This is a genomic window from Neopoerus faecalis (assembly GCF_029218125.1).
Classification (GTDB): Bacteria; Bacillota; Clostridia; order Oscillospirales; family Oscillospiraceae; genus Oscillibacter; species Oscillibacter faecalis_A.
This window is the reverse complement of record NZ_JARFXX010000001.1, coordinates 114106-169405: the sequence shown is the minus strand read 5'-3', so window position 1 is coordinate 169405 and position 55300 is coordinate 114106. Positions and strand designations below refer to the sequence as shown.

Here is a 55300-nt window from a genome sequence, read left to right as displayed (position 1 = left end):
CCTTTCCAAGCGGCTGCGGACAGAGGGCCTGCCCGCTGAGCCGGCGGACGATTTCTCCGTGGCGGAGGAGGCGGAGTTCCGCATCGTGCGGACGAAGCGCTTTTCCGTAAAGCCCATGAGTCCGGAGGAGGCCATTTTGCAGATGAATCTGCTGGACCATGACTTCTATGTGTTCCGCAACAGCGATGATGACAGCATTTCCATTGTGTACCACCGCAAAAAGGGCGGCTACGGCCTGATCGTCACGGATGACGAAGAATAAGGAATGATGAGCGGGGCGCCGAAAGCGCCCCGCTCCATGTGTCAAGACAGCATTTGGAGCGAAAAAAGATATGAAAAAATCCGGGGCTGAGGTGTACACCTCAGCCCCGGATTTATCATAGGATGCTTTATTCCTGATGGTCTACATGGTACATGTGGGCCATGAGGTCCAGCAGCTTGCTGGTGTAGCCCCATTCGTTATCGTACCACGCGATGAGCTTGACAAAATCGTTGTCCAGCATGATACCGGCGGTCTCATCGAAGATGCAGGTCTCGGAAAAGCCGGTGAGGTCGGAGGAGACTACCTGATCCGTGGTGCAGGTGATGATGCCCTTCATGCTGTTTTTAGAGGCATTCCGCATGGCCACGCACACATCGTGGTAACTGGCGGGGTGGATGAGGCGGGCGGTGAGGTCCACCACGGAAACGTCATTGGTGGGGACCCGGAAGCTCATGCCGGTCATGCGGCCCTTCAGCTCCGGGATGACCTGACCGACAGCCTTGGCGGCACCGGTGGTGGAGGGGATGATGTTGCCCAGCACGCTGCGGCCTGTTCGCCAGTCCCGGCCCGCGCGGGCGTCCACAGCCTTCTGCTTGGCCGTTGCGGAGTGGATAGTGCTCATCAAAGCCTGCTTGATGCCGAAGGTATCGTTGATGACCTTGGTCATGGGGGCCAGACAGTTGGTGGTGCAGGAGGCGTTGGAGACCACATCCATATCCGGCGTATAGTTCTTGTGGTTGACGCCCATGACGAAGGTGGGCATGATGTCATCCTTGGAAGGGGCTGAGATGATGACCTTTTTCGCGCCGTTTTGCAGATGGGCGCTGGCCTTTTCCACGGTGTTGAACACGCCGGTGGATTCGATGATATACTCCGCGCCGCAGTCATCCCACGGAATCCGGGAGGCGTCATCCTCGCTGTAGACCCTGATTTTCTTGCCGTTGATGATGAGGTGGCGGTCATCATGCTCCACGCTGTCCCGGAACGTGCGGAACACGGAATCATATTTCACCTGATAGACCATGTAATCCAAGTCCGCGTGCCGCAGATTGATGCCGCAGATCTGATAGGTGCTGCTGCCCCGCTCCACCATGATACGCAGCGCCACACGGCCGATGCGGCCGAAGCCGTTGATGCCTACTTTGATCGCCATAATCGTTCCTCCTGCCCGTTGGGCCATATTATGTGAATCCATTATAGCCTGATTTTCCGCAAGGTGAAATGGGAAATTCGTAAAATTACGTTGAAATTTTCGCAGACTCCTTGGCCCCTTTGCATAGCATATCGTTTACGCCTGTGGACAGGGAAATGCAGAATCAGGAAACGCGGTGTTATATGCTTTGCACCGCAGAGCCTATAGATTTGTAATTTTTTTACAAAACCTTGCTTTTTTCGATGGGATTTGTTATGCTGACCGTAAGCTAAAGTTTACCATGGGTAATTTCGCTTAGAACGCTTATGCTACTGAAAATAAAAGCGAACTGCTTTGGAAAGGGGACGAGGCTATGGAGGAACAGCCCACCGATCTGGCGGCGCTGCTGCCGGGCATTGCCGGGCAGATGCGCGGCCTGCTGAGCAATCTGTATCTGGCGGCGGCACAGGCCATTCCGGCGGAGCGCCGGGAGCAGGACGCTGTGCTGGATTCCAAGGCCGCCGTACTGGAGCAGAGCTTTTACCGTTTGCTGCGGATGGTGAACGGTATATCTGCAACGGAATATCTTTCGGAAAAGAGCACCCTGTCCCTGCGGGACACGGACATCGTGCAGTTAGTGAGCGCGGTGTGCGAGGCGTCCGGCGATTTGGCGGAGATGCTGGGGATTCGGCTGCGCTTTGTCTGCGCCATGGAGCGGTGCATCTGCGCCGCAGATGCCGCCGCTTTGGAACAGGCGCTCTATCAGCTTTTATCCAACGCGCTGAAGTATACGCCGAAAAATGGAACGGTGACGGTGGAGCTGAAAAGGAGCGGGAAGCAGTTACTGCTCTCTGTGGCGGACACCGGCTGCGGTATCCCATCGGAGCAGATGGGGCATTTGTTTGACCGCTGCCTCCGTCCCGCCGCGCCTGCCGGACCGGGGCACGGTCTGGGACTGGGACTGCTGCTGTGCCGGAGCATCGCGCAAAAGCACGGCGGCGGGTTGCTGGCAGAGTCCGTCCCCGGAAAGGGGAGCCGGTTTACGCTGTCCCTGCCGGAGCGTATTTCCGGCAATCGGGTCTCCGATGTCCCCACGGCATACAACAGTGGATTTAACCGTACACTGCTGGGACTGGCGGACGCGCTGCCGGCGGCCGCCTATACGGTTCGCAATCTGGATTGAGCTTGATCGGGAAGCGGCGCGACCGCTTCCTTTTTCATCCATAACCATAAAGAGGAAAGCGTATGACAAAGGTTTTTTTGGGAATGAGCGGCGGCGTGGACAGCTCGACTGCCGCGGTTTTGCTGCGGGAGCAGGGCTATACGGTACACGGGCTGCACCTATCGCTACTGCGGGGGCTTCCGTTGTCCACAGAGCACCCGGTGGAGGACGGCGCGGCGGCTGCCGCAGCGGCGGCGCAGTTAGGGATTCCGTTTCATGACGCCGACCTTTCCGGGCAATTTCGGGAGGCGGTCATTTCGTATTTCATTCGCACGTATCAGGAGGGCCAGACGCCGAATCCCTGTGTGGTCTGCAATCGCCGCATCAAGTTCGGTGCCATGTGGGATACGGCTCGTGCCATGGGCGCGGACTGCCTTGCCACCGGGCATTATGCTAAGATCGGACGGGACCGTGCTACCGGCCGGTACGTGCTGCGGCGGGGGGCCGACCGGGCCAAGGACCAGAGCTACTTTCTCTGCCGGCTGACACAGGAGCAGCTTTCCCGGACACTTTTCCCCTTGGGAACGCTGACAAAGCCGGAGGTGCGCCGCTTGGCGGCGGCGCACGGCCTTGTCAGTGCCCATAAGCGGGACAGTCAGGATATCTGCTTTATCCCGGACGGAGATTATGCCGGATTCATTGACCGCTGCGTGGGGGAGGCGTCCCCCACCGGACCGTTTTTAGATGAGGCGGGCCGCGTGCTGGGGCAGCATAAGGGCTTTGTCCGCTATACAAAGGGGCAGCATAAGGGACTGGGCCTTGCCATTGAGCCGCCGCTGTATGTCACAAAAAAGGATTCGGCGACCCACGCCATTTACGTAGGCCCCAGCGGGGCGCTGTTTACAACGGAGCTGACCGCCGGGGAGTGGAACGGCATCGCCCTTGCGGAGTTGACCGCGCCGGTGACGGTCAGCGTAAAGACCCGGTACAGCCAGCGGGAGGCGGAGGCCACGGCGGAGCCGCTGCTTGGCGGGCGGTTCCGTCTGCGCTTCCGGGAGCCGCAGCGGGCGGTGACACCGGGGCAGTTCGCCGTTCTCTATGACGGGGAGGACGTTGTGGGCAGCGGCGTGATTTTGGAATGATTTTTCTTTCATGTTTGCGGACACTCCGGGCATACTATCCTCAGACCGAAAAAGGAGTGACGTATGATGAAAGGCTGTGCCGGATTTTGGGTCGGCATGAGCGCCGGTCTGCTGGCCGGCGCCGCGATGGGTATGATGTCGCCCTACGGACGGGACCCCATGAAAACACAGGTGGGGAAAAGCATCCACAAGCTGGGTGTCGCGGTGGATCATGCCGTGGACAACATCGTATCTGATCTGCGCTGAGCAAAGGCGGGAGCTGTAGATACAGCTCCCGCCTGAGACTGTCGATAAAGTGGTAAATCCTTCACAACGGTAAGGAAGGGTGTGCGCGGGAAACCCAAGAAGGGTGTCCTGAGCCATTGAAATCCTTAGTTTTCAGAACTTTTATGAAGTTCTGAAAACTTGTTCAGCGGGGAGAAAAGACTTTTTCGACACGCTGAGGCAGGAGCTGTAGATACAGCTCCCGCCTTTAATCAATGTTGTTGAAACGATGTCCGCCGCGCTCACAGCGCCGCCGTGATGGCGGTTAGCAGCTCCTCATAGGTTTCGTATGCGGGAATGTCCGGGCTATCTGCCTTGATCTGCTCCGTGCTGCGGAACAGAAAGCCCGCCTTACCGGCGCGAATCATGCCAAGGTCATTATAGCTGTCCCCGCTGGCAATGGTATCATAGCCGATGGACTGCAGGGCCTTGACGGTGGTGAGTTTGGATTGCTCACAGCGCATCCGGAAGCCGGTAATGGTGTCCTCCGGCGAGACCTCCAGTGAATTACAGAGAATGGTGGGCCAGCATAGCTTCCGCATGAGGGGCTTGGCAAATTCCTCAAAGGTGTCGCTGAGAATCAGGACCTGCGTCCGCTCCCGCAGCGCGTCTAAAAACGCTTTCGCCCCAGGCAGGGGATCAATTTGACCGATGACGGATTGAATTTCCTTCAGGCCGAGGCCGTGCTCCTTCAAAATCTCCAGCCGCCAGTGCATCAGCTTATCATAATCCGGCTCGTCCCGGGTGGTGCGGCGCAGAGCCGGGATGCCGCTGGCCTCGGCAAAGGCGATCCAGATCTCCGGCACCAGCACACCCTCTAAGTCCAGACAGACGATATTCATACATGGTTCCTCCTGTTGCTTGCTTGCCGGAATTATAGCACGCGGGGACCGCCGGGGCAAGTGCTGCGGGGGGGGGGGTGCTGTGCAAATTTCCAAGATTTTTCTGCAAAAAGGCAAAAATCGGGCGGTAAATTTTACGATTCTGCGTCTTTTTACACACGGAGGGCTGTGCTAAAATAAAAAACGGAAAATGAATGATACAGGAAAGTGCGAACGCTCAAAGCGGAGCGTTGGAAGGAGAGCGCGGAAATGAGAAAGACAAAGATCGTATGTACATTGGGACCGTCCACGGACCGTGAGGAGGTCCTGCGGGGGATGATTCTGGCGGGGATGAACGTAGCCCGCTTCAACTTTTCCCACGGGACGCACCCGGAGCATCTGGCCCGGCTGGAAAAGCTGAAGGCACTGCGGGAGGAGCTGGACCGCCCGGTGGCCGCCATGCTGGATACCAAGGGGCCGGAGGTCCGGCTGCGGGATTTCAAGGACGGAAAGGTTCGCTTAACTGCGGGACAGGAGTTTACGCTGACCACCGCCAATATTTTAGGCGATGAGACCCGCTGTGCCATCAGCTATTCCGAGCTGCCGGAGGATGTCAAGCACGGCGATACGATTTTGCTGGATGACGGCCTCGTCCGCCTGACGGTGCTGGAGACCACAGACATGGACATCCGCTGTCGGGTGGAAAATGACGGGGACATGAAAAACCACAAGGGTGTCAACGTCCCCAGTGTGCGGCTGAATATGCCCTACATGAGCCAGCAGGACCGGGAGGATATTCTCTTCGGCGCGGAACAGGGCTTTGATTTTGTGGCCGCCAGCTTTGTCCGCTCCGCGGCGGATATCCGGGAGCTGCGAGCCCTGTTGGATTCCGTAGGTTCCTCCATTCGCATTATCGCTAAAATCGAAAATCAGGAGGGTGTTTCCAACCTTGCCGAAATTCTGGACGCGGCGGACGGAATCATGGTAGCCCGGGGCGATATGGGCGTGGAGATCGACTTTACAGAGATTCCCGTGATTCAAAAGAACATGATCGCCCAGTGCGTCGCCTGCGGCAAGCCGGTCATCACCGCCACGCAGATGCTGGACTCCATGATGGAAAATCCCCGGCCTACCCGGGCGGAGATCACCGATGTGGCCAACGCCATTTATGACGGGACCTCCGCCATTATGCTCTCCGGCGAAACGGCGGCGGGCAAATATCCGGTGGAGACCGTGAAGACCATGAACGCCATCGCTCTGCGGACGGAGGCGGACATCAACCACGCAAAGCGCATGGCCATGCAGTCCAGCGGCCGGGGCCGCCTTTCCGTGGCGGCCGCTACGGCCCACGCCGCCTGCACCACCGCGCAGGAGATCGGTGCGGACGCCATCATCACCGTCAGCCAGAGCGGCACCACCGCACGGCTGGTGAGCCGCTTCCATCCCGGCACGCCCATTATTGCCTGCCTTCTGAGTCGGCAGGTTCAGCGGCAGATGGCCCTCTACTGGGGCGTGGAGCCCATTATGATGCCCTATGTCAACAGCACGGACGAACTGGTGAGCCACGCGGTGGAATCCGCCGAGGCGGCGGGCCTTGTCCGGCAGGGAGATCTGGTGGTAGTTACCGCCGGCGTACCGGTGGGCATTTCCGGCACTACGAATATGATCCGCGTGCAGCAGGTGGGCGGCGCGCTGGTGAACGCCGTGGGCGTGGGGGACAGCAAGGCCTCCGGCCCGCTGTGCGTCTGCCGCCGTATTGAGGAGGTAGCGGAAAAGTTGCGCCCCGGCGATGTGCTGGTGGTGCCCTATACCACCAATGAGCTGCTGCCCTATATCCGGCAGGCCGCCGCCGTTATCACCGAGGAGGCCAGTGCGGACTGCCACACCGCCACTGTGGGGCTGACGCTGAACAAGCCGGTCATCATCGGCGCCTCCGGCGCGACCCGGCGGCTTCAGGACGGGGTCACCGTCTGCGTGGACTGCGCCCGGGGGCTTGTCAGCACCATGCCCTGATGAAATCAAAACAGGAAAGAGCGCAACGTGTGGGCCGTGATGCGGCCCACACGTTCTTTTTGCCGAAAGGCTTTTTCAATCCATGAAAAGCGTTTGTTCAAAAGCTGTGCGGGGGACCCAATGTGGGTCCCCCGCACGTATTTTTTCTTACTGTCAGACTGCGACAGCCCTTTGACGGATGAAAACACGATTTAAAGATAGCATTCCGGACGGCGGGTGGCAAGATACGGAATCTTTTTCCGCAGTGAGCTGGCCTCGGCCAAATCAATATCGCAGGTGAGTAACTGCTCGGTATCGTCCACCTTTTTCAGCACGGCGCCGCTGGGATGAATTACCAGCGATTCGCCGGCAAAGTCCATATCGCCCTCGGTGCCCACCCGGTTGCACATGGCGATGAACACCTGATTCTGCATGGCCTGCACCCGCATTTCCCACTCAAACATCTCCAGCGGCTCCGCTTTGGTGTTGGCTGTGGGAACGATGACCAGCTCCGCACCCATCAGGACACAGGTACGAATGCTCTCCGGCAGGTGGCGGTCATAGCAGATCACGATGCCGATTTTGCCGAAGGGGGTGTCGAACACCTTGAAGCCATCTTCAGAGGGCGTGTAGTAATCCTGCTCGTAAAACTGCTTTGCCTGCGCGATGTGCACCATTTTGGCAATGTCCTGCACCTGACCGTCCGGCCCGATCCAGAGCGAAGCATCGTACCGATGGCCGTTCCGTTCCAGATAGACGTTGGGGGAAAGATAGTAATGATGCTCACCGGCCTTCTGCGCCAGCAGGCGGAGAGCCTCCGCGTCCTCGCCCATGGCGTAGGCGTCCACATTTTTCTTTTCATACTGCGGGAAAAACGGCGAGAGCTGGATTTCCGGGAAGAACAGCAGGTCGCAGCCTGCCGCCTCATCGCAGTACGCAAGGCTTTTTTTCAGGTTCTCCGCAATATCGGCGGTCATGCTCATTTGTGCCAATGCGATTTTCATAATGGCGTTCCTTTCACCTTTCAGCGTGGGCCCACAGGTCCGCAGCCAAATTTTATTCTCTTATACGTACCCGTACAGCCCTCGGACGGAGACCTCCCCGGAGGTCACGGCTTCCACCGTTCCGTCCGGCCAGCGGACGGTGAGGCCGAAGTCCTCCGTGATGTCCACCGCCGTGCCCTCTCTGGTGCCGCCAGGATACAGCACCCGTACAGGGCGGCATAGTGTCAGGCAGTCCCGGCGGAAGCGCTCCAAATACCCCTGCGCCCGCTCCGGGAAGTCCCGGTACAGCTTGTCCAGCGATAGCAGCACGGCGGCGGCCAGTTCCGTCCGGTCTGGGGCGCGACCCAACGCCTGCTGAAGGGAAATGGCGGTGGGGGCTACCCCCGGGCCGAAATCCGCCTCATTCTGCCGGAGATTGATTCCAATGCCGATGATGACATAGCCAAGGCTGCCGGTTTCCGCCTCCAGTTCCATCTCCGTCAGCACGCCGCAGAGCTTTTTATCCTGTAAAACCAAATCGTTTGGCCATTTGATGCCGGGGCGGACGCCGCACACCTGTTCAATGGCGTCGCACAGGGCCACGGCGGTCCAAGCGGTAAGGCTGCTGACCCGCTCCAAGGGGCAGTAGGGCTTTAGCGCCGCCGAAAGGTACAGCCCCTTGCCGGCGGGGGAAACGAAGCTCCGCCCCCGGCGGCCCCGGCCCCCGGTCTGCTGATCGGCAAGAATTACGAGACCGTCCACGGAGCCGCTGACGGCCCGGCGCTTGATCTCGTTATTGGTAGAGTCGATGGTGGGGAGACACACGATCTCCTGACCGATGTGGTGCCCTGTAAGCCGCTGCCGCAGCTCCTCCGGCCGCAGACTGTCAGCAAGAGATATCAGGCGATAGCCGCGGTTGGTCACGGATTCGATCTCGTGGCCCTCCTGCCGCAGCACAGCCACGGCTTTGCTCACCGCCGCACGGCTGACACCCGCTGCCTGCCGGATGACCTCACCGGAGACAAATTCCCCGGGGCTTTGGCGCAGCAAACTCAGAATCGTATCCTTTGTCATAATGATATACCTCCCCATACTCCACATCATAGCAAATATCGCCCCGATTGTCAACTTAATTTTAAAAAAAGGTTGACAATCGGGGCGCGCTCTGCTACACTGCAAGCAAATTCACTCTTTGGAGGCAGTTTATGAACCAACATCGTACCCTACGCAGCCTGATTTTAGCCGCTCTGTTAGGGGCGCTGACCGCCATCGGCGCGTGGCTTCAGATTCCGGTGGGCATTACATCCATCACGCTTCAGTTCCTCTTTACCGCGTTTGCCGGTGTGCTGCTGGGCTGGAAATGGGGAGCGGTGTCCCAGCTATTGTATGTAGCTATCGGCCTTTTGGGCCTGCCGGTCTTTACGCAGGGCGGCGGCATCGGCTATGTGCTTCAGCCCAGCTTCGGCTTTTTGCTGGGGCTGATTCCCGCTGCGGCGGTCATCGGCGCGCTGACAGCCCGTCATCACAGCCATCCCGCCGTTTTTCTGGCGGCGCTGGTGGGAGACCTTGTGCTGTACCTTGTCGGCGTGCCGTATATGTACCTTATTATGCGGCTGTACCTCGGCTCGGACGCCACGCTGGCGGCGCTGGTGATGAAAATGGCGGTGTTCATCCCCGGCGATCTCATCAAGCTGGCCATCGTCACGCTGGCTGCGCCGCCGCTGCTGCGCTGCTTGGAAAAGGCGGGCTATACGCGGTCATAAAAAAAGGAGGGCCGTTGGCCCTCCTTTTATTTCGATAGATTACGCCGTGCTTTGGCTGTCTGCTTCGCGCAGTGTGTTTTTACGTCAGTCGCAGGCACCGGTGTGTACCACCTTGCCGATGTTCCACAGGTGAGCGGCCTGCTGAGCGGCGATCAGCCGTTCCTCTGGCGTCTTGTAATCGACATGGGCCGTTTCTGTGCCGCAGTCCATACACATCACGTAAACGCACCAGTTCTGCTCATCCTCAATGGCGCCGACACCTCGGCACACGGGGCAGTCCTCCAGCTCAATCTCAAGAATAGGGTCGTCCATCATTGTTCTCCTTTACTTTAAAAAAATTATCCTCAAAACTTCCGGCTGCTGCCGGAAAAGCCTCGGCTGTTGACAGTGGTGCCGCCCCGGTAGCCGCCGCTGGGGCGGTGATTGCTGCTGGGCGGCGGGGCAATGGGGGTACGCAGCGTGGTGGAGTGGAGGTAGTGGTCCGTCCGCACCTTCAGCTGCACGGCGCTGGTCATATACGCTCCGGCGTTTACCGCCCGGCGGGCGGTCTTCATGTGTCCCTTCATAATGCCGCAGGCAATGAAGGCAATGATCGCCGCCGGAATCAGGGCCATGGCGAAGAAGGAAGCGAAGGCCGCGCCGAAGCTCACAGGCTCCTCCGGCTCCACATCCACCGGCGTGCCGTTTGCGGCCTCGGAGAGAAGATAGCCGCAGGTGTCCAGATAATGCTCCAGACCCGCGTACCAATCGTCATTTCCGAAGTCGGAGAGAAAGGCGTCGTAGAGCACCTCCTCCCGGCCGTAATCCGTAAAGGCCGTGTTGCCGCTATCGCCGTGTACGGCAATGCTGACGTCCCGGGTCTCCGTACTCACCGCCAGCAATACGCCGTTTTGGCTATCACCCAGTCCCAGCGCGTTTTCCTCAAAGACATCCTGCGCGAAATCAAAAATATCCTCGTAGCCGTAGACCGTGAAATCCGGAAGCAGCAAAGCGTAAACGCCGCAGCCGTATTCATCGGCAAGGCTCTGGGCGGTATCCTCCAGCGAGGCAAGCTCCTCCGCTGTCAGGACGCCGCCAAGGTCGGTAACGGCTGCGCCCTCTGTTATGGCGGGGCCTGCCGCCAGCGCCGGTACAGTGAGGCACAGGGATAGAAGCAGGAGCGTTGCATACGCGAAAAAGCGTTTCATGCGTCCCACCTCCTTACAATGCCGCCGCCACGGCGCCCACAAGGGCCACCGCTGCGGAAATGCCCGCCGTAATTCCGGCCCACCATGTCCAGTACCGCTTCCGGGAGACCGGCAGGTCGCTGACCATCTTCCCGGTCTGGCCGTTCATGGCAAAAAGGAAGTTTTTCCCCTCCCACTGCGTACTGAGGAGCCAGACCGGCATCAGCGCACAGCGGACCTTGCCCCGGCGCAGATGGGCCTCCTTTTTCACCGGCATGCAGGTCTCATAGCCTACGGCTTGACGCTCCATGGCATCGATGGCGGTGCTCTCCGCCCGCTGCTCCGCCCGGGGGCTGCATTCCTCAATGCTGACATCGGGAATATCCGCGAAAAAGCCCGGGAGGTACGCGGTGGAAAATTCCTTCAGCTCGCCGTAGTCAAAGGGTTCCAGCGCGTCCATGTAATCGTCCGGCATTTTCCGGGAGGCGTCCGCCGGAATTTTTTCAAAGCTCACGGTCCCCGCCCGGCGCAGAGCAAAGTGCCGGGTGGTGGTGATGCGCTCCCGGCCGGTGACAATGACGCTGCTGCGGGTGGCCATGAAATCCACATCCGCCTCCGCCTGTCCGTCAAAGAGCCAGAACGGCACATAGACGCCCTTGATCTCCTGAATATGGTTCTCATCGGAGAAGCGCTTAGGCAGCAGCCGCTTGCCCTTGTAGTGGGCCCGCAGGGTGCTGAGGGCCTCCTCCCGCCCCACCTTGAAGGGGATGATGAGATCGGGCTTCAGTGCGCCGGTGAACTGGCCGGGGATGATAGTGTTGTTGCCGCAGTAGGGACAGGAGGTGGCGGCGGTGGCCTCGTCGCAGATCAGCTCCGCGCCGCAGGAGGGGCAGTGGTAGGTTTTCAGGTGGGCGGCGTCAGCGCCCCAATCGCCCTGCGCCTCCGGCGCGTCCCACTGTCCGGCGTCCGCCTTGGCTGCCTCGGCCTCCTTTTGAAAGGCTTCCTCCGCCTGCTTCTGCTTTTCCTCGCTGAAGGCCTCGGCCTCCTCCACCGTATAGCTGCTGCCGCAGTAATCGCACTCCAACCGCCCAGTGTCCTGCGCGTAGCGCAGAGGCGCCGTGCAGGCGGGACATTTAAATTCTGTGACCTGTGTGGACATAAGTCCCTCCTTTCAGATCTGTGCCGTGCCGGCTCAGATCAGGTCGCCATCGTTGAAGGGATCGCCGCACTCCGGGCAGAACTTGGGCGGGTTGCCGGGGGCCTTCGGTTCCCAGCCGCACTTGCTGCAACGGTACCGGCGCTCCTCAGCGGGGCGGGGTGCCCCGCATTCGGCGCAGAACTTGCCCTCGTTCATCGCGCCGCACCGACTGCATTTCCAACCGGCAGCGGGCCGGGGCTTTCCGCATTCCACGCAGAATTTTCCGGTGTTCTCCGCGCCGCAGGCGCACCGCCAGCACTCCGCTGCGGGAGCGGCGGCCTGCGGGGCCTGTTGGGCCTGTGCCGCCTGCTGCTGTCCCATTTGATAAAGTGTCTGGGCGTTGGTGCCGCCGACCTGACCGGCCATATTCATCCCCATGAACGCCATGGCGGGACCGGCATTGGGATTGGAGGCCGCCATTTTCATGGCGTCGCCCTGACTGGCCACCAGATGCGCGGCGCCCCGAGCGGGGTCGATAAAGGCCGCATTGCGCTGGAGCTCCTTGATGGTCTTTTCGTCCTCCTCATTGGCGGTGACGCTGGAAACGCCGCAGGAGACGATCTCCACGCCCCGCAGCTCCCGCCATTTGGCGCTGAGAATCTGGTTCAGCGTGTCGGCCAGCTCCATGGCGTGACCGGGGAGGGCGGAGTAGCGGATGCCCAGTTCGCTGATTTTGGCAAAGGCGGGCTGGAGGGCGGTGAGCAGCTCCGTTTTCAACTGGCTGTCCAGCGTGGAGCGGGGATAGTCCTCCGTCACGTTGCCGCAGACATTGGTGTAAAACAGCAGGGGGTTGGAGATATGGTAACTGTACTCGCCGAAGCAGCGAACGCCCACATCCATGTCGATACCGGCTCGCTGGTCCACCACCCGGAAGGGAACGGGACTGGCGGTGCCGTATTTATTGCCGGTGATCTCTTTGGTGTTGATATAATAGACGCGCTGGTCCTTGGGGGCCTCGCCGCCGAAGGTAAAGCGCTTGCCGATGTTCTGGAACACCTTTCCGATGCTCTCGCCCAGATGGCCGGCGAAAATGCTGGGCTCCGTGGAGGCGTCATAGACAAATTCGCCGGGCTCGGCGCAGACCTCCGCCACCTTGCCCTGATCCACAATGAGCATACACTGTCCGTCCGCCACGGCAATGACAGAGCCGGAGGTGATGATGTTCTCATCGCCCTTATAGTTGCTGGAACGGCCCGTGATCTTTTTGCGGCCCTTCACCGCCAACGTATCGGCGCTCAGCGCCTCACAGTAAAAATATTCCTTCCACTGGTCCGCCAGCACGCCGCCGGCGGCACCGGATGCCGCTTTGATCAGTCCCATGGTACGTTCTCCTTTCGTGGCCGCGCTGCTGTGCGCGATCTAAGCCCATTATACAGCACAGCGGCGGCAGTTACAACAAAAAAGAGCGCCGAAGGGCGCTCTTTTCGACAAAGTGGAAACCGGTTCGTGCCGCCGCTTCAAATTTTCGGAGCTGCAAAGAAGCCGTGAGAAGCTGCGGGAGCAAAACTGCGTTAATGATGGAACAGCCCGAACAGGCCGCCCTTCTTCTCATAGGGCTCGGACTGGACCTCCAGCAGCGTGTAGCCGGTATCGTCAATGGTCTTGCGGAGCTTTGCCTCATCCAGCGGCGCGTCGGAAATAATCACGCAGATCCCCTTGCTGTGAGAAGCCGTGACCTTTTTGACCGGGAATTCCTTGCGGATGGCATCGTTGATGTGGCTCTCGCACATTCCGCACATCATACCGTCAATTTTCAAAGTGGTCTGTGTCATAAAAATTACCTCCTGATCGGCGGGCTCGCGCCCGCGAAATAGACTGTCAAACGCAAGTAAGATAACTCTAACCGCAAGGCAAAAGAAAAGAGCCTCCCATTTGCCTGCCGGTATTGTAGCACAGCACCGCGGCAACTGCAAGAAAATCTTTTGCAGGACAATGGGTAAACGTTTACGATTGTCAAAAGGGAAGCAAAACTTGATTTTTGCTTACAAAAGACTATAATAGATTCCACTCAGTACAGGAAGCTGACAGGAAAGGATGATTAGGAAATGAGCAGGCTGGAAGTAAAAACACCGGACCGGGCTCAGGCGGTCGTAGAGCAGATGTACCGCAATATGGAGCGGCGCATCGCCGCCAGCCCTCCGGGTCTGTGCCCTGTGGACATGGCGCTGAACTCACTGGACCTGTGCCGGGCGCAGACCTGCGGCAAATGCGTTCCCTGCCGCATCGGACTGACCCAGTTGTCCGATATGCTCTCGGAGATTCTGGACGGACACTCCGATCTGCGGATGCTGCGGCATCTGGAGGAGACCGCACAGGTCATTGTGGACACGGCGGACTGTGCCATCGGCATTGACGCCGCAAACCTGATTCTCACCAGTGTCCGGGGCTTTCGGGAGGATTTTGAGGAGCATATCCTCCACCACCGCTGCCTCGGTACGCTGCGAAACCCTGTGCCCTGCGTGGCCATGTGTCCCGCCGGGGTGGATATCCCGGGTTATATTGCCTTGGTCAAGGCGGGCCGCTTTGCGGACGCCGTGCGGCTCATCCGCAAGGACAATCCCTTCCCCACGGCCTGCGCCTATATCTGCGAGCACCCCTGCGAGTCCCGCTGCCGCCGGAACATGGTGGATGACGCCATCAACATCCGGGGCCTGAAGCGGGCCGCCGTGGACCGGGCGGGAGAGGTGCCCCAGCCTGCCCCCGCACCGTCCACCGGTAAGCGGGTGGCCGTGGTGGGCGGCGGCCCCAGCGGCCTTTCCGCCGCGTATTACCTGTCCCTCATGGGCCATAAGGTCACGGTGTATGAAAAGCGCCGCCAGCTTGGCGGCATGATGCGCTACGGCATTCCCAGCTACCGTTTCCCCCGGGAAAAGCTGGACGGAGAAATTCGTTCCATCCTTTCCCTTGGCATCGAGGTACATACCGAGGTGGACATCGGCGGCGATCTGACGCTGGAGCAGCTCCGGGGCCAGTATGACGCGCTGTATCTTTCCATCGGCGCCCACACGGATAAAAAGGTGGGTATCGAGGGCGAGGATGCCATCGGCGTCATGTCCGCCGTGGATATGCTGCGGCATATCGGCGATAACGAGATGCCGGACTTCACCGGCATGAACGTGGCGGTCATCGGCGGCGGCAACGTTGCCATGGACGTGACCCGCAGCGCCGTCCGCCTCGGCGCCCAGCGGGTAACGTGTGTATACCGCCGCCGGCAGGAGGATATGACCGCGCAGGTGGAGGAGGTAGAGGGCGCCATTGCCGAGGGTGCCGAGATTCTGACTCTCCACGCGCCTCTCCGGGTGGAGGTGGAGGATGGCCGCGCTACGGCCCTTTGGGCGCAGCCCCAGCTCATCGGCGAGGTGGATAAGGCGGGACGTCCCCGGCCCAACACGGCCTCTGTGGAGCCAGTGCGGATTCCGGCGGACATCATCATCGTTGCCATCGGACAGGGCATTGAGTCCAAGGGCTTTGAGCAGGCGGGCATCAAGATTCAGCGGGGCGGCACGCTGCTGGCCTATTCCAGCACACAGCTTCCGGAGCTGGACGGTGTGTTTGCCGGCGGCGACTGTGTCAGCGGCCCCGCCACGGTAGTGCGGGCCATTGCGGCCGGTAAGGCCGCTGCCGACAATATTGACGATTATCTGGGCTTCCACCATGAGATCGAGGCCGATGTGGAGATTCCCACGCCCCGGTGCGAGGATATCCGGCCCCGAGGCCGGGTGGACTGCCGGGAGCGGGAGGCCAGCGAGCGCAAGTGCGACTTTGACTGCATGGAATGCTCCATGACGGACGAGGAGGTGGCGCAGGAGGCCGGACGGTGCCTGCGCTGCGACCACTTCGGCTACGGAATCTTCAAGGGGGGGCGTGTGGAAAAATGGTAAATATCAAGATCAACGGTACAGATATTGCCGTACAGAACGGCAGCACCATTTTGCAGGCCGCCGCCCGGGCGGGAATCCCCATTCCCCATCTGTGCTATCTCCGGGGTATTAACGAGATCGGCGCGTGCCGCATCTGCGTGGTAGAGGTAGAGGGGACGGAGCGCCTTGTCCCCGCCTGCAACACGCGGGTGGTGGAGGGGATGTCCATTCACACCAATACGCCCCGGGTCCGGGAGGCACGGAAGACAAATCTACGGCTCATTCTATCCCAGCACAATTCCACCTGCACCACCTGCATCCGCAGCGGGAACTGCGAGCTGCAAAATCTGGCCCATTACCTGAACATCCACTACCAGCCCTATCCGGTGAAGCCGGAGCGGAGCCGGCTGGACATGGACGTTCCCGTGATTCGGGAGGCCAGCAAGTGCATCAAGTGTATGCGCTGCATTCAGGTGTGCGATAAAATTCAGGGAATGCACATCTGGGATGTGGTGGGTACCGGCTCCCGCACCACGGTGGATGTTGCCGGAGGCCGTTCCCTGAAGGACACAGACTGCACATTCTGCGGGCAGTGCGTGACCCACTGCCCCACCGGCGCCCTGACAGCCCGGGACGATACCAACACCGTTCTGGACGCGCTGGCGGACCCGAACATCACCACGATCGTCCAAGTGGCGCCGGCGGTGCGGGTGGCGTGGGCGGAGGCCTTCGGCCTCTCTCCCAAGCAGGGCAGCACCGGCCGCATGGTGGCGGCGCTGAAGCAGATCGGCTTTGACTATGTGTTTGACACGAATTTTGCCGCTGACCTCACCATTATGGAGGAGGGCAGCGAGTTTGTGGAGCGCTTTACCCATAAGAGCCGCTACCGTTGGCCGATGTTCACCTCCTGCTGCCCCGGCTGGGTGCGGTTCCTGCGCTCCCAGTACCCGGACTACGTTTCCAGCCTCTCCACGGCAAAGTCCCCCCAGCAGATGTTCGGCGCTGTGGCGAAAAGCTACTTTGCCGAGAAAATGGGGTTGGACCCCCATAAGATCATGGTGGTATCCATGATGCCGTGCACAGCGAAAAAGGCGGAGTGCACACTGCCGGAAATGACCTCCGCCTGCGGCGACCCGGATGTGGACGTTGTGCTGACCACCCGGGAGATGTGCCGCCTGTTCCGAAGCGACTGTATCGTACCCACGGAGCTACCGGAGATGGAGTTTGACAGCCCGCTGGGCACCGGCACCGGCGCGGCGGTGATCTTCGGCACCACCGGCGGCGTGATGGATGCGGCGCTCCGCGGCGCCTACCACATGGTCACGGGAAAAAATCCCGATGCGGACGCCTTCCGGGAAATTCGCGGCAGCAAGCCGTGGAAGGAGGCTGTGTTCACCATTCCCGGCGCCGGCGAGGTGCGGGTGGCGGCAGTCAGCGGCCTTTCTAACGTCCGGGCGCTGATGGAGGCCATTGACCATGGCCGTGCGGACTACGATTTCGTGGAGGTCATGGCCTGTCCCGGCGGCTGTGCCGGCGGCGGCGGTCAGCCCATTCACGAGGGACAGGAGATGGCTGCGGTTCGGGGCGACCGGCTGTGGAAGCTGGACGCCGATGCCGAGCTCCGCTTCTCTCACGAAAACCCGGAGGTTCAGGCGCTATACAAGGAATACCTGAAAAAGCCGTTGGGAGAACGGTCCCTCCAGCTGCTCCACACGGAGCGGGAGCGGTAAGCCCTGCTTTGCACAATATCGAAACCAAAACTATCCCGGAAACCGTTCGGTTTCCGGGATAGTTTTTTGATGTGTTGAACTGCTTTGACCCACGTTGCCGTATTTTATACCCACGGTTGGCTGCCCTATAGGCTTACAGAGCACACAGGGCGGCCCTTTGCAGCCGGAGGCCTCGACCAAATTCCTGAAAGGCGCGGGTGATGAGAGCCTGCCCCTCGGAATTGGGATGAGTGCCATCGGCGCAGAGGGTCTGCTCCAGATGGCCATGGTCCAGAAACGCGCCCCGGACGTCCACCAGAGGGACCTGCTCCTCAGCGGCCAGATGCTCTACGGCGCGGGAGTAGCGCTCCTGCCATGCGTAGATATTGCCGACGTCCCCCAGCCAGCGCATGACCGCGCTTTTGTTCAGCCCATCGCACCACCAGTCGAAAAAGCGCTGACTGTCCAGCGGGGGCAGGTTGGTGAGGATGGGTCGGATACCCCGGGCTCTTACCTTGCGAATCATCTCCCGGTACAGCGTCACAAATTCCGGCAGCGGCACATTGGGAAGGTGCTCCCCAGCGGGGTCCTCCGCAATTTCCTTCCAGCGGAAGTCGCAGTCATTGCCGCCAAAGTCCATCACCAGAAAATCGCAGGCGGCGCCCCGGTCCAGCATCCGATCCAGCAGGCGGCTGCCCTTACGGACCGTAGCGCCGAAGTGCGCGTCATTATGAATGGAGAGCCTGAACTCCGATTCCAGCGCCGCTGTGTCCATCTCGTTCTGGGCGCGGTAGCGCCGGCTGCCGAGGTCCACCTGTATCCCCTTGAGAATGGAATCGCCCAGAAGCGTGACCTGTCTGCACTGTTCCATAAAAACACCTCACTCCATATAATATGGTTTTCAAAACTATATTATATGGCTTTGCGCCGATTTGTCAAGAGGCGCAGCGTTAAAATTGCGGAATAAGCACACCGGAGACAGCTTTTGTCAGCTCTATGGCCGGGCCGGACAGACGGTGTACCTCCGCCTGCGGCCAGAGCGCGAGAAACGGCTCCACGCCGCCCACCTCCGCCAACCCGTAAGGAGCGTGGCGGTAGTGCATGGGGAGGACGCAGCGGGGCTTCAGGGCGTCGCACACCGATTTTGCCCCGGCGGCGTCCAGTGTATAGACACCGCCCACCGGCACCAGCGCCGCGTCCACCGGACCAATGGCGGCCAACTGCTCCGCCGACAGCGGATGGCCCAGATCGCCCAGATGGGCCACGGAGATGCCATCGGCAGTGAAGACCCGGATGGTGTTGCCGCCCCGGAGCGTTCCGCCCCGGTCATCATGGAATGAGGCGATTTCCCGGACGGTAAAGGGGCTGTCCCGATGGGGCAGCAGCGTGACGCGATCCACGGCATTATGGTCAAAATGGCCATGACTGCAAAAAACGGCGTGGGCGGAAACGGACAGGGATGGGTAGCCCGGTACGCCGGTATAGGGGTCGGTGACAATGCGGTAACCGTCCGCCTCCAACAAAAAGCAGGCGTGGCCCAGCCATGTGAGCTTCATAAAAATTTCCCCCTTTGGATGAAATGAATTTTCAGAACATAAGGAAAGGGCGGCGAAGTGCCGCCGCCCTTACTGTATCAGACCTGACCGGTTTTGTCATCCGTTTTTTCCGCCGAGGCCTTCCGCTTTTCCTGCCGGCGGCGCAGTGCGCGGCGGGAGCAGACAGCGGCGGTGACGCCGATGACCGCCAGCAGCACCAACCATGTCCAGCCGTAGGCCAGTGCAACGAGAATATTCTCCACGGTATCCGTGAAGGCGCTCCAGCCACGGGTCAGGGCGCTGCCGATGCGCTCACCGAAGCTCTCCGGGACGTTTTCGGTATTGGAATACTTATAGACCTCCTGCAGATTGACGGTGATCGTGGAGAGCGCCACCTGTGAATCATAGCGCCGCAGTGTGCCGGAGAGGTTTTCGATGTTCCACTCCGTTTCGGAAATGGCAGACTCGATGGTGATGATGTCCTCCATATTTTTCGCCTGCGCCAGCAGCGTTTGCAGGCGTTCCAGTTTCACCTGCTGGGTTTTGAGGCGGCCCGCCGTATCGTAATAGACTTCCGTAATATTTTCCTGATTGGTGCTGCGCCATGTTTCGTGGGCCAATTCACCGGCCTGTTCGAAAAAGCGCTGAAATTGTCCGGAGGGGATGCGGATGGTGTAGTCCGCCCAGCGGTAGCCCCGGCTGCTGCTGCCGATGCTGCTGTTTTCCACGTAGCCGCCCAGCTCCTCCGCCAGCGCGGACAGGGAGCGGGTGGCGGCGTCAAAATCCGTGGTCTCCAGATTGAGATCACCGGTATAGATAATCTTCTGCTCTGCGGCATCGGTGGGGAGAGACTCGGTTTCATCGAAGCCGCCGGAGCCGGAGTCCGAGCCGGTATAGGAAGCGTAGCTGTCATTTTCCGTATAGTCCGGCACCATGGCTTCAGACGTATCGGCGGACGCCGAGGCGGAGCTGTTTGCAGCCTTGCCGCCGCAGGCGGTCAGGACGGTGAGCATCGTCAGGGCAAGGAAACAGGCAAAGAGCTTTCTTTTCATGATTCATCCTCCTTTTCGCGGCCTGCACCGCTTTCTATTAAATAAGACGTATGAGCTGGCCAAAATGTTCCACAGTTTCCAAATATTTTCATGGCTTGCCTTTTTCGGCGCGGGGCGGTACAATAGGGGCGCCAATCACTGTCCGCCGGAGAGGGGACAGTCAGGAAAGATAAAAATATGGAGGAAACAGCGATGACGTATCAGGAAGTTCTGGAGCAGGCCCGGACCTGCATGGGAAAGTGCCATGCCTGCCCGGTGTGCAGCGGCCTGACCTGCAAGAATATGGTTCCCGGCCCCGGCGCCAAGGGCCTTGGCACCGGTGCGATCCGGAACTATCAGAAGTGGCAGGAGCTTTGCGTCAACATGGACACCATCTGCGAAAATGCGGAGGTGGACACCAGCTATGACTTTTTCGGCCATAAGCTGACCATTCCCGTGATGGCGGGACCTGTGGGCGCGGTGGCCATGCACTACAGCGACAAGTACGATGACCTTTCCTACAATAACGTGCTGGTGGCCGGTTGTGCCAAGGCCGGAATTGCGGCCTTTACCGGCGACGGGACGAATCCCGCCGTAATGGAGGGCGCTGTGGACGCGCTGAAGCACTGCGGCGGCTGCGGCGTACCCACCGTGAAGCCGTGGAACATGGAGACCATCCGGCAGAAGATGGATATGGTCAAGGCGGCGGACCCCTACGCCATCGCCATGGACATTGACGCCGCTGGCCTGCCGTTTTTGAAGGGGCTGACGCCGCCTGCAGGCAGCAAGACCGTGGCACAGTTGAAGGACATCGCCGCCATGGCGGGCAAGCCCTTTATCCTCAAGGGTATCATGACCGTGGCCGGTGCGGAAAAGGCGCTGGAGGCCGGTGCGGCAGGCATCGTTGTCTCCAACCACGGCGGCCGTGTGCTGGATCAGTGTCCCGCCACCGCCGAGGTGCTGCCTGCCATTGCCGATGCCGTGGGCGGTAAGATGAAGATTTTCGTGGATGGCGGCATCCGTTCCGGTATGGATGTTTTCAAGGCGCTGGCGCTGGGCGCGGACGCGGTGCTCATTGCCCGGCCCTTCGTTACCATGGTCTACGGCGGCGCCGAAGAGGGCGTGGCTGCCTATGTGGACAAGCTGAAGGCCGAACTGGCGGACACCATGGCCATGTGCGGCGCCCGCAGCCTTGCCGACATCAAGCGCTCCATGCTGTTCGGATTCTAAAAGCGCGTGGCACCTGTATTGGAACCCGGCATGGGAACGCCGGATGCGCTGCTCCACTGCTTTATGGACTTGGGCGAGGCCATGCTGACGGTGGGCGCTGATGTAAACCGGGTGGAGGACACCCTGATTCGGATGGGCATGGCCTATGGCGCGGCCCGGATGAACGTATTTGTCATTACCTCCAGCATGGTGGTGACGATGACTCTGCCTGATGGACGGGATGTGACCCAGACCCGGCGCGTCCCCTCTCCCGGCGGTACGGACATGACGGTGCTGGAGGACCTCAATGCTTTGAGCCGCCGGTGCTGCGCCTGCCTGCTGCCGGCAGAGCGATTGACGGCGGAGATCAAAGCGCTGACCCAAGGCGGCGTGCGGCCGCTGTGGGCTTATTGCGGCAGTATGCTGGCGGCGGGAAGTTGCACGCTCTTTTTCGGCGGCACACCGGCAGACGGACTTTCCGCCGCGCTGTTTGGCCTTGCCATCTGCTATTTGCAGCGGCATTTTTCCCCGGCCTGCCCCAACCGCATGGTGTTCAATCTGCTGTCCTCTATGGCGGTGGGCGTGAGTATCATTTTGTGGGTGCATTTTCTGCCGGGATTGCAGTTGGACAAAATATCCATAGGGGACATTATGCTGCTCATTCCCGGCATGGCCATGACCAACGCCGTGCGGGATACCATGATCGGCTCCCCCATTGCCGGGGCTATGCGGCTGATTGAAACGCTGCTGTGGGCGGCGGCGCTGGCGCTGGGCTTTATGAGCGCCTTCTGGCTGACGGGAGGAATTGGCTTATGATCACGCAGCTTGTAACATCCTTTACCGGGGCGCTGGGTTTCTGCCTCGTGTTCCGGCTGCGGAGACGGTATCTGTTCGCCGCCCCGGTGGGGGGCCTTTTGACCTGCGGCGTGTATCTTGCGGCGGTGTCTATCTGGGGCGGGATACTGATGCCCTCGCTGGCGGCCTCCGCCTTTGCGGCGGTGTACGCGGAGTTTTTAGCGTGGCTTATGGGCGCGCCCACCACACTGTTCCTCACCCCGGCGCTCCTTATTCCCCTGATACCCGGCCGCCCGCTGTATTACGCCATGTATTACGTTGTCCGGCAGGAGTCGGAGTTGGCGCAGGATTTTGCGCGGCAGACAGCGGAATACGCGCTGGGAATTGCGTTGGGAGCCAGCCTTGTGTGGGCGTTTGCCAATATGCGCCGGAGCTGGAAGCATCACGGCTGATTGCTGGAATAAAAAACGTCTCTGCCAACAGGCAGAGACGTTTTTTATAGCTTGATGCAGCGGGCGCGGAGGGTAGAGAGGTCAAGGGGATCATGGGTCACCAACAGCACCGGCATCCGTTCCGCCGCTTGGGCGATGCACGCCGCCGCGCGCTGCCGGTTTTCCGTGTCCAGTCCGGTGAAGGGCTCGTCCAGCGCCAGCGCGTCCGCCGGGGCCAGCAGCGCCCGGGCCAGCGCAAGGCGGCGCCTCATGCCGCCGGACCATGACCGGACGCACTGACCGGGGGACGGGTCCAGACCCAGCGCCCGGAGCTGCGCGGCAGCGGCGTCATTATCCATGTCCGGCCCCAGCACGAACCGGAGATTTTCCATGGCGTCCAGCCCCGGCAGCAGCCGATCCTCCTGAAAAACGGCGCTCCAACGGACATCGGTACCGGATAATGTACCGCTGTCCGGGACCTCCAGCCCCATGAGAATCCGCAGCAGCGTGGTCTTGCCCGCGCCGGAGGGCCCCCACAGGGCGGTGACGCCGTTTTCCGCCGTGAAGGATACATTTTGCAGCACCGGACGGTCAGCATAGGACTTGCAGAGCTTTTGAACCTCCATCAGCCGCACCACCTTTCCACCGCCGCGTCCGCCAGACGCAGCAGCAGCCGCTCCGCCAGCACCGATACCGCTACAATGGCAAGCGTCCACGCAAAGAGGTCCGGCGTCTGAAAATATACCTTGGCGGTGTACAGCCGCTCCCCGATGGTCCCGGCAGGCAGGCCGATGACCTCAGCGGCGGCACCGGCCTTCCAGCAAAGGCCCAGCGCAAGAGACAGCGCTGTGCGGAAATAGGGGAGCACCTGCGGTAAGGCGATGTACCGCAGCCGCCGGGAGAGGGGGACGCGGAATACCCGGGCCATTTCCAAAAGCTGACGGTCCGTCCGGCAGAGGCCCTCCAGCACATTGAGGTAGACCGGAGGGAACACCATCAGGGCGGAGATAAAAAAGGAGAGGCTTCGGCTGTCCAGCCACACCAGCGCTAGAATGATGAAGGACGCTACCGGCACCGCTTTAATGACTGCCACCGGCGGGGCCAGCAGCTCCCGAAACCGTGGTTTCCACGCGGCAAGGGCGGCGCAGAGCACCGCCAAAATCGTGGAGAGCAGAAAGCCGCCGAAGATTCGGGCAGCGGAGCGGCCCACCGTTTCCCAGAACGCGGCGGTGCAGGCAAGCTGCCACAGACGCTCTAAAACGCTGACCGGCGAGGCCAGCAGCAGATTTCCGTGGGGATAGGCGCGGCGCAGCGCCATGGCCGCAAGCTGCCAGAGGGCAAGCCAGAGCAGCACCGCCCACAGGCGGAGCGTGTTTTTCTTTTGACCCATGGGCGGCCCCCTTCTAATCTTAATTTGAACCGGCTTACTGATTTTTTGATTATTTTAATCACGGCAGGGCATTGCCCTGCCGTGATGCGGTGATTTAAAATTGCCTGTATGGACGCTTATGCGCCGTAATAGAAATCCTCGCCGGGGAGCGCACCGCCCACGGAAGCGGGCTCGGCGTCGGAGAGCACTTGAAGATAGCCGGAGAGCTTCTCTTTCATCTCACTGCCGGTGATGCAAACGATGTTGCAGTAGGGCAGAGCCTTTTCCGCCACGGGAGCGGCCTCAACGATGCCGTATTCGGAAATGAGCTGGGCGGCCTCCGCCGTGTTGCCGTTTACCCATTCCACGCTGGCGGCATAGTCCTTGAGGAAAGCATCTACTGCGTCGGGGTTGGCGTCCACCACCTCCCGGCGGGCCACAATGACGCCGGTGATGAGGCCGGAACCGTTATCCAGCTTATCCCACTCCGCTGTCAGATCCAGTGCCATCCGCAGACCCTCAATCTTCGTCTGAGCCACGGTGACAAAGGGCTGGGGCAGCAGGGCAATGGCGGCCTGACCGCTGGCCAGTGCCGCGACGCACTCGCTGTGCTCACTTTTCCAGTCGATGGTCACATCGTTATCCGGGTCGATGCCGTTTTCACTCAGCAGATAGCGCAGAGCGTATTCCGGTGTGCTGCCCTTGCCGGCAGCCACGATGGTCTTGCCCTTCAAGTCCGCCATGGACTGCACGGTATCGCCGCTTTCCACGATATACAGCACACCCAGCGTGTTTACCGCCAGCACCTCCAGCGCGCCGTCCGTTTTGCCGTACAGCACGGCGGCAAGGTTGGCGGGCACGCAGGCCATGTCCAGCTCGCCCTTGATGAGCAGGGGTGTCACCTCATCGGCGGAGCCGGCCAGGGTGAATTCGTAGGTATTGCCGGTGGATACCACATCCTCCTTGCCCTCCATCATCTCATTGACTGTGTCGCTCAGACTCATCAGTTCCACCAGTCCCATGGCGGTGGGGCCTTTCAGGGCGGCAATTTTGAAGGCGGCGGTATCATCCGGCGTTTCCGGGGCCTCGGCAGGCTCCTCTGTCTGTGCGGGCTCGTCGGTTTGCTCCGGTGCGGCGGTTTTCTGGCCGCAGGCGGCCAGAGACAGCGTCAGGGCCAGAGACAGGCCCAATGCCAGCAGTTTCTTTTTCCAGTTCATATTGTTTCTTCCTTTCCAATGCTCCCTGCCGGGGCATAGACGGTCTTGGCGGTCACACCCTCCAAGCGGCCCAGCTTGCCGGACAGGGCGGAGATCGCGTCGCCGGGGGCATCCATAGCAACACTGATGACGTTGACGCCCTTTTCCCGATAGGGGACGCCCATCCGGCCGATGATATAGCCGCCATACTGGTGCAGCAGCTCGTTGAGCGGCGTGACAGAGGCTCCCTCCCGGACGATGATGGCAATGACCGCCACCCGTGTTTTCGTATGCTCCACAGCAAAGCACTCCTTTCAAAAAATCATCCCCCCTGCCGTTCGGCAGAGGGGATGGAGACAAATCGGTTCATCCTCAGCTTACGGCTCGGAATATCCTTGCCGGCAGAACGGTATTTGGGGCGGGTCGCCGGTTAGAGGCTTCTTTCCGGAGACAAGCCCAACCATAGCATACCCGGCTTCCGTTGTCAAGATACCCGGCCATACGAAAAAATCCCCCGGAGCATCCTGCTCCGGGGGCGGAGAAACGGGCTTATGCCCCGCAGGGCTTGTAGGCGGAGGTGAGCACCTGCTCAAATACGGGGGCGTCCGGGGACTCAATGCGCTGGAGAATCTGCTCTCCGGCAGCCTCGCCCAGTTCCTCGACAGGCTGGACGATGCAGTCCATCTGGTTGGAATAGAGATGATTGATATTGGAATCGTAGTCCACAAAGGTCACAAGGTCAATGTCCTCTCCCAACCGCAGACCCTTTTCATGGAGGTAGATAACAGTGTCCGAGGCCATGAGGCCCTGTGCTACCACAATGGCGTCGCATTTTTGCTCCAGCAGTTCGTCAAGACAGGCCCGGGCGCTGTTTTCCATGGAGTTGCCAAAGCGAATCAGAGCCTCGTCCTGCGGCAGACCGCAGTCCGCCACCGCCTCCCGGTAGGCGGCGATGCGCTCACGGGTGGAGGAGAGCCGGGGCAGGCCGCCGATGATTCCGATGCGCTTGTCGCCCTTTCCCGCAAGGCGGCATACACTGCGGTAAATAGGCTGGAAATTGGACACGGACACCGAGGGGAAGCGCTTGGCCTCAAAGGTGCGGTCCACCAGTACCACCGGGAAGCCCGCGGGAATCAGCGACTCGAAGCGGCTGAAATCCTCAATGGTGCTGGCAATGAGCAGTCCATCCACCAATCCGGCGGACAGCAGGCGGATGTTTGTTTCCTCCCGCTCCGCGTTTTCCTTGGTATTGGCGATGATAAGATGATAGCCGTGGGCGGAGAGACAGTTTTCCACCGCCTCGATCATGGTGGCGAAAAATTTGTTGGAAATATCGGGAACGATGAAGCCGATGGTCTTTTTCTTGCCGGTGCGGAAGCTCCGGGCGGAGGCGTCCGGCGTGTAGCCCAGCTCCGCAATGGCCCGGTAGACCTTATCCCGGGTCTCGCCGGAAACGTAGCGGGTGGAGTTAATGGTGTGGGAGACTGTGGCGGTGGAAACACCGGCCAGCTTTGCCACATCGCTGATTGTCACCTTCATACACGTACCTCTTTCGCAAAAACGGTTTCTCGCTTGCGTAATCATTTGCATTATACAGTATAGGTCCGGTAAATGATTTTCGTCAACCCCTTTTTCGTTTACTTGACCATTTTTTCGTGGCATTTTTACAGCACTCTTGCTAATTTGAACAATTTATCCGGAAAAAGTTATCTAAAATGCTGATTGCCTTTTTTAGCCGGGCATGATAGGATGATTTTAACAAAAAATCGTTTACGCAAACGATTCTTTTCGGCTTTTTGTGTAGATAAATTTTGAAAGGAACTTTGATTATGCTTACCAAAATCGGTATTAACGGCTTTGGCCGCATCGGCCGCCTGACCTTCCGCGCCGCCCTGACTCACGAGGATGTGGAGGTTGTCGGCATCAACGACCCCTTCATGAGCCCCGAATATATGGCCTATATGCTGAAGTATGACTCCGTGCACGGCAAGTTCCCCGGCGAGGTGGACCACTATGACGGCGGCATCATTGTCAACGGCAAGAAATTCCCCGTGTTCACCGCTATGGAGGTCAAGGACATTCCTTGGGGCTCCGTGGGTGCCGAATATATCTGCGAGTGCACCGGCAAGCATCTGACGAAGGAGCTGTGCCAGGGCCACATCGACGCCGGCGCCAAGCACGTTATCATGGGTGCGCCCTCCAAGGACGATACCCCCATGTTCGTGTGCGGCGTGAACCTTGATAAGTACACCAGCGATATGACGTTTGTTTCCAACGCCTCCTGCACCACCAACTGTCTGGCGCCCATTGCAAAGGTCCTCAATGACAAGTTCGGCATTGTAGAGGGCCTGATGACCACGGTGCACTCCGTGACCCCCACGCAGAAGCTTCTGGACGGTGCCTCCATGAAGGATTGGCGCGGCGGCCGTGCCGCTACCGGCAATATCATCCCCTCCTCCACCGGTGCCGCCAAGGCTGTTGGAAAGGTCATCCCCGAGCTCAACGGCAAGCTCACCGGTATGAGTATGCGCGTTCCCACGCTGGATGTATCCGTTGTGGACCTGACCGCAAAGCTCAGCAAGCCCGCCAGCTATGAGGAAATCTGCAAGGCCATGAAGGAAGCCTCCGAGGGCGAGCTGAAGGGCGTTCTGGGCTATACGGACGAGGATGTGGTCTCCAGCGACTTCCTCGGTGATCCCCGCACCTCTATCTTTGACGCCAAGGCTGGTATCGCGCTGACGGACACCTTTGTGAAGGTTGTTTCCTGGTACGATAACGAGTGCGGCTACTCCAACAAGATGGTGGAGCTGATTCGCTATATGTCCTCTGTGGATCATCGGTAAGCACGAAAGCCAACTATATACGGAAAACAGGCGGCAGACGAGAGTCTGCCGCCTCAGCGTGTCGAAAAGTCTTTTCTCCCCGCTGAACAAGTTTTCAGAACTTCATAAAAGTTCTGAAAACTAAGGATTTCAATGGCGCAGGACACCCTTCTTGGGTTTCCCGCGCACACCCTTCCTTACCGTTGCGGAGGATTTACCACTTGATCGACAGTCTCAGGCGGCAGACGAGAGTCTGCCGCCTTTCATCGTTTGAAAGGAATATTTGGCCCTGTTGGAGCAGCTTTTTCCCAAAGCGGTACGAGAATTTGAAAATCATCTTTATTGTGGGAAAAAGCTGTGGTATACTATCAGCAAAACGGATTTTGACAAATTTCACGTAAGAGAGGTATCTATGACGGACGAACGAAAAGACCAGCTCAGCGCCGAGGCCGATGGCATGATCGAGGGCCGCAATGCGGTGATCGAGGCGCTGCGGACGCAGACGAATATTGATAAAATTTATATCCAGCGGGGTGAAACGGACAAGACGCTGGGCCACATTGCCTCCAAGGCCCGGGCGGCGGGCATCGTTGTGGTGGAGGCCGACCGGCGCAAGCTGGACGGTATGAGCCGCACCCACGCCCATCAGGGCGTCATCGCGCTGGCAGCGGTGCGGGAGTATGTCAGCTTGGAGGACATTCTGGCTGACGCTGCCGCCAAGGGCGAGCAGCCCCTGCTGGTGGTGTGCGACGAGATTTCCGACCCCCACAATCTGGGGGCCATTATCCGCACGGCCTACTGCGCCGGCGCCCACGGCGTTATCATCCCCAAGCGCCGCAGCGCGGGGCTGACCAGCATTGTGGCCAAGACCTCTGCCGGAGCGGTGTCCCACATGAAGGTGGCGCGGGTGCCGAATATTCCGGCGTTGCTGAAGAATTTGAAAAAGCAGGGCATTTGGGTGTTCGGTACGGCGGCGGACGGTACCACGGGGCTTTATCAGGCGGACCTGAAGGGCCCTGCCGCCATTGTGATCGGCAGCGAGGGAGACGGTATGACCCGGCTGGCGGCCGAGAACTGCGATTTTCTGGTGAGCATTCCCATGAAGGGTGATTTGAACTCCCTGAATGCCAGCGCGTCCGCCGCGATTTTGCTGTATGAGGCCGTGCGTCAGCGCATGGCGTAGCATGAATTTGGAGAGAGCACTGTGTCAAACGAGCACGAGAAAACAGAATACGGTGCGGCCGGCTGGGACACACCCCCGTCGGAGGAGGACTACACCTTAGAGGAAATTCTGGCTGAGTACGGCTCCAGCCGCCAGCAGAAGATTTTAGAGGAGGTGGAGCAGGCGCTCCAGCCGCCGGAGGAATCCACGACAGCAGCGGAGCCGGAGAGCGAACCGCCTGCGCCCCCTAAAAGCGCGAAGGAGCTCTGGGAAGAGCGGATGGCGGCGGGCGCCGCTGCCCGCCGTGCGGAGGAATCTGAAACGGAAGCGCTCCCGGAGGAGGCCGCGGAATCGTCCGATGAGGAACTGCCCAATGAAGAAGCGGCTGATGAGGAGCTGCCCGCTGAGGAGCCGGAGGCCACTCACTTCTGGAGCCTTGAGGAGCTGGTAGGCTCCACGGTTGGCGCGGTGATGGAGGAGCGGCAGGAGCCGCTGCTGAGGCCGAAGCGGGGCCTGTTTTCCCGAAAGCGGCAGGAGGAAACGGAGCAGTTTTATGACCCGGCAGAGGCACCGCCTCCGCCGCCCCCTGTTACCGAGGCGGACAGCATCGGCGAGGAGCCGGAACTGGGAGAAACGGCGAGCCGTTACCGGGAGGCGTATCGCCGCCGCCGCAGACCGCTGGCCGGAGCAATTCTTGCGGCGCTGGTACCATTTGCGGCCATGGCGGCGGAGCAGCGCGGCATCACGGTTCCCCTTTGGAGCGGGGACCGGCAGGTGCAGGGCATTGTGCTGCTGGCCTGCCTGCTGCTGGATGTGGTGCTGTGTGCGCAGGTGCCGCTGTACGGTATAAGGCGGCTGTTGAAAAAGCGCTGCGTCAGTGAGCTGCTGGTCGCGCTGGCCGCTCTGGCGGCGGTGGTGGACTGCGTTTTGTGGCTGCTGTCTCCAAACCGGGGCAGTGTGATGCCCTATACGGCGGCGGCAGGACTGGCGCTGTGCTTCGCGCAGTGGGGCATCAGCCGGGAGAGCCGGGGCAGCTACGATAGCTTCCGCATGGCCTCTTTGGACGATGACCCGCCCTATCTGGTGACGGAGACCGGCCGTGGTGCCTGCAAGCAGAAGGGCAGCCTTCGGGGCTTTTACACCACAGCCAAGCGGGATGATTACGCCGCCCGCCTCCAGACGATCTTTCTGCCGGTAATTTTCGTGGGAACGCTGGTATTCGCGGGGCTGACCTCGCTGGGTGCCGGTCACGGCATTGACTTTTTCCGCAATTGGTCCATTTTTCTGCTGGCGGGAGGGACGTTTGCCCTGCCGCTGTGCTGGGGACTGCCGTGGTCCCAGCTGACCAGACGGCAGCAGAAAAGCGGCTGCGCCGTGGCGGGCTGGGACGGTGCGGCCCGGGTAGGCAAGCGCCGGAGCCTGATCCTGACGGACACGGATCTGTTCCCGCCGGGGACCATCCGCCTTAACGGCGTCAAGGTCTACGGCGAGGAGCTTGGAAAGGCGGCAAGCTATGCCGCGGCCGCCGCGGGCGCGGCGGGCAGCGGCCTTGCACGGCTGTTTGAGGGCCTTGCCGTGGGCGAGAACGCCCCAAGGGAAACGGCACAGGATCTGAGCTTTTACGAGCAGGGCGGCTGGGGCTGTACCATCCGGGGGGAATCCGTTCTGCTGGGAACGGCCTCGTTCCTGCGGAAGCAGGAGGTACGCTTACCAAGCAACATCAACCTGAAAACCGGCGTATTTTTAGCCATTGACCACCAGCTTGCGGCGGTGTTTGCCGTGAAGTACGAGGCGGCAGAGAACGTGGACTATGCTCTGCGGATGCTGCGCCGCAGCCGTATCACGCCGATTCTGGCCGTGCGGGACCCTAATATCACCCCGGCACTGCTGAAGCGGAAATTCAACAAGCGGGTGAAGGCGGAGTTCCCGGACCTGACGGACCGAATAGCGCTCAGCGAGGCGGAGGAGGACCGTGGACTGTCCCGGGCGCTGCTGCTGCGGGAGGGCCTGCTGCCCTATGCCGAGGCCATGGTAGGCAGCCGCCGGCTGCGGACAGCGGTGCGCCGTGCGGCGTGGCTGTCTATTTTCGGCAGCGCCGTGGGTCTGCTGCTGACCGCCTATCTGGTGTCGCTGGAAAAGTTTGATCTGCTGACGCCTCTTTCCCTGACGGTATTTTTGCTGCTTTGGACGCTGCCGGTGCTCCTGATGAGCGACTGGACGGCGCGCTATTGAGACTTGACAGAAAAAGGTGCGGAGAACCGGGACATTTGCCCGGCTCCCCGCACCTTTTCCGCGTTTTTCGGAGCCGATATTCCGTTTTGTCGGGCAAGAGTCCTTTTGCGGGACCTGACAAAAATAACGCCGCCTTTTTGCCGACTTATCCAAAATGTGATATCTCACAAAACTTCTGTTGTATTGCCATGGAAAAAGCGTTATAATCAACATATTGAGAGACCTCTCAATGAGTTGACGGATCATTTCCATCGCCCCTGCGGCGTTGTCAACAGCATCAACATAAGGAGTGGAACGAACATGAGCTATTCAGTACAGAACATCCGCAATGTCTGCCTGCTGGGTCACAGCGGCAGCGGCAAAACGACCCTTGCAGAAAATCTTCTGCTTATGACCGGCGCCATCGAGCGCATGGGCCGTGTTGCTGACGGAAATACCGTCTGCGATTATGACCCCGAGGAGGTCAAGCGGCAGATTTCTCTGTCTACCGCTGTGGCGCCCATTGAATATAAGGGCTGCCGCATCAACGTGCTGGATACCCCGGGTGCGTTCGACTTTTCCGGCGAGGTCATGGAGGCCCTCCGGGCCGCCGATGCCGCTATTATCGTCTGCTCTGCCAAGGACGGTGTTTCCGTCGGTATGGAGAAGGCTTGGAAATACTGCGAGGAGCGGAATATGCCCCGCTTGCTCTACATTTCCAAGACGGACGAGGACAACAGTGATTATAACACCACGTTTGAGGCCCTCCGGGAGCGCTTCGGCAAGAAGGTCGCGCCGGTGGTGGTGCCTATTTGGGATGAGAACAAGCGGGTTACCGGCCTCATTGATGTGCTGAACAAGCGCGCCTATGAGATGCAGGGCGGTAAGCGCGTGGAGATCGAGGTCCCGGAGGATAAGGTCTCTGTTATCGAGGAATTCAACGATGCCCTCAAGGAATCCGTGGCAGAGACCAGCGAGGAATTCATGGAGCGCTTCTTCAACGGCGAAGCCTTCACCTATGCCGAAATGGCGCAGGGCCTGCGGGCGGGCGTCCGTGAGCTGAGCATTTTCCCGGTGCTCTGCGGCAGCGCCGTGGCCGGAATGGGTACGCTGATGCTGCTGGACAATATCGTGGAGCTGCTGCCCTCCCCCGAGCAGGGCAACTATCATAAGGCGACGCTGGCCGATGGCAGCACAGAGGAATTCGTGGTCTCTGCCGGCGGCGTGCCCGCAGCCTTTGTATTTAAGACCCTTTCCGACCAGTACGGCAAGTATTCCTTTGTAAAGGTGCTCTCCGGCTCTATTACGCCGGATATGACGCTGGTAAATGCCCGCACCGGCGAAACGGAAAAGCTGGGCCGCCTTTATACCATGCGCGGCAAGAAAGCAACAGAGGTCAAGGAGCTGGTGTGCGGCGACATCGGCGCTATCGGCAAGATGGAACGGGTCAAGACCGGCGATACCCTGTGCGACAGCCGTAAGGTTGTGGCACTGAAGGGCATTCCCTTTGCGGAGCCCTGCTATTCCGTGGCCATCGCCCCCAAGACCCGGGGACAGGACGATAAGGTGGCGCAGGGCCTCGCCCGTCTGAACGAGGAGGACCCCTCCTTCACGGTGGTCAACAATGCCGAAACGCACCAGATGGTGCTCTCCGCCGCCGGCGATATGCAGGTGGATGTGCTGGTGAGCAAGCTCAAGAGCCGCTTCAATGTGGAGGTCACTTTGAGCCCCGTCCGCGTGGCGTACCGCGAGAAGATTCGCAAAACCGTTCAGAAGCAGGGCCGCCATAAGAAGCAGACCGGCGGCAGCGGTCAGTTCGGCGATGTGTGGATTCGCTTTGAGCCCCAGACGGAGCAGGACGATATGATTTTTGCCGAGGAGGTCTTCGGCGGCTCCGTACCCAAGAACTACTTCCCCGCCGTGGAAAAGGGCCTGCGGGAAGCCTGTGCCCACGGTCCGCTGGCCGGTTATCCGGTGGTGAACCTGAAGGCCGTGCTGTATGATGGCTCCTATCACCCGGTGGACTCCTCCGAAATCGCGTTCAAGACCGCCGCGCAGCTTGCCTTTAAGGCGGCGCTGCCGGAGGCAAATCCCTGCCTCATGGAGCCGGTGGGCGAGCTGAAGGTCACTGTGCCCGACAGCTACATGGGCGATGTCATGGGCGATCTCAATAAGCGCCGTGGCCGCGTCATGGGTATGGACCCTGCCGGTAACGGCGAGCAGGTCATCACGGCCGAGGTACCCATGGGCGAGATGAGCACCTATGCCATCGACCTTCGCTCCATGACCCAGTCCCGGGGCACATTCACGCTGCACTTTGTGCGCTATGAGGATTGCCCGCCTGCGGCACAGGAGAAGGCCATTGCCGAGGCAAAGGCCCGGAACGAGGAATAAATCGTCTCTTTTGGGACCGGGACGCCCGCGCGGCGTCCCGGTTTTCTTATCCGCAATAAAAAAATATTGATTTCGTTGCAAATGCAACTTGTAATTAGAAATCATTCCTGTTATACTATAACCACCGAACAGGATCGGTTAGGAAAAGCAATTTAGGAAAATCGAAAGATTTAAGGAGGATACAATTATGAAGAAGTGGGTCTGCAAGGTTTGCGGTTATATCTATGAGGGTCCCGAGGCTCCGGTGGAGTGCCCTGTCTGCCACGCGAAGAATGCGTTCAACGAGGTCAAGGGCGAGATCAAGCTGGCGGCCGAGCACAAGTTCGGCGTTTACGCTGAGACTGTGAAGAACAACCCCGACATCTCCGAGGAGGACAAGAAGTATATCTTCGATCAGCTCATGGCCAACTTCAACGGCGAGTGCAGCGAGGTGGGTATGTATCTCTGCATGGCCCGCATCGCACACCGCGAGGGCTATCCCGAGATTGGCCTGTACTGGGAGAAGGCCGCGTATGAGGAGGCCGAGCACGCCGCTAAGTTCGCCGAGCTGCTGGGCAGCGACCTGGAGAGCAATATGACCGCCTCCACCGAGAAGAATCTGGCTTGGCGTGTGGACTGCGAGTACGGTGCTACTGCCGGCAAGTTTGAGCTGGCCACCTGTGCCAAGAAGAACAATCTGGACGCCATTCACGACACCGTGCATGAGATGGCCCGGGATGAGGCCCGTCACGGCAAGGCTCTGGAGGGTATGCTGAAGCGGTACTTCAACAAGTAATTTTCGAAAAACTCAAAACCTTTTGAGAGGGAACAGGGAAGCCTGTTCCCTCTCTTTCTGCATCCCGTGTGTTCTGCCTTTTTTTACGCCTTCGAGTGAACAATCAAATGAAAAAAGCACCCCTCCCACATAACGGAAGGGGCGCTTTGGGTGACTGGAGTATTTCGAGGAAAAACAGAACGCGGCGCTAAAACAGGTGAATGACACCGATGGTCATCAGCGTGACCAATACACCGGCCACAAGAACGCCCAGCGCGATGGCAGGCAGTGCATGGCGCAGGCGGATGTGGAGGAACGCGGCTACCAGCGCGCCCGTCCATGCCCCGGTGCCCGGCAGAGGAACGGCCACAAACAGCGTCAGCCCCAGCAGACGGTATTTCCGCACCAGGCGGCCCTTCAGGTGCGCCCGCCGCTCCAAAGCATCGATCTTCGGGGCAAAGAAGGGGTGCTTCCGCAGCCGGTCGAATATCTGCCGCACGGAGAGAACGATGAACGGTACCGGCAGAAGATTTCCGATGACTGCGGCGACACAGGCCGCCCATGGGGACAATCCGGCGGCGGCCCCGGCGGGGATGGCGCCCCGCAGCTCCACCACCGGAACGGCGGCGATGGCCATAGTCATGACGTATTTTCCAAACAGGGTCTCCCAAAGGGGCATGGTGTTCTCCTTGTGTAAAAATTGCCCCGGCGTGTGACCGCCGGGGCATCGGCTATCATATTTTACTCCAGATTCAGGTGTTTTTGCAAGAAGTAAACCGTTAAGAAATAGAAAACGGCACAGTAAATAAGTTCCAGAACGATCAGGAACCACATACCAAGGTGCATGGCGGCTGTGGCGGAAAGCTGCGGCTCCCAGCCCAGCAGGAGGCGGTGGAACCAGGAATCGTTCAGCAGGGAGATACCGATGCCGCCCAAAATCTGCACCACTACGCCGATGACGATGTAGGAGGCTACGCTGAACAGTCCCTTGTGATTGGGGCGGCTGAAGCCGATGGCCATAGCGGAATAGGCCCGCAGGCAGAAGGCAATAGAGGCCATGATGCAGAGCAGCAAAAGCTCCACAAGGAAGCCGATGCCGTTGACCACAATATCCATGTGGTTATAGCGAATTACAGCGTGGGCGATATTCTTCACTTCCTGCCACAGCTCGCCCATAAAGCGGATGTCAAAGGCCGTGACAAAGCAGGCCAGAATGATAACGAGAACCGTGGCGGCAAACCACACGGTAGAAACAATGAGCTTGCTCCATACCTGCTGGTGGATGCTCACCGGCAGGGTCATCATCACATAGCCCTCGTCCTGCAAAAGATTTTTATAGAACCGGCTGACCATCACCGCAAGAGCCACGATTCCAACGGCGATAATGGCAAGGAAGAACAGCATGATCAGGATGGTGCCAAGGGTGTTCAAAAATGTGCTCTGAGCGTTTGTCATGCCCCGGATGGAGAGGTTGGCGCCGACTGCGGACAGCAGCAGAAGACCGAAGATAGGCAGTATGACCCGGCCGGTGGCCCGGAACTCATGCTTCAATAATTTTCTCAGCATTTGAATACCTCCCGGAACAGTGCGTCCACGCTCATGCCCTTTTCCTCCCGAATCTGATCCACGGAGGATTGCAGAACCAGATGTCCCTTGTCGATGAAAACCACCTCGTCCAGCACCTTTTCCACATCGGCAATCAGGTGCGTGGACAAAATCACGCTGGCCTCGGGGTTATAATTGGAAATAATGGTGGTCAGGATATAGTCCCGGGTGGCGGGGTCAACGCCGCCGATGGGCTCATCCAGCAGATAGAGCTTGGCGCTCCGGCTCATGACCATGATGAGCTGCACCTTTTCCCGGGTGCCCTTGCTCATTTGACGAATACGCTGCGTGGGCCGGATATCCAGATGGCGCAGCATCTCCTCCGCAGTCTGGCGGCGGAAGTCCCTGTAAAAATCCTGATAGAAATCCATGAGCTGTCCGGCGCTCATCCAGATGGGGATGGCGGTGCGCTCCGGCAGATAGCTGACAACGGCGTGGGTCTCCCGGCCCGGCGCCGCTCCGTCAATAAGGATTTCGCCGCTGTTGGGGGTCAGCAGGCCGTTGGCCAGCTTGATAAGAGTGGTCTTGCCGCTGCCGTTGGGGCCTAAAAGTCCCACGATCCGGCCCGGCTCAATGGCAAAGCTGACGTTTTCCAGCGCCGGTGCTTTGCCGTAGCTCTTTGAGAGCTGCTTGCATTCCAAAATAGGCATGGTTTACTCCTTTTCCATCTCCTGCCGCAGCTGCGACAGTAATTCTTCCTTTTCAAAGCCCAGCGCGGTCATATCCGATAAAAATGTCCGCACCTTTCCCGCCGCCAGCGCGTGCCGCGCAGCGGAAATCACGTCCCGATCCTCCGTGACGTAGCGCCCGGAGGTGCGCTGACTGTATACCAGCCCATCCCGCTCCAGCTCTGTCAGGGCGCGCTGCATGGTGTTGGGATTGACGCCCGCCTCCATGGCAAGGTCCCGGACGGAGGGCAGCCGCTCTCCCGGCGCCAGCGCGCCGGAAACGATGCCGGCCCGAATTTGCCCGATGAGCTGGGTATAGATGGGAGCGCTGTTGGAAAATTGCCAGTTCATGGTTCGCCTCCCTGTTCTTTTGTATTAGACAAGTAATACAATAACACAATCGTGAAAATTGTCAAGCCCTATTTTGAATTTTTGCAAAGAGGAGCGGCGTGGCAGTGCTTGTCTACAGCCGGGAGATATGCTATAATATCAAATCAAAATGAGGTGACTGCCGCGTTTGCGGCGTTTGACAACGATAAGGAGGCCCCTATGACTTGGAAAGAAAAACGGCTCATTACGGTGCTGAGCATTGTCCTTGCCGTGCTGTTTGCCGCAGTGCTGATCGTGCTGAGCATTCGCTACCGGCAGGCCCGTGCGGAAACGGACGGACAGACCGCCATGGCGGAAACGGCGCAGTTGGCCGAGAGCGACTATGTGAATCTGGCATACGATAATGGCAGCGCGTACCTCGCCTTCGCATTGGATACGGAGGGCGCGTGGTACTGGGAAAATGAGCCGGATTTTCCGCTGGACGATACGCAGCTTCGGGTGATTCTCACTCTGCTGCGGACGCTGCGGCCCCAGCAGACCCTTGACCGGCCGGAGGACCTGTCTGAGTGCGGGCTGGACGCACCGGCAGCCAGTCTCACCGCCACGGCACCGGACGGAGGTGTGCTGACCATCGCAATGGGTAACGCCACAACGGACGGTAACAGCCGCTATGCGGATATCAATTCCGATTCGGAGCATATCTATATTATTTCCGGGGATCTGTACACGGCCATGCAGACACCGGTGTATGAAATGTGCCGCCTGCCGGAGCTGCCAACGCTGGCGGAGGCGCAGATGCTCTCCATCACCCTGCAGGGGCCGAAAACGGAGCAGGCGGACACTGAGACAGACGGACGCAGAACAACGGTCCTGACAGCGGTTCACGCGGAGGACGATGCGGCAAGCGTTTCTTGGCGGGCCGGCGGGGCCAACATCACGGATGACGCCTCTCTCCGGGCGCTGCTGGAGGACCTTGCGGCGCTGCGGGTCACAAAATGCGTGGACTGGCACCCCTCCAATGAGGCGGCGGTCTTCTGCGGCTTTGACGATCCCGTGACGCTGACGGTATCGTATCAGACGGACTCCGGAGCCGAGACGAGTTTTGAAATGAAGGTCGGCACACAGAACATGGACGGAACGGGGCGCTATGTCCGTTTTGGGGAGGAGGAAGCCATCTACCTCATGGAGCTGGAGCTGCTGGACCCCCTGATGCGCCTTGCGTATCAGGGCATGGATGAGCCGGCCTGACAGGAGGTGCAGCAATGCGGGTATTGATCGTTGAGGACGAGGTCCGGCTGGCGGAAACGCTGCGGGACCTGCTGGACACGGAGCACTATGCCGCCGACGTCTGCCACGATGGCGAAAGCGGGCTGGACAACGCCCTGTCGGATATTTACGATCTGGTGATTCTGGACGTCATGCTGCCGAAGAAGGACGGCTTTTCCGTTCTGCGGGCGCTGCGGCAGGAGGGGAAAACGGTGCCGGTGCTGATGCTCTCCGCCCGCTCGGAGCTCTCCGACCGGGTAGAGGGGCTGGACTGCGGCGCGGATTACTACCTCACCAAGCCCTTTGAGCCCAAGGAGCTGCTGGCCTGCGTGCGGATGCTGACCCGGCGGCAGCCGGAGCAGCGGGCCTCCAACGTGCTGGAATACGGCGATTTGCGGCTGGAGCCGGATACGTTTGAGCTGGCCTGCGGGGAGCGGTCCGTCCGCTTGAGCCGTAAGGAGTTTGACATGATGGAGCTGCTGCTGCGGAGCCGGGAGATGGTTCTGACGAAGGAGAGTCTGATTGTGAAGCTGTGGGGCTACGAATCCGACGCCGAGGACAACAATGTGGAGGTCTATATCTCCTTTCTGCGGAAAAAGCTGGAGCACCTCCGCTCCCGGGTGAAAATCCGTACCATCCGCATGGTGGGCTACCGGCTGGAGCAGGAGGCATAACCGTTTTCCCCAAGTTTTCAACATTTTCCACATACTTTTCGACAAGGGGAGGCGCTTGTCATGATACGGAAGCTGCGATGGCAGTTCGTGGGCGTGTGCATGGCGCTGGTGCTGACGGTGCTGGCGGCGGTGTTCGCCGCCGCCTATCACGCGGTCCGGCAGAATATCGAGGACCTCAGCCGGCAGGTGCTCACGCAGGTTATCCGCGAGGACGGGAGCGGCTCTGCCCCCGGCGTATCGGTGGAGATCGGCGGGGACCGGCTGCTGCTGCCCTATTTCACAGTGAATATCTGGGGCGGCACGGCCTATATCACCGGCGGCACCTATGCCAATTTGGAGGATACAGACGCGCTGCGGGATATTCTCAGCCAATGTCTGGAGCAGAATCAGACGGAGGGTACGGTGGAGGACTATCACCTCCGCTATCTCGTGGAGGATAACGGACTGTACCGCAAGCTGGCCTTTGTGGATATGTCCATGGAGCAGGCGACGCTGGCGCGGGTCATCCGTTCCTATCTGGTCATTGCGCTGGCGGCGCTGCTGGTGCTGCTGGGAATCGCTGCGGCGGCGTCCCGCTGGGTCACGCGGCCGGTGGAGCGGGCTTGGCGGCAGCAGCGGCAGTTCCTTTCCGATGCGTCCCACGAGCTGAAAACGCCGCTGACGGTGATTTTGTCCAACGCGGAGCTGCTGGAGGGGGCGGCGCTGCCGGAAAAGCCCGCCCGCTGGAGCGGCAATATTCGCTGTGAAGCGGAGCAGATGCGGACGCTGGTGGAGCAAATGCTGACGCTGGCCCGGGCGGACAACGGTGTGCGTCCCGCCGCCATGGAGCCGGTGAATTTCAGCGATGTGGCGACGGAGTGCGTGCTGTCCTTTGAGCCGGTGGCCTTTGAGGCGGGCAAGCCGCTGGAGGACCATGTGGCGGAGGACGTTACGGTCACGGGAGATAGGGACCGCCTGCGGCATCTGATTTCCATTCTGCTGGACAACGCCGTGAAATACGGCGCCCCCGGCGGCACCATCACGCTGACGCTGGAGCGGACGGAGCGGCAGGCCCGCTTAACGGTGGCCAACCCCGGCGACCCCATTCCGCCGGAGCATCTGCCCCATCTTTTTGAGCGTTTTTACCGGGCAGACAGCTCCCGGGGGGAGCAGTCCGGCTTCGGTCTGGGATTGTCCATCGCCGACACCATTGCCCGGGAGCACAAGGGCAGCCTCCGGGCAGAAAGCGATGCGGTCTCCACCCGCTTTATCTTTACCTTACCATCAGTTAATAAGGGCAAACACGGTTTTTCGGAACTGAAACAATGTCCAGCTTCGTTTTCCTCATTGCCGGGCGGCAGCCCGGCTGCTTCGTCAGCCTCGCTGAGCCGCCGTTTCCAATTCCGAAAAACTCCGAAGGACTTTCCAGCAAGCAAAAATGGGCGCTGATGCGGAAGCGGACGAAGGCTTGCTGGCGCAAGCCAAGGACAATGACAAAATCAGCGGCTATTTAGGCCGCTGGAAAGCATATTTGCCCTTGTCAACTGATGGTACCGCTGCGGAAATAAAAAAATGCTCCGGGGACATACCGACAGGTGATCCCCGGAGCGCGGATAATGCTTTTGGAAAAGGACAGGGCTTAGCCCTGTCCTTTTTGTCATTATTTTTTGATTTTGGAGGCCATCAGTTCCGGGTCCACGCAGAAGAAGGTGAACTCGCCGGTAGCGATGAGCTTGTTGTTTTCCCCTAAAATGTCCACGGCCACAAGGCAGGTGGAATGTCCCCGGTGACGTACTTGGGCGTCCGCGCGGATTTCCCCTTCGGACTGATTGCGGAGGAAGTGCAGGGCGCTGGTCTGGGTGACATAGCTGCGTCCGTCCGTGTGGGCGGCAAAGCCGGTGGCATTGTCTGCCATGGCGTAAATGGCGCCGCCGTGGACCATGCCGTAGCCGTTCTTGCTCTCCGGGCGGATATTCAGACGGAAAATGGCGTGGTCCGGCTCGACCTCCACCATTTCAATGTGGTTGTACACGGCAAACTGGTTCATCCGCTCCGTTTCCCGGGCGGTCTCTAAAGAAATCTGATGCATACGGGCTCCTTATCTGTCATTTCGTAAGTCTGCACCAGCATAGCACACCTTTCAAAAATTTTCTACTGTTTTTTCAAAAGGGACTTGACAACAGAGAAAAGAGTGCTATCATGAACACATGAACAGTCGTTCATACGTTAAAATGAAGGAGGACGCCATGGAAGATCGCTATAATGTGGAATGCTGTGAGTTTATCCACGCCCATGACGAGATCGTGGAAAAGGTCCAGAAGGAGATGCCCAGCGAGGACACGCTGTATGACCTGACGGAGCTGTTCCGGATCTTCGGAGATTCCACCCGGATACGGATTTTGTACGTACTGTTTGAGGCGGAGATGTGCGTCTGTGATATTGCGGCGCTGCTGGGGATGACCCAATCCGCCATTTCCCACCAGCTCAAGGCCCTGAAAAACGCCCGGCTGGTCAAGTCCCGGCGGGAGGGAAAAACGGTTTTTTACGCGCTGGCGGACGATCATGTGAAGACCATCATCAATCAGGGTCTGGAGCATATCCTTGAGTGAATTTGTTATTCCGAGTAATTCTCTAATCAATAAATGAATCAGGAGGAACCAATTATGAAAAAGCGTTATAAGTTCGAAATCGACTGCGCCAACTGCGCTGCCAAGGTGGAGGAGGCCATCAAGAAGATCGATGGCGTGAATGGGGCGACGGTGAGCTTTATGACCCAAAAACTGACGCTGGACGCAGACGATGCCCGGTTTGATGAAATTTTACAGGAGGTCATCTCCACGGCCAAGAGGATCGAGCCGGACTGTGAGCTGTATCAGTAAATTCAAGTGAGCGGCTGCCGATAAAAAAATATATTCGACACGCCGGACCGCGCCGCCAATGGCGGCGCGGTTTCCTGAAAGGAGGAAGAATATGGCAACTCTAACCCAAAAACAGAAAAAGGTCCGCGACCGCATTGCGGCGGCTGCGGCGCTGCTGATTTTGTTCAAGCTCCTGCCTCTCAGCGGCTGGCTTCAGGCAGTGTGCTTCCTGATTCCCTATTTCATCATCGGCTACGATGTGCTGCGGAAGGCGTTTATGGGAATCGCCAACGGGCAGGTTTTTGACGAGAATTTCCTCATGGCCATTGCCACGGTGGGTGCCTTTGCCACCGGCGAATTTGACGAGGCCGTGTTCGTTATGCTGTTTTACCAGACCGGCGAGCTGTTTCAGGATTACGCCGTGGGCAAGTCCCGGGCGTCTATCGCCGCGCTGATGGACATTCGCCCGGACACCGCCAATCTGGAAACGGAAAACGGTTTGGAGGAGGTAGACCCGGAGGATGTGACGGTAGGCTCCGTCATCGTGGTGAAGCCCGGTGAGCGGGTGCCGCTGGACGGTACCGTACTGGAGGGCAGCTCCACGCTGGATACCGCCGCCCTGACCGGCGAGGCCCTGCCCCGGACCATCCATGCCGGGGACGAGATCATCAGCGGCTGCGTGAACCTGACGGGTCTGCTGCGGGTGACGGTCACAAAGCCCTGTGAGGAATCCACGGTCTCCAAAATTCTGGAGCTGGTGGAAAATTCCAGCGAGAAAAAGGCGGTCAGCGAGCAGTTCATCACCCGCTTTGCCAAATACTATACGCCCTGCGTGGTGTATGCAGCGCTGGCGCTGTTCCTCATCCCTACGCTGATGCTGGCGTTCCTGCCCGCGCCTCCGGCGTTTTTGGCGGGTACCACATGGGATAACTGGCTCCATCGCGCACTGACGTTCCTGGTCATCTCCTGCCCCTGCGCACTGGTCATCTCCGTGCCTCTGAGCTTCTTCGGCGGTATCGGCGGCGCGTCCAAGTGCGGCATTCTGGTCAAGGGCGGTAACTATCTGGAGGCGTTGGCCAAGGCGGACACCGTTGTGTTCGACAAGACCGGCACCCTGACCCGGGGCACCTTTGAGGTGACAGCCGTTCACCCGGAGGGGAGCTTCACCCCGGAGCAGGTGTTGGAGTACGCGGCGCTGGCCGAGCAGTATTCCACCCACCCCATCGCCGTTTCTCTGCGGAACGCCTGCAAGAGTGAAATGGACAGCGGCCGGGTCTCCGATGTGGAGGAGATCGCGGGCCACGGTATTCTGGCGAAGGTGGACGGACGGACCGTGGGCGTCGGCAACAGCCGCCTGATGGAGCGGCAGAATGTGAACTGGCTGCCCTGTGAGCTGCCGGGAACCATCGTCCATGTCACAGCGGATGGGTTCTATGCCGGCCATATCGTGATCTCCGACCTGCCGAAGCCGGATTCCAAGGCGGCCATTGCGGCGTTAAAGCGGCTGGGTGTGAAAAAGACCGTGATGCTCACCGGCGATTCCGCGCCGGTGGCGGAGGCCGTAGCTGCGGAGCTGGGACTGGATGAATTCCATGCTGAGCTGCTGCCCGCCGATAAGGTGAGCCGCGTGGAGGAACTGCTGAAAAAGGAGACCGGCAAGCTGGCCTTTGTGGGCGACGGTATCAACGATGCCCCGGTGCTGACCCGCGCCGACATCGGCATTGCCATGGGAGGTCTTGGCAGCGATGCCGCCATCGAGGCGGCGGATGTGGTGCTGATGGACGATCAGCCCTCCAAAATCGCCGTGGCCATCGGCATTGCTCGCAAGACCGTGGGCATCGTGCACCAGAACATCGTGTTCGCTCTGGCAGTGAAGGCCGTGGTGCTGGTGATGGGCGCTCTGGGTAAGGCACCGATGTGGCTGGCAGTCTTTGCCGATGTGGGCGTGGCGTTTATCGCCATTCTCAACGCCATGCGCTGCCTGAACGTCAAGGAGGCCGAGAAAAAATAATGCGGATAAGAGGGCGGAGGGCTTCAGCCCTCCGCCCTCAGCGGGGCGAAAAAGTTTTTTCGCCCCGCTGAGCAAGTTTTCAGAACTTTATAAAAGTTCTGAAAACTTAGGATTTTAATGGCGCAGGACACCCTTCTTGGGTTTCCCGCGCACACCCTTCCTTACCGTTGCGGAAAATTTATCACTTTATCGACAGCCTCAGGGCGGAGGGCTTCAGCCCTCCGCCCTCTTTTTGGCGAAAATTCTTGCAAAAATGCGCCCATCGTTTTACAATAGGGCATCAAGACTTCCGAAAGGGTGATCGTATGGAATTTCACGCAAAGGAACAACTGCCCGGTCTGCTGGCATGGATGCGGCAGCAGATGACCGCCTGCGGCGGCAAAACGGCGGTCATCGGCATTTCCGGCGGCAAGGACAGCGCCACTGTGGCCGCGCTGGCTGTGGCGGCCTATGGTCGGGAAAACGTGGTGGGCGTGCTTATGCCGGACGGTATTCAGCCGGATATTGACTATTCCAACGGATTGGTGGAATTCCTGAACCTCCGGCACTATGTGTTCAATATTCAGGGGGGGACCTCGGGCATTCTCGGTGAGATGGAGCGGCTTGGTATGCAGCCCAGCCGCCAGACCCGGGTAAATCTGCCCTCCCGGATGCGGATGCTGACGCTGTACGCCGTGGCGCAGAGCGAGAAGGGCGGCATTGTGCTCAATACCTCCAATCTCTCCGAGGACTGGGTGGGCTACTGCACGGTTTACGGCGACGCCGCCGGAGCCTTCTCTCCGCTGGGGATGTACACCACGGAGGAGGTCATCGCACTGGGAGTGGAGCTGGGTTTGCCGGAAAAATTCCTCATCAAGCCGCCCTCCGATGGACTGACTGGTTTGACGGACGAGGATAACCTCGGCTTTTCCTATCACGCGGTCAATGAGTACGTCCGCAAGGGCGTGGCGGACCCGGCAGTGAAGGAGAAGATCGACCGGCTCCACCGCGCCAGCCGCTTCAAGTTCCAACTGATGCCGGTGTATCACAACGGACTTTCCATGGCCCTGACAGACGAGACCGACTATTATAAGTAAGCGGCCAACGCCGCCTGTATCCGGGAAATCGGAGGCAAAGGGACTGCTGGAAAACCGGCAGACGCGTTCAAGAAGCAATACACAAAGACCCCCGGCCAATGGCCGGGGGTCTTTGCTGTGTGTTTTAGGAGGGAGAAAACGCATCGGGTTGGGAGGACCCTTTGCAAGTATTAAGATACCCAAACAATTTTGCGAAATTGTGTGTTTGCTGTGAATAAATTGTAAACGTTTCGGCCGCCTGCTATTTGAATTTGCGGCTCTCTGCCACCGCCAGCTCATCGCAGCGGTTATTGTACTCGTTCTCCGCGTGGCCCTTGACCCAGTGGTAGTGCAGCGTGTGCAGGCCCTCCAGCCGCAGCAGCTCGTCCCAGAGGTCGGGGTTCAGGGCGGGCTTTTTATCGCTTTTTACCCAGCCCCGGGCTCTCCAGCCCTTGGCCCAGCCCTTGGAAAGTCCGTCAATGACGTATTTGGAATCGCTCCACAGCTCCACGATGCAGGGCTCCTTCAAAAGCGACAGCGCCCGAATCACGGCGGTGAGCTCCATGCGGTTGTTGGTGGTTTCCGCCTCGCCGCCGGACAGTTCCCGCCGGTGAGCGCCGTACATCAAAATGGCGCCCCAGCCGCCGGGGCCGGGATTGCCGGAGCAGGCGCCATCGGTATAAATGGTGACTTGTTTCATCTTAAACATCCTTTGAGATTTTTCATGTTATCATACCATGAATTTTGGCATTTCACAAGAAGGTTGTTTTGATCGCGCCTTAATAGTGCAAAGGGTAGTCCCGGCTTCCGGGACAGGAAGCACGGCTTTGCCGTGCAGAATGTCCCCCACATTTTCTTTTTGTCTTGCCAAAAAGAAAACGTGCCGGACACGGTACAAAAGAAAAAGCGCTGAGGGATGAGTTGACCGGCAAAGCGGTCAACTCACCCAAAACGGGGGCTGGCCGTCACGAACTGCCGACTGAACTTGAAACTCCCCTACCGGCTGCGCTATACCTGAATCTCAAATCAGGTGCGCCGCCGCATCTACGGGCATGGAGCACAACGGGGTGCAAATAGGACATCCCCTGCTCTTCTTTCCGCTGCCGCTCCCCCGTCCAACTCCGGGAGGGGTTTCCAAAGGGGAGGGACCGCAGTCCCGCCCCTTTGTGCCACGAGGGGGCATGGGGGACGGGTGGCGTCCCCCATGTTTCGGGTGGGGGTCTAAGGGGGAGGGGCCTTTGCGCCAAAGGCCCCTTCCCCTTGCCCCGTAGTGGGAACTGCCCTCTGCGGGAGCAGACGGTTTTATCTGATTTCCAGATAAAGTAAAAATATCTTATTTCAAGATACATATACTCGTTTTAGGTGATGTATATGCGAACTGAGATATTGAAATATGGAAGAATCCGAGATTTGCGAAACGACAGAGGCCTCACGCAGAAAGACGTTGCGAACGTGCTCCATGTCAGCCAAAACACATATAGCCAATACGAAATTGGCGTTTCACGGTATCCGCTGGACGCAATCATCAAATTGGCCGAATACTATGGCGTCAGCATCGACTATTTAGTTGGCCTGACCGATGAGCCGAAGCCTTATCCTCGGAAGAAAAAATGAATCATTTTTTTGAAAGCATCATCAACCTGTTCTTTCCGCCGAAATGCCCCTTCTGCGGCAAGGTTTTGGACGAGGTAGGCATCTGCCCCGTGTGTGAAAAGGATTTGCCGTGGATTCCGGAGGAACAGGTGGTCAAAACGGAAAAGGATTTGACCTGCGCCGCGCCGCTGTGGTACGAGGGCGCGGTGCGGGACACCCTGCTGCGCCTGAAATTCCGGGGCGGCTCCGCGTTGGCGGAGCCGCTGGGCGAGCTGCTGGCCCGGTGTGCGGCGGAGCGGTTCGGGGGAGAATTTGACAGTGTGACTTGGGTGCCGGTGAGCGCAAAGCGGCTGAAAAAGCGAGGCTATGACCAGTCCCGGCTGCTGGCGGAGGCCATGTGCCGCCATTGGGGCACCAAGCCCGTCCGCCTGCTGAATAAAATTCAGGATAACCCGGCGCAGTCCGGCCTGCAGGGCGAGGCTGCACGGCGGGCCAACGTGCTGGGGGTCTACGACCCGGCGGACCCGGCACTGATCGTGGACCGGCGCATTCTGCTGGTGGATGACATCCATACCACCGGCGCCACGCTCTCCGAGTGTGTGCGGGTGCTGCGGGATAACGGCGCCGCCTCGGTGCTGTGCCTCACCGCCGCCCGGACGCCGCCGGCGAAAAAGGGAAAAAATTCATAATTCCTGTCTTGCAATCGGGGATATGTACCGTTATAATTGAAAATGTATGATTGCGGACGGAAATTCCGCTTATAATAGATTCCGTACAACATTTGCGGAAAGAACATGAGGTGTCACGATGGGGATCGCAAAAGATATCGGTATCGACTTGGGTACCGCCTCCGTATTGGTATATGTAAAGGGCAAGGGCGTTGTGCTCAACGAGCCCTCTGTGGTGGCTATGGATAAGACCACCGGCAAGCTGCTGAAGGTGGGCACGGACGCGCAGGCTATGCTGGGCCGTACCCCCGGCAACATCATCGCCATCCGGCCTCTGCGGGAGGGCGTTATCTCCGACTACGATATGACGGAGCGGATGCTCAAGGAGTTTATTCATAAGGTCGCGGGCTTTTCCTTCTTCAAGCCCCGGGTCATCATCTGCGTGCCCTCCGGTATCACGGAGGTTGAGGAGCGCGCCGTCATCGATGCCGGTATTCAAGCCGGCGCCCGGAAGGTGTATCTTATTGAGGAGCCGGTAGCGGCGGCCATCGGCGCGGGCATCGACATCACCCAGCCCGACGGCCACATGGTGGTGGACATCGGCGGCGGTACGGCGGACATCGCTGTGATCTCCCTCTCCGGCGTGGTGGAATCCGCCTCTATCAAGATCGCCGGCGACCAGCTCAATGAGGCTGTGGTGAAGTATATGCGCCGCAAGCACAATCTGCTGGTGGGTGAGCGCACCGCCGAGGAGATGAAAAAGCAGATCGGCTGCGTCTTCCCCAAGGACGAGGAGGAGACCATGGACGTCAAGGGCCGCTGTCTGCTGACGGGTCTTCCCAAGGTGGTGACTGTCAGCTCCACGGAGATGATGGACGCCTTTGAGGAACCGGTGGAGCGCATTATGGAGGCTATCCACTCTGTGCTGGAGCGGACGCCCCCGGAGCTGGTGGCGGATGTGTCCACCAACGGCATCATCATGACCGGCGGCGGCAGTCTGGTGTACGGCTTTGATAAGCTGGTCACCGCCCGCACCGGCATCCACACCACCGTGGCGGAGGACGCCATCTCCTGTGTGGTGCTGGGTACCGGCAAGAGTCTGGACTCCCTGAACTCCATGCAGGACGGTACCATGAACCTCAGCCGCCGCAAGCAGATGACCTGATAACAGCATATAACTCCCCCGGCTTGCCGGGGGAGCTTTCATCTGAACCGAAAGGCTCCGAGTGTTGCAAATGCCATTGTGCAGATGGGGCGCTGCAGGTGTATTCTGAAGAAAAACGATTGAAACGAGGATTTATGCTGACATTCAAACCCATTACTATGCGTGAAGCGGCAACGCTGCGGCGCTATTATGAAAGCTGCGGCTTCCAGTTGTGCGAGTATTCCGCCGGTGTGAAGCTCATGTGGCGAAAAACACTGAACTATGCGTGGACGGAGGCGGCAGGCTGCCTCATTATCCGCTGTGAAAGTCAGGGCCGGGTGTCCTTTGATTACCCGGTGGCCGGACCGGAGGGAGATGAGGACGCCGCCCTGACAGCCATTGAGGGCTACTGTCTTGAAAACGGCATCCAGCCGGAGATATCCATCGTGCCGGAGTGCAAGGCCCCGGTGCTGTTGGCCCGGTACCCCTATGTCCGCGTCAGCAATATCCGCACATGGCGGGACTACCTCTACTACAAAGAGGATTTGCAGCTTTTTGCGGGGCGGCGGTATTCCGGCCAGCGGAACCACATCAAAAAATTCCGCACCCAATGGCCGGAGGCGTATTTCCGCCCCATCAGCGCCAAGGGGGACGCAGCGGCCATTGAACGGTTCTGGGTGGATTTTGCCGCGGAATTTCCCGATACCAGCAGCGGCGCACTGGGGGAGCTGAAGCTGTCTCAGAAAATGCTGGCCATGCCGGACAAGCCGTGGCTGCTGCGGGGCGGTATGTTTGACGGGGACCGGCTCATTGCCCTGTCCCTGTGTGAAAAGTGCGGGGAGACTCTTATTATCCACATTGAAAAGGCGCTGTATTCCTATACCGGCATCTACCCCGCCATGGTACAGGCGGAGGTGGAGGCGTTCGGAGATGGGTGTACCTATGTGAACCGGGAGGATGATGCCGGGGACCGGGGCCTGCGGACCTCCAAGCTGCAATACGGTCCCTGCAAGCTGGCGACTAAGTACCATTTCCTGCCGCAGAACGAGCTGCTGCACCATGTCAAGGAAATTCCCGAGTTGAAAACGGAGCGGCTGACCCTTTCGGCGCTGACGGAGGCGGATATTCCCGCCTACAATGCGCTGGTGCTGGACGGGGAGCGCAACCGCTGGTGGGGCTATGACGATGTGGGCGGACTGACGGAGCCCATGACAGACCGCAGCTTTTACGAGGTGGCCCGCCGGGATTTTGCCCGCCGGCTGGCGGTGAATTTTGCGGTCCGGCTGGAAGGGAAGCTCATCGGCGAGGCGGTGCTCTACAATTTCGATTACCGGGGCGGCGCGGAGCTGGGCTGCCGTATTGATAAGGCTTATGCCGGAAACGGCTATGGCACGGAGGCGTTCCGGGCTGCAGCGGAATGGGGACTGTATCAGGTGAACCTCAATCGGGTAGTAGCCAAGTGCTACCGGGAGAATGAGGCGTCCTACAAGATGCTCTCGGCCTGTATGCGCCGCAGCGGCGAGGACGAGACATTCTTCTACTTTGAAAAGCTGGTATAAAAATAAAACAGCTTTCGAGGATAATTTGATTAAATAAACCAGCGGCGGAGACCATTATGGTCTCCGCCGCTGGTTCGATTCTTCGTATAGAAAATTGGGAAACGATATACCCGGCCCGGTGCTTACCCGGTGGGGAACAGGATGTCCTTTGCCACCGGGGTGTAAAAAAGGCGCTCCGCCTCGGCGCGGTCATGCGTTTGGCCCAAAATCCACATGAGCTTGGCCACCACGGCCTCTGTGGTCATATCGTAAGCCTCCAGCACCTTCAGATCGGTTTTCAGGCTGTGGCCCACATGGTAGACGCCGACGTCGCTGCCCTCGCTGGGGACCTGCGTTGTGAGGACGATGAGCCGCCCTTTAGACATCCAGTCCCGCAGGCAGTCAAAAAAGCCGCCCTGCTCCGGCAGGCCGCCCACGCCGAAGCTCTCAATGATAAGCGCGTCATTTCGCTCCAGCAGAAAGTCGGCGGCGGCGCGGTCCTGCCCCGGCGTCAGCTTCAAAAGCGCTACCTTGGAATCCAGCGTGTCGAAAAATACCGGGGCGGCATGGCAGTCCTGCCGGATATAACGCAGAAGCACACCGTCCCGCAGAACGCCCAAATCGGGATAGTTGATGCTGGAAAAGGCCTGAAAGCTCTTGGAGCGGGTCTTGCGGGCACGGGTGCCTAAAATAACGTGGCTGTTGAACACGATGGACACGCCGGGAAGGTCGGACGCGGCGCAGCGGAAGGCATCTGCCAGGTTGATTTTGGAATCCGTGGAATCAAAGCCGATGGGCTTCTGCGCGCCAGTGAGGATGATGGGCTTGGGACTGCCCTGAATGAGATAGCTCAGTGCCGCCGCCGTGTAGGCCATGGTGTCCGTACCGTGGGTGATGACAAAGCCATCGTAGCGGTCATAGCTTTCCCGGATACAGCGGACCATTTTCAGCCAGTGCTCCGGGCGCATATTCGTGCTGTCCAAATTCAAAAGCTGTACGCAGTCCACATTGCAGATGCCGGAGATGGCGGGGAGATGGCTCAAAAGCTGCTCTGTGGTCAGCTCCGGGGCCAAACCGTCCTCCGTCACATCGGAGGCGATGGTGCCGCCGGTGCCGATGAGTAAGATGTTCTTCATGAGTGCTCCTTACGAATCAAGGTCCCGATGATCCAGCGCCGCAAGGCCGAACCGGGCAGCCATAGTGATCTGCTGCCGAACCTCGTCGGTTTCGGCGGCGTCCAGCCGGGCCTTCAAGTCCTTGAGGAACAGGCCACGGAGAGAATCCTCCTCCGCTCTGGCCCATAGATCCTCCGCAAGATGGGTCCTGTCCCGGATTTCCAGTGTATAGAAGCGGCCAGCCAGCGCCTCCTGTAAGGCGGAGGGATGGACGCCGCCCGCCCCGGTCTCACCGGTGAGGATGATGCGGTACAAGTCCCGGCTCGTGTCAAAGGGCAGAGCGGCCTCGATGGCGGCCCGGGGGTCTTGACCGGTGACATTGACCTCTAAAATTTCATATTTCCGCCCGGCAAAGGGGACAAACGTCAGGGAAACGGCACCGCTGTCCTCTAAAACGCCGGCATAAAAGCCCTTTTCCCCCAGCTCGTCAAAGCCACGGCCCTCGGGACACCCCGGCCACGCGCAGATGGTGCGGCCCAGCGTCAGCGCTTCCGTCCGCTTATGGATGTGACCCAGCGCCAGATAGGCAAGGCCGCTTTCGGCAATTTCCTCCCGGCGGAGGGGATCGTACCGGGTCTCGGAGGGGGCCAGCTCCCCGTGGAGCAGACCGATGTGGAGCCGCCCATCCGCCGGGGCGATGAAGCCGGTGAGAAAGCCCTCGGCCTGCTCCGGGGCGGTGAAGGCCGCGCCGTGGAGCACCAGATTTTTTTCAGGCCATTCCAGCGCCTCGATACGGGACTGCGTGAAAATATGCACGTTGTCCGGCCACTCCACAGTCAGATAGGGACTGCCGGGGCCGTACCAGTCATGGTTGCCGGGGGCGATATAGACCTGCGCGGCCATCTGCCCCAGCGCGGCGGACAGACTTTCCGCCGTGTCCCGATAGGCGTCGGCGCTGTCAAAAAGGTCACCGGCAAGCAGCACCAGCTCAATGCCGTTCTGGTTGACGTAGTTGGCAAGACGCACCGGCAGGTCACGGCTTTCCCGGCGGCGGGCGGCGGCCTGCTGGGGCGTCAGCGCGGCAAAGGCGCTGTCAAGATGAAAGTCCGCCGCGTGAATGAATTTCAGCATGGCCCCTCCCTGTCAGTTCTCCTTTTCCTCGGGACGCCAACCCTTTGTAACGTCAATCCAGCCCATAAAGTTGGAGGAATATTTTTCCAGCTCGTCACAGGTCAGCTCAATGGCGCTGTTGCTGCTGCCGGCGGCGGGGAACACGGTATCGAACCGCTTCAAGGAGATGTCTAAATACGTTTTCACATTGTCCGGCAGGGCAAAGGAGCACACGCCGCCGGGATCGTGGCCGATCATGGTATGGGCCTCGTCAAAGGTCAGCATTTTGGCCTTGGTGTGGAACTGGGCCTTGTAGCGGCTGTTGTCCACCTTGGCATCTCCGGCCATGACGATGATGATGGGCTCCTCGCCGATTTTGAAGCTCATGGATTTGGCAATACGGGCACCCTCCACGCCGACAGCGATCGCCGCCAGCTCCACCGTGGCGGAGGAGATGTCGAATTCCCGGATGCGGTCTTCGATGCCGAAGCCCTTGAAATACTCTCGTACCTTTTGAATAGACATGGTAGCTTTCCTCTTTTTCTGTTTCTATATTTTGAATAGCGGTCAAGGCGTGACCGGCACATCATGAATGACCTCACTGTAAGGCTGGCCCCGCAGACAGGGGAGCAGCATGGCCTCCACCGCCGAGCTGATATTCTCCGGCAGGGCGTCCGTGGGGAACCAGTGGAGCCCAGCGTTTTTCTCCGGCTCCATCACGGCGGGCTCGCCGCTGTAGCGCCGGATTCGGAAGCACAAATCGTAATAGGTGCGGCCGTCGCCCCCGGCAACCCGGTGGCACAGGTGGATAAATTCCGCATCGGCAGGCTCCACCGTGATGCCAAGCTCCTCCTGACACTCCCGGGCCACGGCCTGACGGGCCGTTTCGTTTTCATCTACATGGCCGCTGCCGGCAAAGTCCCAGCAGCCGTCCATATAGCCGGTGTTCTGCCGCAGGTGCAGCAGCACCTCCTGCCCGTTGGCCCCCTCCCGCAGCAAAATGGGAAATACAGCGGAATAGAAACGGTAATGCTCAGGTCTTGTCATACAACGGCCCCCTTACCGGATGTCCACCCGCTCCACGGCGGTGCAGAGCCCTGTGGCGCTGTCCAGCGTGAACACGGCGCCCTGCAGCTTGCAGGGACCGTTGGGGTTGCGGTAGCGCCCCGGCAGGCCGCCTAAAAACGACTCTACGGACTGCTCCGGCTCCACGCCCAGCACGGAGCGGATAGGACCGGTCATGCCAAGGTCGGTGATATAGCCGGTGCCCTTGGGATAGATCTGCTCATCGGCGGTGGGGACATGGGTGTGGGTGCCCCACAGGGCGCTGACGCGGCCATCGAGATAATAGCCCAGCGCCAGCTTTTCGCTGGTGGCCTCCGCGTGGAAATCCACCAGTGTGAAGTCCGCGTCCCCGGATTTCAGCAGCCGGTCCGCCAGCGTGAAGGGGTTTTCGGCGTTCCATTGCAGGCCGCAGCGGCCGATGAGGCTCATTACGCGAATCCGCACGCCGTTGCAGTCAAAAATCTCACAGCCGTGTCCCGGTGCGCGGGCGGAGAGGTTAGCGGGGCGCAGGAGCCAGTGGGCCTCGTCCAGCAGCGGACAGATTTCCATTTTGCCGAAGGTATGGTTCCCCAGCGTTACGGCATCGGCCCCGGCGTCATAGACCCGCAGCGCCTGCTTGCGGGTCAGGCCCGTGGCGGAGATGTTTTCACCGTTTACAACGGTGAAGGAAATGTTTTTCAGCTTTTGCAGGGGGCGGAGATGGCGCTCTAAGTGTGCGAGGCCGGACTCGCCCACCACATCGCCCACCGCCAGAACGGAATACAGCATAGGACCTCCTGAAAACGGTGTAAAAATGATTCAGCTTATTGTAGCGCAATCCCCAGCGTTTTGCAACGGCTTTCCATCGGAAACGGCGGCGGGAGTGCAGTCGGAAAAGCGAAAAAATCGCCGCCTTCCGGTTGCAATTTTTTGGATAACTGCTTATAATGCTTCTGATAGCAATCAGAAGCGCTGATGATGGAGGAAACACTATGGCAGTCAAGCTGGAACTATACCGGGTATTCAAGGAAGTGGCGGAAACGGGCAATATCTCGGCGGCGGCGAAAAACCTGTATATTTCGCAGTCGGCGGTGAGCCAGTCCGTCAAGCAGCTGGAAACGGCTTTGCAGGCGCGGCTGTTCGCCCGGTCCCCCCGGGGTGTGACGCTGACGGGAGAGGGCCGGATGCTCTACCAATATGTCCGCAACGCGCTGGGCCTGCTGGCCACGGGTGAGGACAAGCTCTCTCAGGCCCAGCAGCTTTTGCTGGGTACGCTGACCATCGGCGCCAGCGACACGGTGACGGGCCAATTCCTTACGCCGTATCTGGAGAGCTTTCACCGCCAGCACCCCGGCATCCGGCTGCGAATCATCTCCGGCCGCAGCGCCAAGGTGCTCAGTATGCTCCGCTCTGGCGCGGTGGACATCGCGTTTGCCTCCTCGCCAAAGGACGAGGCGCTGGAGACATGGCCCTGCTTTGCCACCCATTCCGTATTTGTGGCGGGCAAAAATTATGACTGCGACCTTGACCGCATCTATACCCGGCAGGAGATCGCGGCCTTTCCGCTGATTCTTTTAGAGCGCAAGGCCAGCTCCCGGGTATTTTTGGAGCAGGAATTCCTGAAGGCCGGCGTGACGCTGACACCAGAAATCGAGCTTTCTTCCCGGCAGCTTTTGGTGACGCTGGCGGAGATCGGCCTCGGCGTAGCGGGCGTTACGCTGGAGTTCGTACATAAGGAGCTGGAAAGCGGCGGCATCCGCCTGCTGAAAACAGACTTTGACATTCCTGAGCGCAGCGTGGATATGTGCACGCTGCGGGAGGTGCATCCCACGGCGGCGGCCGCGGCCTTTATGGAAATGGTGCGGAGAGGCGGATAAAGGAATGGAGCGCTTTCTCTTTATTTTTGAGATGATCGGCACAGTGGCCTTTGCCGCCTCCGGCGCCATTTTGGGTATCCGCAAGGGAATGGACATTTTCGGCGTGTGCATTCTGGGCCTGACCACGGCCTGCGGCGGAGGAATGGTGCGGGATGTGCTGCTGGGAAATACGCCGCCTGCCGCATTTCAAAATCCAATGGCCTCGGCGGTGGCGGTGGTGACTTCCCTGATTTTGTTCCTCTCCGGTGTGCGGCACGGACTGATGGGGAACCAGCGGCGCTATGACCTGTTCATGCTGTGGATGGACAGCGCGGGCCTTGGAATTTTCACGGTCATGGGCGTCCGGGTGGTGTGGGGCTGTGTAGCTGAGCCCTCCTTGTACCTGCTGGTGTTTGTGGGCGT

At 59.6% G+C, this 55300-nt stretch carries 57 protein-coding genes (2 of these 57 running past the window's edge); 29 read left to right on the top strand and 28 right to left on the bottom strand.

Features of this window, described 5'->3' with window-relative positions; all coding sequences use genetic code 11:
* Positions 1-262, top strand: partial view of a ribosome hibernation-promoting factor, HPF/YfiA family gene (gene hpf / locus PY311_RS00800; protein WP_286146769.1) — the end only. 284 nt of this gene lie to the left of the window's left edge; 262 of the gene's 546 nt are visible here — the last part of the coding sequence; its start codon lies off the left edge, out of view; the stop codon is at positions 260-262.
* Positions 263-389: 127 nt separating this feature from the next.
* On the opposite strand, the gene gap (PY311_RS00795) is transcribed toward hpf, so the two are convergent.
* The gene (gap, locus tag PY311_RS00795; RefSeq protein ID WP_286146768.1) at positions 390-1415 is read right to left on the bottom strand and encodes a type I glyceraldehyde-3-phosphate dehydrogenase; all 1026 of its coding nucleotides are present in this window, start codon (positions 1413-1415) and stop codon (positions 390-392) included.
* A gap of 352 nt (positions 1416-1767) precedes the next feature.
* Between gap (PY311_RS00795) and PY311_RS00790 the strand changes: the two genes are divergently transcribed.
* The 3 genes from PY311_RS00790 to PY311_RS00780 all read left to right on the top strand — a co-directional run bounded on the left by PY311_RS00790 (position 1768) and on the right by PY311_RS00780 (position 3944).
* Entirely contained in the window at positions 1768-2577 is an 810-nt protein-coding gene (locus PY311_RS00790) for a sensor histidine kinase (protein ID WP_286146767.1), read from the top strand.
* Between the two features lie 62 nt (positions 2578-2639).
* Complete coding sequence (gene mnmA / locus PY311_RS00785) at positions 2640-3698, top strand: tRNA 2-thiouridine(34) synthase MnmA (RefSeq protein ID WP_286146766.1); 1059 nt, start codon at positions 2640-2642, stop codon at positions 3696-3698.
* Between the two features lie 63 nt (positions 3699-3761).
* Positions 3762-3944, top strand: a complete 183-nt coding sequence (locus tag PY311_RS00780; RefSeq protein ID WP_286146765.1) for a hypothetical protein — start codon at positions 3762-3764, stop codon at positions 3942-3944.
* Positions 3945-4204: 260 nt separating this feature from the next.
* Here the strand turns inward: PY311_RS00780 and thrH are convergent, their stop codons facing one another.
* Positions 4205-4804 (bottom strand): bifunctional phosphoserine phosphatase/homoserine phosphotransferase ThrH, encoded by a 600-nt coding sequence (gene thrH, locus PY311_RS00775; protein WP_286146764.1) that lies wholly within the window; start codon positions 4802-4804, stop codon positions 4205-4207.
* A 249-nt stretch (positions 4805-5053) separates the two neighbouring features.
* Here thrH and pyk point away from each other — a divergent pair, with 249 nt between their 5' ends.
* Complete coding sequence (gene pyk, locus PY311_RS00770; RefSeq protein ID WP_286146763.1) at positions 5054-6796, top strand: pyruvate kinase; 1743 nt, start codon at positions 5054-5056, stop codon at positions 6794-6796.
* Between the two features lie 191 nt (positions 6797-6987).
* Here the strand turns inward: pyk and PY311_RS00765 are convergent, their stop codons facing one another.
* Positions 6988-7779 carry a carbon-nitrogen hydrolase family protein gene (locus tag PY311_RS00765; RefSeq protein ID WP_286146762.1) on the bottom strand — a complete coding sequence of 264 codons (792 nt, stop codon included), beginning with the start codon at positions 7777-7779 and terminating at the stop codon, positions 6988-6990.
* A gap of 60 nt (positions 7780-7839) precedes the next feature.
* Positions 7840-8832: a biotin--[acetyl-CoA-carboxylase] ligase gene (locus PY311_RS00760; protein ID WP_286146761.1), complete on the bottom strand. Its 993-nt coding sequence runs from the start codon at positions 8830-8832 to the stop codon at positions 7840-7842.
* A gap of 131 nt (positions 8833-8963) precedes the next feature.
* Here PY311_RS00760 and PY311_RS00755 point away from each other — a divergent pair, with 131 nt between their 5' ends.
* Positions 8964-9521: a biotin transporter BioY gene (locus tag PY311_RS00755; protein WP_286146760.1), complete on the top strand. Its 558-nt coding sequence runs from the start codon at positions 8964-8966 to the stop codon at positions 9519-9521.
* A gap of 84 nt (positions 9522-9605) precedes the next feature.
* Here the strand turns inward: PY311_RS00755 and PY311_RS00750 are convergent, their stop codons facing one another.
* The 5 genes from PY311_RS00750 to PY311_RS00730 form a co-directional block, all read right to left on the bottom strand.
* A complete protein-coding gene (locus PY311_RS00750; protein ID WP_286146759.1) occupies positions 9606-9833 on the bottom strand; it encodes a Lar family restriction alleviation protein in 228 nt (75 codons plus the stop codon).
* 32 nt (positions 9834-9865) lie between these two features.
* On the bottom strand, positions 9866-10708 hold the full coding sequence (locus PY311_RS00745) for a TPM domain-containing protein (RefSeq protein ID WP_286146758.1): 843 nt from the start codon (positions 10706-10708) through the stop codon (positions 9866-9868).
* A gap of 13 nt (positions 10709-10721) precedes the next feature.
* Entirely contained in the window at positions 10722-11846 is a 1125-nt protein-coding gene (locus PY311_RS00740) for a TFIIB-type zinc ribbon-containing protein (RefSeq protein WP_286146757.1), read from the bottom strand.
* Between the two features lie 33 nt (positions 11847-11879).
* On the bottom strand, positions 11880-13205 hold the full coding sequence (locus tag PY311_RS00735; protein WP_286146756.1) for an SPFH domain-containing protein: 1326 nt from the start codon (positions 13203-13205) through the stop codon (positions 11880-11882).
* A gap of 191 nt (positions 13206-13396) precedes the next feature.
* Positions 13397-13657 (bottom strand): heavy-metal-associated domain-containing protein, encoded by a 261-nt coding sequence (locus tag PY311_RS00730; RefSeq protein ID WP_286146755.1) that lies wholly within the window; start codon positions 13655-13657, stop codon positions 13397-13399.
* A gap of 273 nt (positions 13658-13930) precedes the next feature.
* On the opposite strand from PY311_RS00730, the gene PY311_RS00725 reads away from it, so the two are divergent.
* Both PY311_RS00725 and PY311_RS00720 read left to right on the top strand, forming a co-directional pair.
* Positions 13931-15766 carry an NAD(P)-binding protein gene (locus tag PY311_RS00725; RefSeq protein ID WP_286146754.1) on the top strand — a complete coding sequence of 612 codons (1836 nt, stop codon included), beginning with the start codon at positions 13931-13933 and terminating at the stop codon, positions 15764-15766.
* The gene (locus PY311_RS00720) at positions 15760-17475 is read left to right on the top strand and encodes an NADH-dependent [FeFe] hydrogenase, group A6 (protein ID WP_286146753.1); all 1716 of its coding nucleotides are present in this window, start codon (positions 15760-15762) and stop codon (positions 17473-17475) included. The genes PY311_RS00725 and PY311_RS00720 overlap by 7 nt, the downstream gene beginning before the upstream one ends.
* A 133-nt stretch (positions 17476-17608) precedes the next feature.
* On the opposite strand, the gene PY311_RS00715 is transcribed toward PY311_RS00720, so the two are convergent.
* The 3 genes from PY311_RS00715 to PY311_RS00705 all read right to left on the bottom strand — a co-directional run bounded on the left by PY311_RS00715 (position 17609) and on the right by PY311_RS00705 (position 20041).
* Positions 17609-18325: an SGNH/GDSL hydrolase family protein gene (locus PY311_RS00715; RefSeq protein ID WP_286146752.1), complete on the bottom strand. Its 717-nt coding sequence runs from the start codon at positions 18323-18325 to the stop codon at positions 17609-17611.
* 79 nt (positions 18326-18404) lie between these two features.
* Positions 18405-19010, bottom strand: coding sequence for an MBL fold metallo-hydrolase (locus PY311_RS00710; protein WP_286146751.1), 606 nt, complete (start codon positions 19008-19010; stop codon positions 18405-18407).
* Between the two features lie 77 nt (positions 19011-19087).
* Positions 19088-20041, bottom strand: coding sequence for a DUF4349 domain-containing protein (locus tag PY311_RS00705; RefSeq protein WP_286146750.1), 954 nt, complete (start codon positions 20039-20041; stop codon positions 19088-19090).
* A gap of 192 nt (positions 20042-20233) precedes the next feature.
* Between PY311_RS00705 and PY311_RS00700 the strand changes: the two genes are divergently transcribed.
* Genes PY311_RS00700 through PY311_RS00690 form a run of 3 tightly spaced genes read left to right on the top strand, consistent with a single transcriptional unit; the run spans position 20234 to position 22476 of the window.
* A complete protein-coding gene (locus tag PY311_RS00700; protein WP_286146749.1) occupies positions 20234-21250 on the top strand; it encodes an alpha-hydroxy-acid oxidizing protein in 1017 nt (338 codons plus the stop codon).
* A 6-nt stretch (positions 21251-21256) separates the two neighbouring features.
* Positions 21257-22045 carry a threonine/serine exporter family protein gene (locus PY311_RS00695; RefSeq protein WP_286146748.1) on the top strand — a complete coding sequence of 263 codons (789 nt, stop codon included), beginning with the start codon at positions 21257-21259 and terminating at the stop codon, positions 22043-22045.
* Complete coding sequence (locus PY311_RS00690; protein ID WP_286146747.1) at positions 22042-22476, top strand: threonine/serine exporter family protein; 435 nt, start codon at positions 22042-22044, stop codon at positions 22474-22476. Before PY311_RS00695 ends, PY311_RS00690 begins: the two co-directional genes overlap by 4 nt.
* 44 nt (positions 22477-22520) lie before the next feature.
* Here PY311_RS00690 and PY311_RS00685 read toward each other — a convergent pair whose 3' ends face one another.
* The 5 genes from PY311_RS00685 to PY311_RS00665 form a co-directional block, all read right to left on the bottom strand.
* A complete protein-coding gene (locus tag PY311_RS00685; protein WP_286146746.1) occupies positions 22521-23081 on the bottom strand; it encodes an ATP-binding cassette domain-containing protein in 561 nt (186 codons plus the stop codon).
* Positions 23081-23845 (bottom strand): ABC transporter permease, encoded by a 765-nt coding sequence (locus PY311_RS00680; protein WP_286146745.1) that lies wholly within the window; start codon positions 23843-23845, stop codon positions 23081-23083. Before PY311_RS00680 ends, PY311_RS00685 begins: the two co-directional genes overlap by 1 nt.
* A 116-nt stretch (positions 23846-23961) precedes the next feature.
* Complete coding sequence (locus tag PY311_RS00675) at positions 23962-25041, bottom strand: ABC transporter substrate-binding protein (RefSeq protein ID WP_286146744.1); 1080 nt, start codon at positions 25039-25041, stop codon at positions 23962-23964.
* On the bottom strand, positions 25038-25319 hold the full coding sequence (locus tag PY311_RS00670; RefSeq protein ID WP_286146743.1) for a TM1266 family iron-only hydrogenase system putative regulator: 282 nt from the start codon (positions 25317-25319) through the stop codon (positions 25038-25040). The genes PY311_RS00675 and PY311_RS00670 overlap by 4 nt, the downstream gene beginning before the upstream one ends.
* Positions 25320-25569: 250 nt before the next feature.
* Positions 25570-26559: a LacI family DNA-binding transcriptional regulator gene (locus PY311_RS00665; protein ID WP_286146742.1), complete on the bottom strand. Its 990-nt coding sequence runs from the start codon at positions 26557-26559 to the stop codon at positions 25570-25572.
* 290 nt (positions 26560-26849) lie between these two features.
* Here PY311_RS00665 and gap (PY311_RS00660) point away from each other — a divergent pair, with 290 nt between their 5' ends.
* The 5 genes from gap (PY311_RS00660) (at position 26850) to PY311_RS00640 (ending at position 34384) form a co-directional block, all read left to right on the top strand.
* Positions 26850-27863: a type I glyceraldehyde-3-phosphate dehydrogenase gene (gap, locus tag PY311_RS00660; protein WP_286146741.1), complete on the top strand. Its 1014-nt coding sequence runs from the start codon at positions 26850-26852 to the stop codon at positions 27861-27863.
* A gap of 391 nt (positions 27864-28254) precedes the next feature.
* The gene (gene rlmB / locus PY311_RS00655) at positions 28255-29025 is read left to right on the top strand and encodes a 23S rRNA (guanosine(2251)-2'-O)-methyltransferase RlmB (protein ID WP_286146740.1); all 771 of its coding nucleotides are present in this window, start codon (positions 28255-28257) and stop codon (positions 29023-29025) included.
* 21 nt (positions 29026-29046) lie between these two features.
* On the top strand, positions 29047-31236 hold the full coding sequence (locus PY311_RS00650) for a hypothetical protein (RefSeq protein WP_286146739.1): 2190 nt from the start codon (positions 29047-29049) through the stop codon (positions 31234-31236).
* A 300-nt stretch (positions 31237-31536) separates the two neighbouring features.
* On the top strand, positions 31537-33609 hold the full coding sequence (locus tag PY311_RS00645; RefSeq protein ID WP_286146738.1) for an elongation factor G: 2073 nt from the start codon (positions 31537-31539) through the stop codon (positions 33607-33609).
* Positions 33610-33796: 187 nt separating this feature from the next.
* The gene (locus tag PY311_RS00640; protein ID WP_286146737.1) at positions 33797-34384 is read left to right on the top strand and encodes a ferritin family protein; all 588 of its coding nucleotides are present in this window, start codon (positions 33797-33799) and stop codon (positions 34382-34384) included.
* Between the two features lie 187 nt (positions 34385-34571).
* Here the strand turns inward: PY311_RS00640 and PY311_RS00635 are convergent, their stop codons facing one another.
* The 4 genes from PY311_RS00635 to PY311_RS00620 form a co-directional block, all read right to left on the bottom strand.
* A complete protein-coding gene (locus tag PY311_RS00635) occupies positions 34572-35042 on the bottom strand; it encodes a COG2426 family protein (protein ID WP_286146736.1) in 471 nt (156 codons plus the stop codon).
* 62 nt (positions 35043-35104) lie between these two features.
* Complete coding sequence (locus PY311_RS00630; protein WP_286146735.1) at positions 35105-35929, bottom strand: hypothetical protein; 825 nt, start codon at positions 35927-35929, stop codon at positions 35105-35107.
* A complete protein-coding gene (locus tag PY311_RS00625; RefSeq protein WP_286146734.1) occupies positions 35923-36618 on the bottom strand; it encodes an ABC transporter ATP-binding protein in 696 nt (231 codons plus the stop codon). The genes PY311_RS00630 and PY311_RS00625 overlap by 7 nt, the downstream gene beginning before the upstream one ends.
* Positions 36619-36621: 3 nt before the next feature.
* Positions 36622-36987, bottom strand: a complete 366-nt coding sequence (locus tag PY311_RS00620; RefSeq protein WP_286146733.1) for a GntR family transcriptional regulator — start codon at positions 36985-36987, stop codon at positions 36622-36624.
* Between the two features lie 198 nt (positions 36988-37185).
* On the opposite strand from PY311_RS00620, the gene PY311_RS00615 reads away from it, so the two are divergent.
* The 3 genes from PY311_RS00615 to PY311_RS00605 are packed head-to-tail and all read left to right on the top strand — an operon-like array spanning position 37186 to position 40334.
* Positions 37186-38214 carry a DUF4340 domain-containing protein gene (locus tag PY311_RS00615; protein ID WP_286146732.1) on the top strand — a complete coding sequence of 343 codons (1029 nt, stop codon included), beginning with the start codon at positions 37186-37188 and terminating at the stop codon, positions 38212-38214.
* 14 nt (positions 38215-38228) lie between these two features.
* Positions 38229-38906 carry a response regulator transcription factor gene (locus PY311_RS00610; RefSeq protein WP_286146731.1) on the top strand — a complete coding sequence of 226 codons (678 nt, stop codon included), beginning with the start codon at positions 38229-38231 and terminating at the stop codon, positions 38904-38906.
* A gap of 60 nt (positions 38907-38966) precedes the next feature.
* Positions 38967-40334, top strand: a complete 1368-nt coding sequence (locus tag PY311_RS00605) for a sensor histidine kinase (protein WP_286146730.1) — start codon at positions 38967-38969, stop codon at positions 40332-40334.
* Between the two features lie 211 nt (positions 40335-40545).
* Here the strand turns inward: PY311_RS00605 and PY311_RS00600 are convergent, their stop codons facing one another.
* Positions 40546-40974, bottom strand: coding sequence for a PaaI family thioesterase (locus tag PY311_RS00600; protein WP_286146729.1), 429 nt, complete (start codon positions 40972-40974; stop codon positions 40546-40548).
* A gap of 157 nt (positions 40975-41131) precedes the next feature.
* Here PY311_RS00600 and PY311_RS00595 point away from each other — a divergent pair, with 157 nt between their 5' ends.
* The 4 genes from PY311_RS00595 to nadE all read left to right on the top strand — a co-directional run bounded on the left by PY311_RS00595 (position 41132) and on the right by nadE (position 44830).
* Positions 41132-41494 carry an ArsR/SmtB family transcription factor gene (locus PY311_RS00595; RefSeq protein WP_286146728.1) on the top strand — a complete coding sequence of 121 codons (363 nt, stop codon included), beginning with the start codon at positions 41132-41134 and terminating at the stop codon, positions 41492-41494.
* Between the two features lie 54 nt (positions 41495-41548).
* Positions 41549-41764, top strand: a complete 216-nt coding sequence (locus PY311_RS00590; protein ID WP_286146726.1) for a cation transporter — start codon at positions 41549-41551, stop codon at positions 41762-41764.
* A 91-nt stretch (positions 41765-41855) separates the two neighbouring features.
* A complete protein-coding gene (locus tag PY311_RS00585) occupies positions 41856-43754 on the top strand; it encodes a heavy metal translocating P-type ATPase (protein ID WP_286146725.1) in 1899 nt (632 codons plus the stop codon).
* A gap of 305 nt (positions 43755-44059) precedes the next feature.
* On the top strand, positions 44060-44830 hold the full coding sequence (nadE, locus tag PY311_RS00580; RefSeq protein WP_286146724.1) for an NAD(+) synthase: 771 nt from the start codon (positions 44060-44062) through the stop codon (positions 44828-44830).
* Positions 44831-45071: 241 nt separating this feature from the next.
* Here nadE and rnhA read toward each other — a convergent pair whose 3' ends face one another.
* Positions 45072-45509, bottom strand: coding sequence for a ribonuclease HI (rnhA, locus tag PY311_RS00575; RefSeq protein ID WP_286146723.1), 438 nt, complete (start codon positions 45507-45509; stop codon positions 45072-45074).
* A 710-nt stretch (positions 45510-46219) separates the two neighbouring features.
* On the opposite strand from rnhA, the gene PY311_RS00570 reads away from it, so the two are divergent.
* From PY311_RS00570 to PY311_RS00555, 4 genes are all read left to right on the top strand, one after another.
* Positions 46220-46423, top strand: coding sequence for a helix-turn-helix domain-containing protein (locus tag PY311_RS00570; protein ID WP_434059922.1), 204 nt, complete (start codon positions 46220-46222; stop codon positions 46421-46423).
* Complete coding sequence (locus PY311_RS00565) at positions 46420-47091, top strand: ComF family protein (RefSeq protein ID WP_286146721.1); 672 nt, start codon at positions 46420-46422, stop codon at positions 47089-47091. The genes PY311_RS00570 and PY311_RS00565 overlap by 4 nt, the downstream gene beginning before the upstream one ends.
* 118 nt (positions 47092-47209) lie before the next feature.
* Positions 47210-48235 carry a rod shape-determining protein gene (locus PY311_RS00560; protein ID WP_286146720.1) on the top strand — a complete coding sequence of 342 codons (1026 nt, stop codon included), beginning with the start codon at positions 47210-47212 and terminating at the stop codon, positions 48233-48235.
* A 134-nt stretch (positions 48236-48369) separates the two neighbouring features.
* Positions 48370-49773 carry a GNAT family N-acetyltransferase gene (locus PY311_RS00555; protein WP_286146719.1) on the top strand — a complete coding sequence of 468 codons (1404 nt, stop codon included), beginning with the start codon at positions 48370-48372 and terminating at the stop codon, positions 49771-49773.
* A 122-nt stretch (positions 49774-49895) separates the two neighbouring features.
* Here PY311_RS00555 and PY311_RS00550 read toward each other — a convergent pair whose 3' ends face one another.
* Genes PY311_RS00550 through PY311_RS00530 form a run of 5 tightly spaced genes read right to left on the bottom strand, consistent with a single transcriptional unit; the run spans position 49896 to position 53810 of the window.
* The gene (locus tag PY311_RS00550; RefSeq protein ID WP_286146718.1) at positions 49896-50888 is read right to left on the bottom strand and encodes an asparaginase; all 993 of its coding nucleotides are present in this window, start codon (positions 50886-50888) and stop codon (positions 49896-49898) included.
* Between the two features lie 9 nt (positions 50889-50897).
* Complete coding sequence (locus tag PY311_RS00545; protein WP_286146717.1) at positions 50898-51998, bottom strand: metallophosphoesterase family protein; 1101 nt, start codon at positions 51996-51998, stop codon at positions 50898-50900.
* Between the two features lie 12 nt (positions 51999-52010).
* Positions 52011-52502 carry a YbaK/EbsC family protein gene (locus PY311_RS00540; RefSeq protein ID WP_286146716.1) on the bottom strand — a complete coding sequence of 164 codons (492 nt, stop codon included), beginning with the start codon at positions 52500-52502 and terminating at the stop codon, positions 52011-52013.
* A 42-nt stretch (positions 52503-52544) separates the two neighbouring features.
* The gene (locus tag PY311_RS00535) at positions 52545-53024 is read right to left on the bottom strand and encodes an NUDIX hydrolase (RefSeq protein ID WP_286146715.1); all 480 of its coding nucleotides are present in this window, start codon (positions 53022-53024) and stop codon (positions 52545-52547) included.
* Positions 53025-53036: 12 nt separating this feature from the next.
* Entirely contained in the window at positions 53037-53810 is a 774-nt protein-coding gene (locus PY311_RS00530; protein WP_286146714.1) for a TIGR00282 family metallophosphoesterase, read from the bottom strand.
* Positions 53811-54013: 203 nt separating this feature from the next.
* Between PY311_RS00530 and PY311_RS00525 the strand changes: the two genes are divergently transcribed.
* Both PY311_RS00525 and PY311_RS00520 read left to right on the top strand, forming a co-directional pair.
* Positions 54014-54898, top strand: coding sequence for a LysR family transcriptional regulator (locus PY311_RS00525; protein ID WP_286146713.1), 885 nt, complete (start codon positions 54014-54016; stop codon positions 54896-54898).
* Positions 54899-54902: 4 nt separating this feature from the next.
* A protein-coding gene (locus PY311_RS00520) for a trimeric intracellular cation channel family protein (protein ID WP_286146712.1) crosses the window boundary here: on the top strand, positions 54903-55300 show its 5' portion. Its footprint extends 232 nt past the window's final position; the window shows 398 of its 630 coding nt (coding positions 1-398); it begins with the start codon at positions 54903-54905; its stop codon lies off the right edge, out of view.

What these genes read in the sequence shown, in the direction of transcription:
- gap (WP_286146768.1), bottom strand. Translation starts at nt 1,415, where the DNA reads ATGGCGATCAAAGTAGGCATCAACGGCTTCGGCCGCATCGGCCGTGTG.
- PY311_RS00790 (WP_286146767.1), top strand. Translation starts at nt 1,768, where the DNA reads ATGGAGGAACAGCCCACCGATCTGGCGGCGCTGCTGCCGGGCATTGCC.
- mnmA (WP_286146766.1), top strand. Translation starts at nt 2,640, where the DNA reads ATGACAAAGGTTTTTTTGGGAATGAGCGGCGGCGTGGACAGCTCGACT.
- PY311_RS00780 (WP_286146765.1), top strand. Translation starts at nt 3,762, where the DNA reads ATGATGAAAGGCTGTGCCGGATTTTGGGTCGGCATGAGCGCCGGTCTG.
- thrH (WP_286146764.1), bottom strand. Translation starts at nt 4,804, where the DNA reads ATGAATATCGTCTGTCTGGACTTAGAGGGTGTGCTGGTGCCGGAGATC.
- pyk (WP_286146763.1), top strand. Translation starts at nt 5,054, where the DNA reads ATGAGAAAGACAAAGATCGTATGTACATTGGGACCGTCCACGGACCGT.
- PY311_RS00765 (WP_286146762.1), bottom strand. Translation starts at nt 7,779, where the DNA reads ATGAAAATCGCATTGGCACAAATGAGCATGACCGCCGATATTGCGGAG.
- PY311_RS00760 (WP_286146761.1), bottom strand. Translation starts at nt 8,832, where the DNA reads ATGACAAAGGATACGATTCTGAGTTTGCTGCGCCAAAGCCCCGGGGAA.
- PY311_RS00755 (WP_286146760.1), top strand. Translation starts at nt 8,964, where the DNA reads ATGAACCAACATCGTACCCTACGCAGCCTGATTTTAGCCGCTCTGTTA.
- PY311_RS00750 (WP_286146759.1), bottom strand. Translation starts at nt 9,833, where the DNA reads ATGGACGACCCTATTCTTGAGATTGAGCTGGAGGACTGCCCCGTGTGC.
- PY311_RS00745 (WP_286146758.1), bottom strand. Translation starts at nt 10,708, where the DNA reads ATGAAACGCTTTTTCGCGTATGCAACGCTCCTGCTTCTATCCCTGTGC.
- PY311_RS00740 (WP_286146757.1), bottom strand. Translation starts at nt 11,846, where the DNA reads ATGTCCACACAGGTCACAGAATTTAAATGTCCCGCCTGCACGGCGCCT.
- PY311_RS00735 (WP_286146756.1), bottom strand. Translation starts at nt 13,205, where the DNA reads ATGGGACTGATCAAAGCGGCATCCGGTGCCGCCGGCGGCGTGCTGGCG.
- PY311_RS00730 (WP_286146755.1), bottom strand. Translation starts at nt 13,657, where the DNA reads ATGACACAGACCACTTTGAAAATTGACGGTATGATGTGCGGAATGTGC.
- PY311_RS00725 (WP_286146754.1), top strand. Translation starts at nt 13,931, where the DNA reads ATGAGCAGGCTGGAAGTAAAAACACCGGACCGGGCTCAGGCGGTCGTA.
- PY311_RS00720 (WP_286146753.1), top strand. Translation starts at nt 15,760, where the DNA reads ATGGTAAATATCAAGATCAACGGTACAGATATTGCCGTACAGAACGGC.
- PY311_RS00715 (WP_286146752.1), bottom strand. Translation starts at nt 18,325, where the DNA reads ATGGAACAGTGCAGACAGGTCACGCTTCTGGGCGATTCCATTCTCAAG.
- PY311_RS00710 (WP_286146751.1), bottom strand. Translation starts at nt 19,010, where the DNA reads ATGAAGCTCACATGGCTGGGCCACGCCTGCTTTTTGTTGGAGGCGGAC.
- PY311_RS00705 (WP_286146750.1), bottom strand. Translation starts at nt 20,041, where the DNA reads ATGAAAAGAAAGCTCTTTGCCTGTTTCCTTGCCCTGACGATGCTCACC.
- PY311_RS00700 (WP_286146749.1), top strand. Translation starts at nt 20,234, where the DNA reads ATGACGTATCAGGAAGTTCTGGAGCAGGCCCGGACCTGCATGGGAAAG.
- PY311_RS00690 (WP_286146747.1), top strand. Translation starts at nt 22,042, where the DNA reads ATGATCACGCAGCTTGTAACATCCTTTACCGGGGCGCTGGGTTTCTGC.
- PY311_RS00685 (WP_286146746.1), bottom strand. Translation starts at nt 23,081, where the DNA reads ATGGAGGTTCAAAAGCTCTGCAAGTCCTATGCTGACCGTCCGGTGCTG.
- PY311_RS00680 (WP_286146745.1), bottom strand. Translation starts at nt 23,845, where the DNA reads ATGGGTCAAAAGAAAAACACGCTCCGCCTGTGGGCGGTGCTGCTCTGG.
- PY311_RS00675 (WP_286146744.1), bottom strand. Translation starts at nt 25,041, where the DNA reads ATGAACTGGAAAAAGAAACTGCTGGCATTGGGCCTGTCTCTGGCCCTG.
- PY311_RS00665 (WP_286146742.1), bottom strand. Translation starts at nt 26,559, where the DNA reads ATGAAGGTGACAATCAGCGATGTGGCAAAGCTGGCCGGTGTTTCCACC.
- gap (WP_286146741.1), top strand. Translation starts at nt 26,850, where the DNA reads ATGCTTACCAAAATCGGTATTAACGGCTTTGGCCGCATCGGCCGCCTG.
- rlmB (WP_286146740.1), top strand. Translation starts at nt 28,255, where the DNA reads ATGACGGACGAACGAAAAGACCAGCTCAGCGCCGAGGCCGATGGCATG.
- PY311_RS00645 (WP_286146738.1), top strand. Translation starts at nt 31,537, where the DNA reads ATGAGCTATTCAGTACAGAACATCCGCAATGTCTGCCTGCTGGGTCAC.
- PY311_RS00640 (WP_286146737.1), top strand. Translation starts at nt 33,797, where the DNA reads ATGAAGAAGTGGGTCTGCAAGGTTTGCGGTTATATCTATGAGGGTCCC.
- PY311_RS00635 (WP_286146736.1), bottom strand. Translation starts at nt 35,042, where the DNA reads ATGCCCCTTTGGGAGACCCTGTTTGGAAAATACGTCATGACTATGGCC.
- PY311_RS00630 (WP_286146735.1), bottom strand. Translation starts at nt 35,929, where the DNA reads ATGCTGAGAAAATTATTGAAGCATGAGTTCCGGGCCACCGGCCGGGTC.
- PY311_RS00625 (WP_286146734.1), bottom strand. Translation starts at nt 36,618, where the DNA reads ATGCCTATTTTGGAATGCAAGCAGCTCTCAAAGAGCTACGGCAAAGCA.
- PY311_RS00620 (WP_286146733.1), bottom strand. Translation starts at nt 36,987, where the DNA reads ATGAACTGGCAATTTTCCAACAGCGCTCCCATCTATACCCAGCTCATC.
- PY311_RS00615 (WP_286146732.1), top strand. Translation starts at nt 37,186, where the DNA reads ATGACTTGGAAAGAAAAACGGCTCATTACGGTGCTGAGCATTGTCCTT.
- PY311_RS00610 (WP_286146731.1), top strand. Translation starts at nt 38,229, where the DNA reads ATGCGGGTATTGATCGTTGAGGACGAGGTCCGGCTGGCGGAAACGCTG.
- PY311_RS00605 (WP_286146730.1), top strand. Translation starts at nt 38,967, where the DNA reads ATGATACGGAAGCTGCGATGGCAGTTCGTGGGCGTGTGCATGGCGCTG.
- PY311_RS00600 (WP_286146729.1), bottom strand. Translation starts at nt 40,974, where the DNA reads ATGCATCAGATTTCTTTAGAGACCGCCCGGGAAACGGAGCGGATGAAC.
- PY311_RS00595 (WP_286146728.1), top strand. Translation starts at nt 41,132, where the DNA reads ATGGAAGATCGCTATAATGTGGAATGCTGTGAGTTTATCCACGCCCAT.
- PY311_RS00590 (WP_286146726.1), top strand. Translation starts at nt 41,549, where the DNA reads ATGAAAAAGCGTTATAAGTTCGAAATCGACTGCGCCAACTGCGCTGCC.
- PY311_RS00585 (WP_286146725.1), top strand. Translation starts at nt 41,856, where the DNA reads ATGGCAACTCTAACCCAAAAACAGAAAAAGGTCCGCGACCGCATTGCG.
- nadE (WP_286146724.1), top strand. Translation starts at nt 44,060, where the DNA reads ATGGAATTTCACGCAAAGGAACAACTGCCCGGTCTGCTGGCATGGATG.
- rnhA (WP_286146723.1), bottom strand. Translation starts at nt 45,509, where the DNA reads ATGAAACAAGTCACCATTTATACCGATGGCGCCTGCTCCGGCAATCCC.
- PY311_RS00565 (WP_286146721.1), top strand. Translation starts at nt 46,420, where the DNA reads ATGAATCATTTTTTTGAAAGCATCATCAACCTGTTCTTTCCGCCGAAA.
- PY311_RS00560 (WP_286146720.1), top strand. Translation starts at nt 47,210, where the DNA reads ATGGGGATCGCAAAAGATATCGGTATCGACTTGGGTACCGCCTCCGTA.
- PY311_RS00555 (WP_286146719.1), top strand. Translation starts at nt 48,370, where the DNA reads ATGCTGACATTCAAACCCATTACTATGCGTGAAGCGGCAACGCTGCGG.
- PY311_RS00550 (WP_286146718.1), bottom strand. Translation starts at nt 50,888, where the DNA reads ATGAAGAACATCTTACTCATCGGCACCGGCGGCACCATCGCCTCCGAT.
- PY311_RS00545 (WP_286146717.1), bottom strand. Translation starts at nt 51,998, where the DNA reads ATGCTGAAATTCATTCACGCGGCGGACTTTCATCTTGACAGCGCCTTT.
- PY311_RS00540 (WP_286146716.1), bottom strand. Translation starts at nt 52,502, where the DNA reads ATGTCTATTCAAAAGGTACGAGAGTATTTCAAGGGCTTCGGCATCGAA.
- PY311_RS00535 (WP_286146715.1), bottom strand. Translation starts at nt 53,024, where the DNA reads ATGACAAGACCTGAGCATTACCGTTTCTATTCCGCTGTATTTCCCATT.
- PY311_RS00530 (WP_286146714.1), bottom strand. Translation starts at nt 53,810, where the DNA reads ATGCTGTATTCCGTTCTGGCGGTGGGCGATGTGGTGGGCGAGTCCGGC.
- PY311_RS00525 (WP_286146713.1), top strand. Translation starts at nt 54,014, where the DNA reads ATGGCAGTCAAGCTGGAACTATACCGGGTATTCAAGGAAGTGGCGGAA.